Here is a 56,834-nt window from a genome sequence, read left to right as displayed (position 1 = left end):
TGCAAAAATGTTTTTCTTCATCATCTTCTTTTGTTTTTAGCCGAACTAAAATAAGCTTTCTACCTCGACTTGTTTCTAGGATTAAACAAATATACAACCAAATTAGTACCTGAGTGTATCATTGATACAATTTGGTGAAAAATCATACTTTCATACCTTAAGACACCTCAAATAGTAAAATGGGTGACAGCTTTGACAAACTTGTTAAGGCGATGTTAAAGAATAATTCTTTCTCCAATTTAATTCAGCATTTATAATTCCGAATAAATATTAATCAGTAGTTTTGATCTGCTGTATAGCATACAGTACAGATAATCTAACAAACTAAAATTCACAAAATGAAACAAATCATTAGTATTCTTCTTGTTGCATTTTTAATGATCGCATGTAATACGAGTAAGAAGAAATCAGACCAGACAGCATCAGAACTAACTGCCATTGAATGTGTCACTGTTGATAATCTTTTGGCAAAAGCTGATCAATTAGTTGACCAGACTATAAAGGTTAAGGGCCATGTAACCCATACTTGCAAACATTCTGGTAAAAGATGCTTTTTGGTCGGGGACAATGAGCAATTTACGGTACGAATAGAAGCAGGTGGCAAGATAACAGGTTTTAACCGCGATCTGGTTGGTAATACTATCGAAGTAGAAGGTGTATTAAAAGAAAGACGACTATCCAAAGAGTACATCGATCAGATGGAACATGAGGTAAAAGAAAAAGTAAAGGAAGACGGATCGGCAGAAACATGCGCTACTGAAATGAACAACATCAACGACATGCGTTCCTGGATGAAGGCCAATAACAAAGACCATTATGCCATATACTTTGTAGAAGGGTTAAGTTATGAAATGGTCGAATAAAACCTTTCGAAAATGGCTGCGAATTATTCATCGTGATCTGGGGTATCTAATGGTGGGCATAAGCATTATCTATGGCCTGTCAGGCTATATTCTTAATCACATGGATGGTGATGATCCGGCTTACGAAACCAACGAAGGAACAATACAAATAGAAAGTAATTTAAGTAAGAAGCAAATTAAACAAATCTGGGCTTCACAACCAGATTTACCCATTCTTAAAAAAGTTTTATCTATTGATAAGGACCATTACCGATTAATGCTTGACGGTGGTATTGGTGTCTATCAAAAAAACAATGGAGAAATTGTATATGAGGAGCATCGAAAAAAACCTCTGGTCTATTTTATAAATAAACTTCACTACAATAAAGTTGGGGGCTGGACCATCATGGGAGATATCTTTGCTTTTTCTTTGATTTTCTTTGCTCTATCTGGTTTATTAATGGTTAAGGGTAAAAATGGACTAAAAGGCAGAGGTAAATGGTATTTATTACTTGGATTTTTAATACCATTCATCTACTTATTCTGGATATAAGAAAACAGGAGGTCAATAAAAAATTGACCTCCTGTTTCATGAATTTTATTTTCTTACTATGGCTTGACAACTTTAAGTGAATAATGTACATCAACCTTATAGTTGGCCGGAAACTTTGGTAAAAGCAACCACTTTCTGTTTTCAAAAACCTTTCCAGGCCGTTGGATCATTGTTGAACCAAATGTTGCAAAATACACATCAATACGCCTGGTTTTATCATTGCGCAACACCTCTATCTTACTGGTTGTTATTGCTTTTTCACCATTCCTGACATACTGTGTGCAGACCACTAAAGATTTCTTATTGAAGTTGATTTTACCAAAATCAATAGTCTCACAAGGAGCGTTGTATTTCATTGGTATTTTCTTGAGTTCTTCCAGGTTGTGAATTACTTCAAAATTATTTATCTGCAGACAAAGGTCAGGATCAATGCTGAGTTCTTTATACACAACAGGTGTTTGTGCAAAAACACTAATATTAAATAATAACATAGCCACTATTATGGGCATGGATTTATTAGCTGCCTTATTCATACCATAAACTTTTCAGATACTGCCCGCCCGATACAAGCAATATGCCCCTTATTTTCAATTTGACTGAGCTTATAGTGTAACAACTACTTCCCAATTCAATAGCTCAGATCTGGATTTTTCGATATAAACTTAAGCTTTTCATCGAAAACAGAAAAATTACTCAACCGCTAATTCCTTTCGATACCGCTTTTGTTTTCTTATAAACAACACAACAAACAACGTTTTAATAATAATTCCAGCCGATAATAGCCAAATATATAAGTGAACAAGGCTTTCCGTTTTTCTGGCATAAATGGCGGTAAAAATAAATGCCAGACCAATTCCCAGAAGAATCATTTCAGGTCCCAATTTGACTAATCCAAAACGAACTCCTAAAATCAGATACAATAATTTTAAAGTTCCACCAATACTAAAACTGATCGCCGCCCAGGGGCCTTGCACGCCTGTAACTTTTAGGATAATTCCCAACAAAATCAGCGTCCCACCTGACATTATTAAGTATTTTATTTTCTCCATAATAACTAATCTCTTATTCCATTTACCAAACAGACACTAAAATAAATAGTTCATTCGTAAACATTCCACTTTCAAACAGGTTTAGTTATACATCGTCAAGAGGATTCTTATATTTGCCTGACTAATAATAATCAACATGAGAAGCTACGGATTTATCATTTTTATCAGCATCATATTAAGCATTCACTTCTTGGTGAATTATTACATCTATCATAGAGGAATTCAATGGCTTGAAACAATACCTTCCCTTAAAACAGCTTTTCGAATAGTCATGCTCGTTTTGGTATTGGCATACCCGGCCGGGCGATTTCTTGAGCGTATCTGGTATTCTCCTGTTTCAAATACCTTACACTGGATCGGTGCTTTTTGGTTTGCCGGAATGCTTTATTTCACATTACTGATATTTGCAGCTGATATTGTTCGAATCTTTAATTTCTTTATTCATTTCCTGCCCAAAACAAACACTGAAGCATTCTATTCTTTAAAATATTATACTGGAATTGGAATAGCATCTGCAGGAATTTTGGTTATTCTCGGTGGATTTTTAAATGCCTGGCATCCTAAAATTCACCAACACAACCTAAAGATAAATAAGCATGTAGATGGGAAGAAGCAATTAAAAATTGTTGCAGCTTCTGACATTCATCTTGGAACCATCATAGGGCCGCGTAAAACACGAAAGTTAGTGGAAACTATCAATAGCTTACAACCTGATATTATTTTGTTTGCCGGTGATGTTGTTGACGAAGATGTGGGGCCTGTTATCCGTCAGAACCTTGGTGAAAGCCTTCGACAACTTCAAGCTCCTTTAGGTGTCTATGCTTCAACTGGTAACCATGAATACATTGGTGGAGCTGATCGATCAGTAAAATACCTCGAAGATCACGGCTTAACAGTATTGCGGGATTCTTGTGCCTTAATCAATGATCAGTTATATATTGTTGGCAGGGAAGACCGGGATAAAAGCCGTGTTAATGGTCCCCGTAAGGAAGTTGCTGTTCTGACAAGTCAGCTTGATCCTAATAAACCAATTATTATGCTTGATCATCAACCTTACCATCTCGAAAAGGCTGCAGAAGCTGGTGTTGATTTGCAAATTTCCGGACACACGCACCACGGTCAACTTTGGCCGTTCGGATACATTACTGAACGTATTTTTGAAGTCAGTCGTGGTTACTTACAAAAAGATAATAGTCACTTTATTGTAAGTACAGGATTTGGTACCTGGGGTCCTCCTGTTCGTACAGGCAATAGACCCGAAATTTTAGAAATTACCCTTAATTTTAAATAGTATTACTGAACAGCTATAACTAAACCGGAATTCTCTATATTATCCTGAAGTGTTTCGGTTTCAATCATTTTCTGTATTTCCTTAAGAGCTTTAGTCATTTTTAATTTATTGGATGAATTAGAGCAGTATGACACAACACCTTTCAAAGCCTCAGCCTGAAGCTCTGACAAACTTAATTCATCTTTATACTCGATATAGTTTAATGCAAAAAACACCTGATAAACTTCCGACTGCTCAGTGCTTTCCTCAAACAATTCCTCAAGTGAGTAAGACTGGGCATACACAGCAGACATCCAGTCTGAAATATATTCGGTAGCCAACCTGCGCTGATTATCTTTTTTATCGTATCGAACACCTGTCAGATAACAGCAACATTCTAAAGCTGCTTCTTCGGCTTCCTCATATTGGTTGGTCTCATTTACATCAATATCCTTTAAATAAGAAAAATCCTGGGCATTAAGTGAAACACTGGTAAAAATGATTAAAACAAAAAACACTAAACGATTCATTATCCTAAATTAAATTCAACAATTACATAATCTCCACGTAATTACGCCACTAAGGATAAACGTTTAATTTATTTTGACAAATACCACTTCCTATATGATAAAAGTATAATATCCTAAGATTAAACATTTTAAGAGAGATATGCCAGATGAATGTTTTAGATAAGTTTATTATCCAATTTGGTATAGATAATTTACTTCTATTATGGGTAACGAAAAATCATATCTTTGCATGATATTTGTAGTAAGATTCTGACCTAAAAATAAATCTTCAAAATTGAAATGAGCCGATATCACATAATCTACCTAATAATATTTTTAAGTTTTAATGCCTTCTCTCAAACCGTACATGTCAGGGATAAACAAAGCCACCAACCTCTCGAATTAGTTACTATTTTCTCCCAATCAGCGCAAGTAAATACAATTACGAATATGAAGGGCCAAAGCAGTCTGAACGAATTTGAAGGGCTGGAAAGTATTGTATTTCGCCTAATTGGATATGAAACGGTTGAGTTAAGCTATGAAGAAATTAAACGAAAAGGATTTAAAATATATATGGAGCAGTCTGAGCTATCGCTGGACGAAGTAGTTGTTTCAGCCACAAAATGGAAACAAGGACGACGCGAGACGCCTGCTAAAATATCTGTATTAAAACCCAAAGAAGTCAATTTCTTAAATCCCCAAACAGCCGCCGATCTGATTGAAATGACAGGCGATGTTTACCTTCAAAAAAGTCAAATGGGAGGCGGAAGTCCTATGATCAGAGGATTTGCCACCAACCGGATTTTGATTGCCGTTGATGGTGTGAGGATGAATAATGCTATTTTCAGAGCGGGTAATATTCAAAACATTATCTCCCTTGATCCCTTTGCAACACAACGTGCTGAAGTCATCTTTGGTCCAGGATCCGTAATCTATGGAAGTGATGCAATCGGTGGAGTAATGGGGTTTTATTCATTTGATCCGATCTTGTCGCACGAACCTAAAAAAAACATTCTCAAAGCTAATGCCTTAACCCGTTACTCTTCGGCCAACAGGGAAAAAACAGCTCATGCTGATTTCAACCTGGGATTTAACAAATTGGCATCTTTTACTTCCATTAGCTATTCTGATTATAGTGATATGCGAATGGGGTCAAATGGACCTGATGACTATCTGCGGTATGAATATGTTGAACGAATCGATAACGAAGACATCATTGTTAATAATGGTAATAATAAAATACAGACTCCAAGCGAATACAGCCAAATAAACCTGATGCAGAAGTTTAAATATATGCCAAGCTCAAATTGGCAATTTAATTATGGTCTGCACTATTCAGAGTCATCCAATGTACCTCGATATGATCGTTTGATCATGTATAACGATGAAGGTGAGTTAAAATATGGAGATTGGTACTATGGACCTCAAATGTGGATGATGAATAATTTGAACATTCAACATTCTGCTTCAAACAAGTATTTTGATCATTTACAGATTTTAGTGGCTCATCAGTATTTTGAAGAAAGTCGTCATAGTAGAAAAATTTATAAAGATGATATTACACGCAGAACCGAAAAGGTTAATGCAATCAGCGTAAATCTGGATTTCGAAAAGCAATTGAATAGTGGTGACCGACTCTTTTATGGAGCCGAGTTAATTAGCAACAAAGTAGCATCTGACGGTTTAGAAGAAAATTTAATTAACGGCGACATCGTAGATGCTGCATCACGCTATCCTGACGGTTCGGTATGGACATCCTCTGCTATTTACAGTAGTTACTTAAAGAACCTGACTCCTAAAACCAATCTGCAAGCAGGCCTCCGATACAATTATATCTATATGAATGCTGAATTTGATGACACTTTTTATGATTTTAACTTCAGTCAGACTACTATCAATACCGGAGCACTCACAGGAAGTCTTGGTCTAATCTATAATCCCAATGACAACTGGCAATTAAGCAGTTCTGTTTCCACGGGATTCAGAGCTCCCAATATCGATGATGTAGGTAAAGTCTTTGACTCCGAACCTGGCTCTGTTGTTGTTCCTAATCCTGATTTAAAACCCGAGTATGCGATCAATGCCGAACTGGGAGCTGCTGTTGTTGTAGTTAAAAAGTGGAAAATTGATATGGCGGTCTATTACACACACCTTACTAACGCAATGGTCAGACGCGATTATCACCTTAATGGAGAAGATAGCATCCTTTATGACCACGAGTTGAGTCAGGTACAAGCCATTCAGAATGCAGCCCACGCTTACGTTTACGGCATTCAGGCTGGTGTGGAGTATAAATGGAAAAATGGCTTTAGTGCATCATCACGATTCAATTATCAGAAAGGAGAAGAAGAACTGGAGGATGGTAGCTATTCTCCACTACGCCATGCAGCACCCTGGTTTGGAACAACTCATATAAGCTACGAGCAGAAGAAAATTAAAGTTGATGTATACGCACAATATAACGGAGAAGTCGCATTTAGCAACATGCCAATGTCAGAAATTGCCAAGGACTACCTGTATGCAAAAGACAAAAATGGAAATCCATACAGTCCCGGATGGACAACTCTTAACCTGAAAGCTCAATATGCAATCAATAATTCTGCCACACTAACTGCAGGTATTGATAATATTACTGATGAAAGGTACAAGACTTATTCTTCTGGTATTGCTGCACCCGGTCGAAATTACATCATTTCTTTAAGGGTTTCTTTATAGGAGTTAGTCTTTAATTTTCTAACTGTTTAAAGTTAATTAATCACAAAAAACTCAGGTATATTGGTTGACATACGTTGATTATCCAAAAATCAGTCTATCTTTGCGCCTCATAAAAAATAAGGACCACTCCGGTCACTTTCGGTAGCACAGTCGTAGCGTAATTGCTAAATCCGGGTAACAGCTGCATGGACGTGGAAGCGGGTGGATAAAGAGCAAATTATGCAGACATTTAAAGAAACAGGACTTCCAGAGGAAATCCTAAGTGCTATTGGTGAGCTTGGTTACGAAACTCCAACACCTATCCAAAGCAAAACAATCCCTGAGATTTTAAATTACGGTAACGATCTGATTGCACTGGCTCAAACCGGTACCGGTAAAACAGGAGCTTTCGGACTTCCGGTTATTCCTCAGATTGAGCGAAATGAAAAGAACGTACAGGCACTGATCTTGTGTCCTACGCGTGAACTTTGCCTCCAGATTACCAAAGATTTAAAGGATTACGCTAAAAATTATCGTGACCTATACATTACACCAGTTTATGGTGGTGCTGAAATACGAACACAGATCAAATCTCTGAAAAGAGGTACTCACATTGTTGTTGGTACACCAGGACGTATGAACGACCTGATTAACAGAAAGGCTATTCAATTGGGTGATGTACGCTGGTTAATTCTGGACGAAGCTGACGAGATGCTCAATATGGGTTTTAAAGATGACCTGGAAAGCATCATGGCACAAACTCCTGAATGGCGTCAAACATTACTATTCTCAGCAACAATGCCACCAGAGATTGCCCGCATGTCGAAAAACTACATGCAGGATCCGGTAGAAATAAGCGTTGGTAAGAAAAACCAAGGGGCCGAAAAAGTTGATCACCATTTTTACATGGTACAAGCACACGACCGTTATCGTGCTCTAAAACGTATTGTTGATGTAACACCTGATGTTTATGGAATTATCTTCTGTCGTACTCGTCAGGAAACTAAAGATATTGCCGATAAATTAATGGCAGACGGTTATAATGCTGATGCTTTGCATGGAGATTTATCTCAGGCACAGCGCGATTTGGTAATGCACCGATTCCGCAAAAAGCATTTGCAACTCCTAGTGGCAACAGATGTAGCAGCACGTGGTATTGATGTGAACGACCTGACGCATGTTATTAATTATAACTTGCCGGATGACATAGAAGTTTATATCCATCGAAGTGGACGTACCGGACGTGCTGGTAAAGAAGGTGTTTCTGTATCCATAATCCACTCGCGCGAAATGCACCGCATCAAGGCCATCGAAAAGATTGCCAAGAAAGCATTTGTACGCAAAATGGTGCCAAAAGCTGATGAAATCTGTGAAAAACAGCTGTTTCATTTCCTTGAACGAGTTGGACAAACAGAGTTGGAAGAAACTTCACCTGTAAACACCCTTTTACCATCGGTGTATGAGAAGCTGGCCGAAATGGATAAGGAACAGTTAATTAAACAGTTTGTTGCTGCGGAGTTCAATCGCTTTATGGAATATTATAAGGATGCACCGGATTTAAATATTAATAAAGAAGAAGGTGGCAGAAAAGGACGTCTTGACAGGGATAATGTGAAGTTCAGTCGTTTATTCCTGAATATCGGAAAAACTGATAAATTAACTTCTGGTGAGGTAATTGGTTTGATCAACAGCAATATGAAAGGTATTACTGTTAAAATTGGTAAGATTGAATTACTTCGCAATTTCTCTTTTATTGAAGTAGATAAAGAGTATGAGCAGGAATTGATTAAAAAGCTCAATAAAGCCAAGCTAAAAGGTAAGAAAGTAAGTCTTGAAGTGGCTTCACCAAAGCCGGCCAGACGAAAAAACAAAAGACGATAGTCTCAAAGTACTAATTATAAAGAAGCCGTTTTCAAATTATTGGAAACGGCTTTTTATATCATTTAAACTGTATTTATTCAATCAACAAACTAAATGTTTGGAATAACTTAAAGTGATTTTCGGGATTTGATGAATCAAGCATACCGTAAACATACCCTTCCTTGTAAGCAATTTTGACCATTCCAATGTATGGATCATCAAATACATAGAATTTCTCTTTTAGCTTCTTTTTATACTTCACACGATTAAAATACTTCTCCATAATTGCCCGGCACTTTTCATCAGATCCCTTGAATGCAAAGAGTCTTAATGTCTCACCTGAATCCATATATTTAACTGTGCAAACTCCATTAAATCCTGATAATCCCATAAAATTCTGCGGCATATAACGTTCGCTATGCTCCATCTTTCCTTCTATCGGAAACAGATTAAACTCCTGAGGTAAGCTACAGTGTTTGCAAACTTTTTGAGCAACAGACTGTGCAAACTCTATAAAATCATCATCAAAAACTTCGGGCCGACCATTATAAACTTTGACGTAATATTCATCGGCTAAAAAGAAGATTGAACCACTCTCAACAAAACCTTGTGCTCCGATTGAATGCAGTTTAACGCCTTGAGGTCGCTCTTCGGAATATATTCCAAATGCCTTTAGATTTTCACCGTGTCGATACAATTCCAGCGTTAACATGTGCCCCATTTCATTTTTGTAATCAACTACCCATAAATCTTGGAAATCATAACCAAGATAAAAATCTGATGCCCCATTGATATAGTCATACAGGTTGGCACGCGAAAAAAACTGCTTTTCTCCCTCAACAGTCCATCCTTCAATTGCTGTAAACTTTTCGGGATAGCTTTGTGCCGAACCAAGACTACTAATGATAAATAACGCGATTATTAAAATATACTTCATGGTAATATGGATCATTTGTTAACCTGGTTTTTACAATTATCAACATACTTTCTGAAGATTTGATTTCGTTCACTATACAAGTTCAGAAACCTATTTACCAAAAGTATAATGGTAATGAATGCAGCAAGTCCAAACAATATTGGAATAAGTGCAAAAAATGGTGTAATTCCGAATAAAGGTATCATTGGAAATTTTAATATTTAATTAAACAATAAACTCATCAGGCACATTTATAAGACGACTAACATTCTGAACCTTCTCTCCCACTGCAAAGTCCTTAACACAAGTAACAGTGCAATCTGAACAGTTTGAACAAGGATCACTTACCATGCCCATACCGGCCAATAACTCTTTGGCTTTACTCATGTCTCGGTAACCATAGGTATACATGTAGGAACGCATTATTTCAGGTATCGGTAAATTCTTACGGCACTGACCATCGCACTGATTACAGGCATTGCAGTATAAACCGGCATAGTCGCGTGCAAACTCCAGATCTTTCTCTTCATCTTTAGTCAACTTAAGCTTCTCCATGATACTCCAGCTTTCTTCCAACTGATCAATAGTGGCCACACTTGGTATCGAAGTACAAATATTTTCATTCTGCAATGCCCATTTTAATGCGGCCTTTGTATTCACAGGTTTCGTTTTTTCTTCATCCAGGAATCCACCTGCCATGGTTTTCATTGCAATAAAACCTATACCTTCAGCCACTCCTTCTGCTATTGCTTTATTTAATTCATTAATATGATCCTGCTTAAAATTGTATGCAGTCAATACCACATCATAAATTTCAGCTTCTATTGCAGCACGAATCACCTCCGGTTCATTCTTATGGGTTGATACCCCTAAAAACTTACACTTGCCTTGTTCCTTAGCCAGTTTCAGGGCCTTAATTATTTCTGGATGCTGAACTGCCTGTTTGGTCGATACGGCATGAACATAAAGTAAATCAACCGACTTGACTTTCAGTCTTTCCAGACTTGTGTCAAACATTTTCAGAAAATTTTCAGCCGTGCATCCATCACCAATCATACCGGTTTTTTGATCCATATCGTCAGGGTAAACTTTGGTAACGGTAAACAACTGACTTAAATCCTGATCACTCAAGGCTTCACTCAACATCGTTTCATGCTTTCCCTTTAGGTAAACATGGGCTGTATCAAAATGCTTCACGCCCTTGGCTAATCCAGCTTTAAACATACTTGGATCTTTCATGGCACCCATACTTACAATCGGAAGCTTGACACCTGTGCGTCCCAATGTTCGATAAATAATCTTGTCTTTCTTTTTGGATTTGGCTTCAGCAGTGTGAGGTAATAAGGTAGCACCAGCCAATCCGGCAGCAGTCATCTTTAGAAAATGACGCCGATTGCTATTGTTTGATCTGTTCATGATAGTGGGTTTTGTAAAGGAAGATGTAAGGTATATAAAATTGTGTTGCTTTTGAATATTACCATTCAATTACAGAGGAGTTTAGAAACATTCTTAACAAGCAATACGAACCGAAACAGTCGCAGAACTCTTGTCAAAGATTGAAATTGCCATCTGTATGGCCGATATTGTTATATAGAAATTAATAAAAAACTAAACACATGCATATACTAATTACAGGAACCAGTTCAGGTATCGGTCATGGATTGACACAAGAATACCTGGCAAGAGGTGCAAAAGTATGGGGCATCAGTCGCCGCATCACAGACGATTTAATAAAAGAAGCCAATTATCATCACATTCAGCTGGATTTAACCAATCATAAAGCTGTTATAGAAAAACTACCTGATTTTATTGATGATAGTAAGCGTTTCGACATGGTTATTCTCAATGCTGGTATTTTAGGCCCTGTTAAGTGGATGAGCGAAGTCGACACTGAAGCCATGCAACGTGTGATGGATGTAAATGTATGGTCAAACAAAGTATTGTTAGATCTGCTTTTTAGCCTGGGAAAAGATATTCGTCAGGTTGTAGGCATGTCAACCAAAGCATCGCTACGCAGCACACCCGGCTGGGGACCGTACGCTGTTTCAAAGGCGGCGCTCAATATGCTGATGAATGTATATGCTAAAGAGCATAATGAAACACATTTTATAGCCTTTGCTCCAGGCCTGGTTGACAGCGAAATACAAGAAACCATCTGGAATATAAAAGAAACAGACAAATACCCGGCAGTAGAAAAATTGCAGCAAGCCCGTTATACCGAAGATATGCCCGACTCTAGAGCTGCCGCTTCAAAATTGATTTGGGGGATGGAGAAAGCCAGGGAACTGGAAAGTGGTTCATTTGCTGATGTGCGTGAGATGTGAGGGATAAATGATTAGTTGTTAATAATTAGTGATGAGTACTTTAAGGCTCATATAAAATTAGGCTATGGCAAGAAAAGTAAAACGACAGTTAAGTCTTCTTGAGGTAATCAGCGTATCTTCGGGTGTGATGATCAGCTCCGGTTTGTTTATCTTACCTGCCATAGCCTACACCCAGGCTGGTCCTGCCATGGTGCTTTCCTATATAATTGCCAGCCTGATGATTATTCCTACCGTATTATCAAAGTCGGAACTGGTAACAGCTATGCCGGTTACCGGTGGTATTTATGTGTTTGCCGACCGTAGTATGGGTCCATTGATGGGTACTATTGGCGGCCTGACTGCCTGGATATCCCTGGCCTTTAAATCGGCCTTTTCGTTACTGGCCATGGGCATATTTGTTATACTGCTCAAACCAGATATTACAGAAATGCAAATGAAAATCATTAGTGTAAGCTGGTGTTTGATTTTTACGGCACTCAACATTAAAGGAGTCAAGTTTTCGGGGCGCTTTCAAACCATAACGGTGCTTATTCTCTTTTTTATCCTTCTCCTGTACATCATTGTCGGGGCGTTTTCTGTTGTTCCCAATAGATTTATTCCTTTTGCACCCAATGGAACAAATTCTGTTTTTATGACAGCCGGTTTGATCTTTATTGCATTCTCGGGCACCACTAAAGTTGCTGCAATTGCCGGCGAAGTTAAAAACCCTGGTCGTAACCTGCCCTTAGGAATATTTTCTTCATGGGGCATTGTTTCAATATTATATGTTGCTGTTGTTTTCATAACCGTTGGCATTCTTAGTCCTGACGAGTTAAGCGCTACGTTTACCCCAATATCAATTGGCGGTGGTAATATTATGGGGCATTTTGGCATTGTGATAATGACATTTGGTGCGTTGCTGGCTTTCATATCAACCGGTAATGCCGGTCTGCTGGCAGCCTCTCGCAATCCATTGGCCATGGGGAAAGATGAACTGTTGCCCAATATTTTTACGCACATAACAAAGAGAGGAACACCTGCTGTTGCCATCCTTTTTACATCAGCTATTATGATTGCAGTAATTCTGTTTCTCGATATCGAAACATTTGTTAAAACTGCCTCTGCGCTTAAGCTGGTTCTGTTTATCATTGCCAATGTAGCTCTGATTTTTATGCGCGAAGCCAATATCAATCATTATCGTCCCAAATATATTTCACCGTTTTATCCCTGGGCTCAAATCATTGGCATTATATGCTATATATTTCTGCTTTTTGAAATGGGAACAATGCCGCTGTTGCTTGTTATTGTGTTTATAGCTTGCGGAGCCGCCTGGTATTTTATCTATGCTCATGGACGCATCAAAAGAGAATACGCTCTGCTACATATAATTGAACGATTAACCGGCATTAGAACAATCGATCAATTGCTTGAAGAAGAACTCAGAGAAATACTGGTTGAAAGAGATGGGACCACGCGCAAGTGGTATAGCAAACTAATTAAACAACAAACTATTACATTTTTAGACTCCAATTACTTACCTGATAACTTTTCTCAACTTGCAGCAAAACTGCTGGTTGACAAACTTAAAACCAACCAGGAAGAGCTTAACAAAGTAATATTTGATAAACTCAATAATTCCGACTGTATTATTACTGATGGTGTGGCCTGTTTGTCTATTCCAGTTAAAGGTCATCGAAAATTTGATTTGATGTTGTTTAAATCAGATGAAGGAATTCAGACGGAACATTCAGCCCCGTTGCATGCTCTTTATATTATTGCCTATTCCAAGGATGAATGGAATTTACAGCTGCATACCCTAAAAAGGCTTATCGAGACAAGTAATGCACCTGAGTTTAAGCTTCAGTGGCAACAGGCTACAAGTAACAAACAACTTCTCAAACTCTTATTACAACACAATTCATATTAGAATCAAATAAATTATAGGATTTCTGACTTAATAGCTGTCAGGAGATTTGTACACTGACAGATTCCCTGCATCGTAACCTTGGTTATCCAAATGAATTTCCTTTCCTGACAAAACTCAAATCCTGATAACAAATAACTTCTTACCTTAGTCGGGATGAAAACTCAACAATAAACAATTCTATAATAAATCACATTTAATCATGAAACAACTTGCTTTGTTAGCATTAGTTGTCTTTCTGACAGGAGCCTGTTCAGCTCCGCAAAAAGCAGATAAAGAGACAACTTTCACCAACCGTAATTTAAAGGTTGATAGTGAAATTATGACCCCTGAAGTACTTTGGTCATTCGGCCGGGTTGGAAGCGTGGCCGTATCACCCGATGGAAAAACAGTGGCCTTTACCACTACTTATACAAAAATAGAAGAAAACAAATCCTACTCCGATATCTATACCATGCCGGCTGAAGGTGGGGAATTTAAACAAATAACCTTTACTAAAGGCGGAGAATTTGAAGTTAACTGGCGACCAGACGGTGCTAAAATAACCTATTTATCAGCTGAATCGGGCGATGTACAACTATGGGAAATAAATCCAGATGGAACTCAAAAGCAACAAGTTACTAAAATAGAAGGTGGCATTGAAGGCTACAAATATTCACCTTCGATGGATCGAATTGCCTTTGTCAAAAGCGTAAAACTGGATAAAACGGTTCACGACTTGTACCCAGACTTAAAGCATGCTGATGCCCGCATAGAAGATGACCTAATGTATCGCCATTGGGATCATTGGGTAGATCCAACATATTCACACATCTTTTATATCAAATATGCTAATGGCACAACAATGGGCAACGCAACTGATATTATGGAGGGCGAACGTTACCATTCACCACTAAAACCATGGGGCGGTATGGAGCAGGTAACTTTTACCCCAGATGGTAACAGCATTGCCTATACTTGCAAAAAGAAAGTGGGCATGGAATCAGCATTCTCTACCAACAGTGACATCTACCTGTATAATATTAAAGATGAAAAAACTGCGAACCTGACTGAAGGTATGATGGGTTATGATATCGCTCCCGTATATTCACCTGACGGCAGATATCTGGCATGGGAAAGCATGGAACGTGATGGTTACGAAGCTGACCAGAATCGCCTGTTTATTATGGAATTGGCAACCGGCGATAAAAAAGACTATACGGCCAATTTTGATCAAAATGTACATGGGTTAACGTGGACACCAGATAGCAAACACATCTATTTTACAAGTGAGGATAAGGGTTCGAAAGAAATCTTCCGCTGCGATATGGCAGACAACAATATCTCACAGGTTACTGATGGTATTCACAACTACAACTCTGTTGCTGTTGCTGCTAAAGGCTTAATTGCCACGCAAACATCCATGAAGCACCCAACAGAAATCATCAATGTAAATATTGAAACTGGTGAAGGTACGAACATCTCAAAGGTCAACGAGCCATTGCTTAGCCAATTGAAGATGGGTGATGTTGAAAAGCGCTGGATTAAAACAACCGACAACAAAGAGATGCTGGTTTGGGTGATTTACCCACCTAACTTCGATAAGAATAAGAAATATCCTGCCATATTATATTGTGGCGGTGGTCCGCAAAGCATGGTTAGTCAGTTCTGGAGCCTGCGCTGGAACTTCCAGATGATGGCTGCTAACGACTATATTATTGTGGCGCCTAACCGTCGTGGATTACCAGGTTTTGGTCAGGAATGGAATGAGCAAATCAGCGGTGATTATGGCGGCCAAAATATGAAAGATTACTTCTCAGCCATTGATGCTGTTTCTAAGGAACCTTTTGTTGATGAAAATCGCCTTGGTGCTGTTGGGGCCAGCTATGGTGGTTACTCGGTATACTGGCTGGCTGGTAATCACAACAAACGCTTCAAAGCCTTTATCTCACATTGTGGTATTTTCAACTTCGAGCAAATGTACAGCACAACCGAAGAGATGTTCTTTGTGGATTGGGATTACAAAGGCAACTACTGGGATAAGAGCAATAGGACAGCTATGCGTAGTTATGCCAACTCTCCTCACAACTTTGTGAAGAATTGGGATACACCAATGCTGGTAATTCATGGAGCTAAAGATTTCCGTATTCCTTATACTCAAGGTATGGGAGCCTATAATACAGCAAAAATGGTAGGTGTACCTGCCCGCTTCTTATATTTCCCTGAAGAAAACCACTGGGTACTACAATGTCATAATGGAATCTTATGGCAACGTGAATTCTTCCGCTGGTTAGATACGTATTTGAAGTAGATTTCAGACATAAGATATATAGACACAAGAAACCCGCCGGCTATATTAGTTGGCGGGTTTCCGTTTATGCAGCTATCTCCAATCTTAGAAGTTCGGTAAACCGGTTAACATTTCTCCGGTTTTTAGGTAATGATTCATGGCCTTTTCCCACGAATCCATCATCACATCGTATTCAACTTTAGTAAACTTTTCCAGTGCCTTATCTCCTATTTTGCTGAGTGAAGTTTTTCCATAAGTCAGAATTGCCATAGTTTGACGATCAGATAAAGGCGTAAGCTGTATTTCCAGTTTAGTTACCAATACACGCGGAACATGGTAATACATCACTACACGCCCCTTTTCAACATCGTAATCGTTTACAATCCATACAACATCATTTTCTCCGTGTGAAGTAATAAACAGGGCATCTTTCTCGACCACACCACAATTACTGTAAACAGCCTTTGGTGCCCAATTCTCACACCAATCTAATTCCTTTACAGGACAGTAAAGCGGCATTATTTCTTCAATGGTTCCGTTTATGGTCTGTTCGTAGGTATGCGATACCCTGTTTGGTTTTTCTATTTTCATCTTTGTTTTGATTTTACTTCGGTTAATTAATGAGTGATGATTATGGTTTGCCTCTTCCTGACATGAATTGAAAATAAACAGCCCAATAATCAGAAACGACCATAGCTTATTTTTTTCGCTCATAATAGCTGTGTTTGTATTAATAATATCAATGCAAACATAGAAGTTATGAACACGCTTTTCATTTACATTTGTTGAGAAAATGCCTTTCGCACCCGGCTTAATTGAGTTGGTGTCATTCCTAAGAAACTGGCAATATAGTAATGTGGAATACGGTTTAACAGATTTGGATACTCATTTAAAAACCATTTGTATTTAGCTGCAGTGTCGCCTGTTATTAATGCTTGAATCCTTGAGTTGTTCTGCTGATTGAGCTTTTGAAAATTATAAAGAATAACATTAGTCAATTCTGTATCTGCGTTAACGTGCGAGAATACTTCCTGATAGTTGGCAACTGACATAAAACAATCTTCCATGGCCTGAATATTCATCGTAGCCGGAATGTTGGGAATATAATTACCTGAAACCAGGTTACCTTCCATAAAAAAATGAGTGGTTACTTCCTCTCCATCGTTGTTTAAAGTATATCCCCGAAGAATCCCTTTTGTTAGTTGTCCTATCCTATAGTTAGGTTGACCTTCTTTTACAAAAAAGTCACCTTTATCAAGGTCCAGATTACTATGCAGAGCATCATTAAGCATTGTCGAATATAGCTATTAATTCGCTGTGAATTAAAGAAAACTACCATCAGTGTGCATCATTTTTATTTCTCTCCGTCTATGATGATAAAGAATGGACATTAATGAAAATGAGTGTAACAGAATTAACAGACAATATTAAAATACAATTATCCATATTTGACAGAGTAGGTATTGGAACGGCTGATAGGTTTGCAGATTTAGAATCTGAGAATCATCCAGACAAATATATGCCAGATCTTAAATCAGTTATTGTTTTTGCCGAAGGTAAAAGCAATACAAATGTCGAATCATTGGGGAGTTTCAAGAACTATATTGCCACTATTTCAGCGCAGGCAAATGTGATAACCTTATTAAAAACACAAGGATATGACTCGATGGTGATTGATAATAAACATCATGATATATCACTGGTTAGAATAGGTATAGAAGCCGGACTTGGTGAAATAAGTCCCGTAGATTCTCTAGTAATTAAAGGTTTGGGGTTAACAGCTACCTTAGGAGCCATTATCACCAATGCCCCTTTAACCGCCGATAAAAAAGTAAATGAGGTTTGTATCAACTGTAATAAATGTCTGAGAGTTTGCCCAATTCGCGAAATAGCCAATGCAAAAGGTGATTTAAATAAGTGTGCTTGTGGTGCATGTGTCTACCAATGTCCTGTAAAAGATGAATCTGAAACAAAATTATAAAAGATGAAAACTGTTAAAATTTATGTGCTTGATGATAACCTTCTTTCGGAAGGTTGTGGATGTAATACCACGGCTAACACAAATTCATGCTGTGGAAGTAACAATGAAGGAGTAATTACAAAGGATGCCATGTCAATTACCAAGATAATGGATGACTTTAAAACCAATTATCCATCCTTGGCTGATATTTCGATAATAACTTATAATGATTCAGACCAAGTTGTGTTTATTGATGAAGTAAATTCGATTCTAAAAAGCAATGGTGAGCAATTAGAAATTGATGCAGTCAATGCCACCTTTGTATTGCCTAAGCTACTGCCTTTAGTAACTGTCAATGATAAACTTGTTGCAATTAATACTTTTCCTATGGGTGATGTGTTGGTCAATTCTATTAAAACGGAAGAGCGTATCCCTAAGCAAGCAGGATGTTGTTGATAGCAAACTAAAACAGGAGGTTCTGACATTAAACCTAATATCCAATCTCCTTCTGCCTGTTTTTAACTATTTCCCGAATAGAAACCTCATCAATCAGGACATCTTTAAGAACAGCCTTGCCATCACGGATACTTACTAAAGCGTAAGTTAAATGGCTACTATCCCTTTGTGATTGTCGGTGAATTTTCTCCGCTTCATAGGCTTTTGATTCTTCCATATAGTAGCGGTCAAAAGGATATCTAATCGTTAACGTATTGGTGCTGTCATAAGATGTATACCTAACCTTTGCCATAACGAACGCATTATCATTCATTGGTTTTCCTTTTGAAACAGCACTTATTTTCACAAACCCCTCATCATCTGTTTTTAATGATACATAAACATCTTCATCTCTATACCATTCTGATTCATCTTCAACCTGAAAGGTATTTTCATCATACCGAAGAGTTATATACTTGCCTCTAAACGGATCAGTGGGATCAATAGGCTCAGTTTTAAACTTAAATTCTGTACCGCTGTCAATGATCCTCTCTCTGTTCCAAATCATTTTGGCAGGAACAAACAACTGTACTAAAGCGACTAATATAAAGGCGGCTATTAATATCTTTTTCCTATTCATGTATCTCATTTGTCTTTCGTTTTTTAAGCATTGAATAGTTCGCTACAAAAAATCCTGCACCAACAGCAACAAAAAGCACCCCTCTGAATACGAAACTTAGATCGGTATCAAAGAACCGGCAAATAACCAAAGCTGTAATTATTATCAGACCATAGTTCAGTATTCCCAGGTGATCTTGTTTTGCACCATCCCTGACCATCCATATACCAAGTGCAAAAACAATAAGGTTAATTAATAATGTCGCTACCGGTAAAAACATGCCTGATATAAAAACTACGATAAACAGAAGAAAAACTGCCGATACTGGTCGAATATGCTTAAGAGCTTTACCTTTTTGCTTCAGATATAATAATACGGCAGCTACTAGTGACAAAATGCTTGAAGCGAAAAATTCCACCGAGAATACCAGTTCACTTAATGTGTATTTTTCATCTATTAATTCAGACCAGAACCAATCAAAACTTAAAACTAACAATAGCACAATAGTACCGAGTGATCCTATTATCCTGAAGCCATTATTCATTGTTTTTTGATTACTAAAAAAGCCAGATTCGCTAATCAGATATAGAATGCCGAACAAACTAAAGTAGGCGATAAACATCAGTTCCTCTTTAGTATCAGCTACTGTCCCTAATGTGATAACTACTGATAAAGGAATCAACCAGTTATGGAAGGTCATAAAATTACTTTTAGGCTTCTCCTTATATAACAAGTAATAGTGAGGTAATACCAATATTAAAAACAACCAGTAAAAATAGTTTTCTGTCGATGAGTATGACCAGTAATTGGTTTCGCAGGCATAATAGGTTATACCTGCCAAATATAATAAAGAAGCAATAGACGATTTCATGAAATACACCAGCGGTAAGCAAAGCAGCATCCATGTCAGAAGAAAGGAACTGAGGTTACCCGGAATATTATAAATCTGGCTAACAAGCGAAATACTTGCTCCAACCGAAAAAAATAAAAAAGCAGTTGTACTCTCTCGCCATGCTACGCTTTCTTGTTTTTTAAGTAAAGTATAAATACAGAAGCCCTGACCAACAAGCAATGGCAAAAAGGCAAAGATAGTTTTTGTACTTCTTGAAAGCTCGTCCCAATTATGGGCAATAATCAGGATAATACCCAACCCAACCAGTATGGCACCTAATATGCCAAATACGATAAAAAGTCTGTTGGTAGATGTTCCACTCTTATTCTTATAATAATCCCGAATTCTATCTGCCGTATCTTGGTTTATAACGCCAGCTTGTAACAATTCAGGCAGGTATTTGTGTATACTCATTGTTTAGTATTGTGATTAAGGATGTATTCGTTTGTATATTTCTTAAGCCGTTCTTTAATTATATGAACAGCTGCAGCTAATTATCATCTTATATTATGCCTTCCCGAATTAAGAAATCCAACTGTGGGCAGCTTTTTTGTTTCATTAAAAATATCAAATCCCTTTTTAAGATCAGTCCATAACCCAACCTTGTCTGAGTTTGAACTATACGTTTCTGTCAATCGTTTAAACTCGTTATCGACTAATTGCGAGGGAAAAATTGTTACAGGAATCTTTACTTGGCCATTATTGCGAGCTTCAGTGCAGAAAACATACAATTCTTTAATTTGGTCGTTAGTAATGGGCAGGCAACCAATAGTAACACAATCGCCATGAATAAATATATCACCACCCAAGCTGCCTTTAACACCTAATATCCGGTCTGATTTATTGGGATAGTTAATTCCGAGAGAAAGATAGAAATTACTGGAAGGGTTAAAGATATTGATATGGTAATAGCCTTCGGGAATTTGCAGGTCACCTTGCTGGCGTTTAGGACCCAGCTCTCCGCAAGTTTGGCAAATATCATAAGTCTTTAATAGTTTGTATTGACTATCGGTGTTGTTTTTACCCCATAATTCAAGCATCTTCTCCTTTTTAAATGCTCTCAAGTAGATATTAAGTTTGCTTAGATCAAGATTATTCTTCTGAACGAGTGACGATACGCTACTCTTTTTTTCCTTATAAGCTTGTCGTACTCGTGAATATCTTAGTTGCTCATTCTTAAAAGAATCTGCAGTGAATGAACTGAGGAATAATATTAGAATTAGACAGATAAATTTGTTATGCATAGATATTTAATTGAAGTTGCATTTCTAATAAATAGATACGCCGAAATTTCATATTGAGATTTTCTTTAATACTTTCCTTACTCTTTTAATGGTATTCAAATAAATCCTTCTATTAATAATTAGTCCACTACCAGACATAACCAACAATACCGCTCCAATAATCAACAAACCATATGAAATGGGATTAGTTAAGCCTTCATATACCAAAAAGCAACTCTGAATAGATGATATCGTCCATACAATGAAGATTAACAAAAAATGATTGTCTATTACGTTAATCCTCATTTGGTCATTATCAAAGTAAACTTCAACTTTGGGCGATAACTTTTTATCCAAAAATCCAGATATTGAACCAATTCTCCATAGTTCAATTCGCTTTTCATCTATGATATCGCCATAAAACTCTTCAAACATTTGATACGTCGAGTGTTTCTCCTGATGCTCAAAATCAACATATATCCTTAGTCTGTCCTTTAATGTCTCAGAGTTCTTTTTAGTTGGAATTATAAATGATTCCTGGCTTTTGAATAATCTCATTAACTAAAACTCTTCACTATTGAACTCTCAACTTCTATTCCTCCCTCAAAATCTTCTCCATTTTGCGACCTTTTGCCAACTCATCCACCAGCTTATCTAAATAACGTGCTTGTTGTGTTAATGGGTTTTCTATTTCTTCAACACGGTAACCACAAACAACACCTTTGATAAGCTTTGCATTGGGATTTAACGTAGCCAATTTGAAGAATTCTTCAAAAGTTACTTTTTTATCAATCAAATCTTGTTGTTGCTGAATATTAAAGCCAGTAAGCCATTCTATTACCTGCTGTAGTTCATCTATCATTCTGCCTTTCTTCTCCACCTTAGCTACATAAAGAGGATATATCGAGGCAAAGGTCATTTTTGCAATCCTTTCATCTGCGTTATAAGCTTTTTTCATAACAATTCATTTTAGTACTAAGTTAATTCAATATCCAGTTGCCTTCCTTCTTTAAAGGCTTTTTCATCCATGCGTTGACCAATCACCATTCCCAAAGGTAAACCTATTTAGTGCATCGAAAACCTCACTAGTACAGCATATTGCAACTTAATTTTCTCAAATTCAATCTCCGGCTGTTTATCCCTTGGAGCTTCAGCATAATAACCTTGAACTATCATATTTGATAATCCCATTGCCCGTCCTCTTAATTGGGATGAAATACCATAATCCAATTCTTCAATGTAAATTGCCTTTACAATATTTTGTCCAATTGCTTTTGTTAAAGTGCTCGCCTTTTCTTTCGCAGCTTTAACCGCATTCTCCTTTACCTCCAAACGAAATTTCTGAATATCTGAATGAGCTATCCTATCAATTGAAATATTAGATATGCCAATTGATGCTAACTCCTGAATAACCTGACCTGCTGTTTGAGCCTTATCAACCTCTAATTGGTACTCCTTAGTTGTATTGATGGTAGATCCCTTTAACCAATAGTTTTTAAAGTTACTCACCATATCTTTAATCGTTAAGTTTTTAGAAACGTCTATTCCTAATTTTTCTAGCTTAGCCAGCATACGTTGTTCAATCTCATGCAGCTCCTTGCCTTTGAAATCTTTTTCATTGACAATTATTTGTAAATAAACTTGGTTAGGAATGACCTCCATCTCCGCTTTACCTGTGACTTCAATGTAATTTTGATCAATAAAGTTCTTTCCGGCTAATTGCGAAAAGCAGTTAATTGAGACAGTTGCTAATAGAGTTAAAATTATTGGTTTCATCTTTTTATCTATTGAGATTAAATACTTCTTTTGATTTGAGCCGCCACAGCACATTTATTCTATTTACTTTATCAGCTTCGTCATGATATTCTCAAACCGTTTATTACTGATTGGGTGATGACTAATCACCTCTCCGTTATAGATGATACAAAAGGTACCAAAGGCACAAGGTGTTTTTTGAGCAGATTCTGAACTCACTAAGTCAATCAGGTTTGTTGAAAGATTAAACTTCTTTTTTGCTGTATCAATGATCGCATTAACGTTCTTCTCAGTATAGGGACATTGTGCAGAGCGTAAAATGGTCAATCCGTTTTGATAATCATCGAGATTAGCAATTACATCGGGTTTAAAACCGGGATTAGCAGATTTATCATCAAACTTCAAAACTAATAATTCAAAGTCGGGTTTGGTTTTATCAACAATTTCAAATCCCTTTTTTAAGAAGATTTGCTTATCGCACATAAAAGAGCCTTTGCGGGTAACCACCGCCACACCTGCCATATTTTGCTGTCTGGCATCGTTAATGCATTCATCAATCAGCGCCGATGCATATCCTTTACCCTTAAATTCCTTTTTAAAACCCATAAAGATGCAGTGGATAAACATATAAGCATCAACATTAACAGGGCGATGGGCATATTTACCCGGCAGGTATTCGAGCATACCCTGGTAGCCTCCATCCGCTCCCAATAGGGCTTTAATTCGTAACCCTTTAGGATAATACTCTTTAAACCACTCAATTTTATTGCGCAATTCCTTATGCTTGGCTACATCCTTGTATCCACATACGCCATAGTCGGCTATATTTTCCGGTGTTAAGTCAATTATTTGGGTCTCGTTGTTCATAAAGGATTAAGTTAAGAGTTTACTTGAGGTGTTTGTTATATGCTTTAAATTATTGTGTTGTAATATGTATTTTCAAAAATATAATAGACGAATCATTGTCTTACTGTCATTTCTTGTATTTTTCTAAGTTGATTCACTTTATCCTTTACATCCCAAACTTCATTAATTTCAAACGATTTCACAAAATATTTTAAGGTATTATCTTTTTCACCATTCTGATGAATATAGGCGGTAATTTAAAAATGCCAGGCCAATGCGAAAGTACTTCCATACCATACTTCTTATAAAACTTAGTTGCTACTGCATTTTTGCTGGATACTGCCAATGACAAGGTCTTAGAGCCTTTATCAATAGCTATTTTTTCACTGTATTCTATCAACTTCAGCCCTAGTCCCCTTCCCCGCACCTGTTGATCTAAAGCTATGGCTTGCAAATAATAATCTTCTTTCCCGGCTGGCCCAAGAAAACGTGAAAGTATTTTTCCTACAATTGTAAACATCAATCTTCTATGCTTTGCACCATTGGCGAATTGAGAAAGAATATTTTTTTGATGTCCAAGCTTTTCAGAGTAGGTATAACCTGATACCATTCCAACAATAGCGCCTTTATCTTCAATAACAGTGACATTTTCAAATGAATACTCATTGTTCGGTTTAGTATAAGCGTCAGCTATTATCTCATATGTCTTAGTTCCAAGCATTGATTTAAAAAAACCTTCGGCCGCCTCATCAAACAATTTTGCAACAACAAGGCCTTCATCAAAATCTGGTCTTGCCCTCCTGATGACTATGATATCATCCTGAAAAAAATTACTACCGGATGTTTCAGAATATTCCGCCATTGATTTGTTTTAATCATTTATAACTACAATTGACAATGGTGATTCATTTTAGTTTGAAACAGAGCAATATGTAGTTGATTAGATTGACTTGGTTTCAACTCTTACAAATATAACGTTAAATCAATGCTATTATGCACTACAAATACTTTAATTAGGTAAATTAAATAAAAACAATTCCGAAAATCATTCCAGGCTTTTGTGTCACATATTCGCGTCTTAACTTCATAACGATCTTGCCCCTACTCTGCTTCTATCTTTGTTTGGAACAACCTTGCCCTTTGCAGATATTTCTCAATTGCAACACCTAAAACTACTCCCAACGTATAAGCTAATAAATCACTCCATAAAAATCCTCTTCCTAATATTAATGCTCCTAACCGATTATTCCGAATGGCATTAAGCCAGTCTACTTGTTGTATCAGCTGACTAAATTCAACCAGAAAACAAATGGTTAAACTGATAACAGCCAATTTCCTAATACTAATATGAGGAAGAAAGAACGCAACCATCCAATACATCATTAAAGCCCATAAAGCATCGCCTAAACCTAAATTAATAAATTCGGGAAGATGACCGGAGAATCTTCTCGAAGCTAAACCAATTATTATTGTACTTATAATTAAGAGGAAGTAATGAATTCTGTTTCTTTTCATTTTCAATTCAATTGTCTTGAATGATTTTCAATCGGTTCAAGTTAGCAAGAATATTAAAACCACAACTCGGTTTGTTATATTCGATTTCGTATTTGGCTTTGAGAAAAACTATTCAATATATACTTTAAAAGATGCCAACAAGTCGATATTAATAATACCCAAATCACTCAATAAAACTAAACAAAAAATCATATAATCAAACTGATTATTTTCAAATAATATTTACATATCTTTTTGCCTATTAAAAATTAAAAACTATATTCACACTCGATAGCTAATATTATTAACTATCACGAGGGAATAAAAAAAGTGAGATTCGGAATGTATATAAGGGTCTGTAAAAGTTATTTACAGACTACGTTCTTTGATATTCTGAATACCTGATTATTCAAATCCTTTGAAGCGGGATTAAACTTCCTGTTATTGCCTTTTAATTATTAATAATAAGACCTCGCAGCTGTTAGTCAATGTCACACAACTGTAAGTGAATAATTATTTAGAGGAGTTGAAGCCGTACAACAGTAAGTCAACACTACACTGTTGTTAGTGAAGGTTCCATAATAATAAGTTGAAGTTGCACAGTTGTAAGTTATAGTCACATAACTGTTAGTTGAGCTTCCCCAAGAGTAAGTGAAAGTTGCACGAAAGTTAGTGAAAGATCCACAACGGCAAGTGAAAGTTTCACAGCATTAAGTGAAAGCTCCACAGTACTAAGTTGCTTCCAAACAGACATTTTAAACGCTATCGTATAGTATTAACTGATATCTAAGAATGTTTTGCAGGAATACATCATAAAAAGGGCCTTTATGATTAAACAAATACAATAACTATTGTTGATAATAATTGACTACTGAGGATTATTTCTGATATTTTATAATAAATAATCTCATTATTAAAAAACAACTATTGAAAGAGACTGACTATCAGATTACCCATGAACTAAGATAATAATACTATTAACTAAATTTAACAACATGAACAAAACTGACAGAATTTTTAATGTACCGGATGCTGAACTTCAGCAATTCAGTGATACTGTAGCGGAAACTTTGCCACAGGATATTACGGATTTTAAGTTGTTTGATTCAACATTTCCGGATACATATCCAACGGATATAAAAACGGCCTTAGGAGCCGTAAAAGCCATAAAAACCGATATGGTGGTAATTGATGAGATGACTGAGAAAACTCAGGCTGTTGCCAATGCAATGGCAGCTTGCAACACAGCTTTTAAAACAATTAAGTTCTTTGTAACAAAGAGTTTTCCTGATAACGCTGCGGTACACAATCAGTTTGGTTTTAACGACATTGCTAAAGTTCGCCAAAACCAGGCTGGTATGTTGGTGTTTATGAACGACTTTGTGAAGATTGTGAATAGCCATAAGGCTCAATTAACTGCAGAAGGTTGCAGTGAAGCTCTTATTGATAGCTTACCACAATTACTGGATGATTTGCAAACAAGCAAAACAGAACAGGAAATGTTTAAAAAGAAACGTGGACTGATCACCCAGGAACGTATTGAGAAATTAAATGAACTGTATCAGTTACTAACCCCGGTTAGTGATATTGCGCAAATTATTTATGCTGACGATGTAGCACGAATGTCCCGATACATGATACCTCGCCCAAAATCAACTTCCAACAGTGAAGATGATTTGATTGCATAATAGGATTATTTCTGCTTATACCATAGTGTTAGCGTCGGTGCAGTGGTTTCTACCGGCGCTTTTTTTTGCGTGAATACTTAATACTAGGTTGAATAAAGGTACCATTATCGATGTGATAGGTATTTCATCCTTAGCTATATTAAGGCTGTAAATAAGTAAAAGCCTCATTATTCGACAAAAAATTGATTAATACAGCTATTTTATTATTCTTAAGACTTTTACGAGCGTATGACAGACCAATCTCTCTGAAGTTTTTTGGCCCGGCATAAGTTTTTATCTTAAATCCACTCCAACCATCCACCAGGTACTCAGGTAAAAATGTAATACCCATGCCCGACATTAGCAATGTCATAACCTCGTTCTTACTTTGGCAATTGGCCACCGTATTCCATTTTTCTCCTGAATCATTAAGGATGGATAACGTTTGCTGGTGTGCTTCACATGGTGGACAATGTATAAACGGTACTCCACTTAAATCGGCCACTTCAACCACTTCTTTTGCTGCCAGGGGATGTCCGTCGGGAACACATAATACATATTGCTCTTTACCAAAGGGTAAAAACAAATGATCCTCAAACTTCCATTCTCTGATCAAAAGATTTAAGTCACAGTCGCGCCCAATCGGCCTCACATCCCACTCAATCTCCCCCATCAACTTTGAAGCCAATTGAAAAAAATCACTCTTTACCTTTTGAGGCAGGCTATCAGCTATTCCAATAATAATCTTTTGCCTGAAATGCACTTCTTTAAACATCTCAGGTATGGCATTTAATTCACCTATCAGCCTTTTAGCTATCGGATACAAGTAGTGTGCATCTTCCTTTATAACAACTCCTCGTTTATGTCGAATGAATAACTTCTTTCCTACACTTTCTTCCAATTGTTTTAAACCATTTGAGATATTTGGTTGCGACACAAAACACTTTTCGGCTGCTCTCGACAGGTTTTGTTCCTCATATACAGCGACAAAAAAACGAAGCAATCTTACATCCATAACTTTTAATTATAACAATGATTAGAAAATGGTATTTTGTGGCTCCAAAGATACGGCCTATTTTTGCATTGTCTTTAGAATTAATAGTATTGTATCATACTAAAAACAAATACATATCATCATGAAATCTAATAATAAGCTCATAGTTATTACTGGTGCCAGCTCAGGTTTTGGCATGGAACTGGCCAAAGAATTTGCAAAAGATGGCTATCCTCTTCTGTTGCTGGCGCGCAGAGTTGAAAAAATGGAAGCACTTGAGCTGCCAAATACTATCTATAAAAAAGTAGATGTAACAGATAAAGAAGCTTTTGAGTCTGCAGTGCGTGAAGCTGAAACTCAATACGGACCAACTGATTTGCTCATTAACAACGCTGGTGTAATGTTATTGGGTGATATTACTACCCAGGATGCCAAAGAGTGGAAAACCATGTTGGATGTAAACGTAATGGGTGTAATGAATGGTATGCAAATCGTGATGAACGATATGAAGAAACGCCAGGGTGGTACCATTATAAATGTATCATCAATTGCGGGAGTCCAGGCCTTTGGTAATCATGCCGCCTATTGTGCCAGCAAGTTTGGCGTAACCGGCTTAACTCGCACTGTGCGTGGCGAGTTATCACCTTATAACGTACGTGTGCTCTCTATTATGCCTGGCGCAGTCAGCACAGAATTGCTAAGCCACACCACTGATCAGAACATAATTAATGGCTACAATGATTGGAAAGAATCTGTAGGTGCAGTCAACATCACCGCTAATGATGTTGCTCAAACCATTAAATTCTCCTACGAATTGCCACAAGGTGTATCGCTACGCGAAATTATCATCACAGACACAAAGCAGGATGCCTAAAATATAGATCCCTGCCGGTATTCATTCACTGGCAGGGATTTTTTCATTGAATGGTTTCCCGAGTTTTATTTAATAAATCGCATATCGTACTTAATACGCTTGATATTTTCAGCACTTGTCAATGTCTCCAGCAACTTAAATGCTACATCCAGTCCTGTGGCCGGACCCGTTGATGTGATAATATTACCATCAGTTACAACGGCTTGATCAAGAACTATCGCACCACATTCGGCTATTTCTCTCCGCCTGTTACCATCGTTTAAATCCCATGTTGTAGCCTTTCGTCCGTTTAGTACACCTGATCTGGCTATAGGTAATGCGCCAACACACACGGATGCAATGGGTTTACCTTGTTTATTAAAATCTTTAATCAGTTGAAGAAAACGCTCATCGTAGGCATCTTCTAAAAAGCCGGCTGTTTCTGCTCCTCCAGGTATTGCCAGTGCATCAAAATCATCCACCTTAACCTGCTCAAAAGGCAATTCAGGTTTTACAATCAGATTCCAATAACAAGTCAATTCCTGATGCAAACCTGTTGTTATCATATCCACTGGTTCGTATCCAACATCCCGGCTCCAGCCAAACACATCAGTAAATACACTTGCTTCGTATGCTTCAAATCCCTGTGCTAATAATAGAAGTACCTTTTTAATGATGAAATTGAGTTAACCATATAATTAAACAACTTAAAACTTTAATCTCTGATAAATACTGTGTTCTATCTAGGCATTGGCCACAAACTTTAATCCAACGATGGATGCAATAAGCGTTGTAATAAAGAATATACGCCAGAAGGTGACCGGCTCCCGAAAAACTAAAATGCCAACCAACACCGTTCCTACCGCCCCTATCCCTGTCCAAACTGCATAGGCTGTACCAATGGGCAACACCCGGGTAACTTTAATTAGAAGTCCCATACTAATTGCGAGACAAACCAAAAATCCAAAGTACCAGAAGGTTGCTGTAGTTCCGTTTGCTGTTTTGGCTTTTCCCAGGCAAGTAGCAAAGCCTACCTCAAATAATCCTGCGAGAATTAATAATATCCAATTCATACATTCAGCTTAATACCCTAAACTTATAAATTAAACGACAACTTTATACCTTCAGTTAGCATATCTGCACCAATAATTGCCAGTATTAATCCCATTAATTTAGCAATCACAGCAATTAAATTATGCCCCAAGCGCTTGACGATAACATTACTAAGAATAAAGGCTATGTACGTTAATATAATCATCACGGCAAACGTGGCAATAACTATCCCAATATGCAAATAAGATCCATCCGTTACAAAATTCATAGCGGTTACAATTGTTCCGGGGCCAGCCAGTATTGGTATGGCCAAAGGAGAAATTGCGAGGGAATTATCGTCGACATGTTTACCAGTATTATGCACTTTCGACTTTTGGGACATTAACATTTCAAAACCAACATAGAAAATGAGGATTCCACCTGTAATTTTAAAAGCAGGAATGGTAATACCAAATAACTCAAAAATGTACTTTCCGAGTATCACAAAGGATGTTACGATAATAAATGCCGTTATGGTCGATATTTTGGCAATCCGGCGTTTTGTATTTTCATCTACACCTTCAACCAGGCCTAAAAAGACCGGCATATTGGCAATGGGATTCATAATAGCAAAAAATCCAGTAAATACGGTTAGCGTATAGGTTAGCAATTCGTTCACAATCTTATAATTTAAAAAGACAACTTAATACTTATATTAGATTATTCTTTCGAAAGGTAATCAATTAGCATGGTTTAGTTAAAGGAATTTTCCAATCAATTTTATGTTATTATAATCGCATGAATGGGATCTTATTTCGGATGCCTATACATTTATCAACCAAAGTTCATCGTAGCTTAAACTATAAAACAAAAAAGTGCCGATGAATAATCAACGGCACCTCTCATATTATTAAAATCAGGTCTATAAAATAATATTAACTTCCGGGAGGGTATGACTCTGGTACACCAGGATATTTTATATACAAGTAATCTTCATCAAAACCATCCATATAATATGGTACATTTTTCAACTCTTCCGGAACCCAGAAAATCGGAGTTGTAAAATTATCCTGCTCGCTTACCTCAACAAAATTATCTCCATTTGTTGCAGCTACAGCACCAGGGTAAGGATAACGTTCCACATCAGCAGCAATTGTCAATGATTCACTAAACTTAATCAAAGGCAATTTAGGATGTCTGGTTCTTCTTAGTTCACTAAATACCTCAAAATAGTCATGTATATTCAGGTGGACATACTTTTGTCCCATTATAACCTCCATCTTATCTTCCAGATCTGAGGCATTGTTATATTCATCCTTAATAACATTAGCATATTGTAGCTTAACACTTTCGTCAGGAGCTGTAGGCTTCAAAAAGTGCCTGTTGGTATCATTAATCTTATCCCAATTTGAATAGCTACTGACTGTATACCAATAATCAATAGAATGCAGCACTGCATCTGATACATGATCTGCAGCAGATTTAGATGTGCTTCCCAATTCCTTCAGATTCACCTCTGCCAGTAACAAATCTACTTCGGCTAATGTAAATGCCCTCCAAGGTTCAACATTTCGCACCATGGTTGCCGGATTCCAGACCGAATAAGCATTGTATTTCATATAATTATCAAGGTCTTCGAAATAATTATAATAATAATAGGCTCCTCCAAAATCATATTTCTCCGCATTATCATCGCGTACCGCATCATATATAGCCTGACCTACACCAAAATCAAATGAGGTTGGTATATACATGGTATCCCGGTTTGGCAGGTAAAATACAGGCATTCGGGGATCGTCGCTGCCGGGAGTATACTTATGGTCCTTGTCTTTATCCATTTTATACATGATGGAAGGTGCAATAAAGCCGGCATAATCTCTTTCTCTCAATCCTCGCTTCCAGTGATCACCAGATTTTGATACCCACAGATTACCCGGAATCAAAAGGTCTGTATCCGGTAAATTATCGCCTTGCAGAATTTCTGAAATTACTTGCTTGGCATATTCCTTCTCAACTCCTGATATTCTTACAGCTAGACGCAAACGGATTGCATTAGCCAGTTGCTCCCATTTCTTTGTATCTCCTTCGAATATTATATCCTGACGATTAAAAACGCTTTTACCGTCAGCAGACATATTAGCGTATTGCTGAGGTATGCTTTTAGCGTACTCACCAATCTTGTCAATTATATCCTTGTAGATTTCTTTTGGATCGTCAAATTTTGGAAAGAAAACTCCGTCAACACCCATCAAACCTTCTGAATATGGGACACTGTTAAACATATCAACGGCTTTAGAAGCTCTGTAAGCTCTTCCCAGATTTGATAAAGTGAGGTATAGTTCATTATCAGCCCTGTCACCTTCAGACATTTCATTAATAATTCCTTCCATAATAGGAATCTCTTTGAAGTCCCTGTTATGTCCGTAATAATAAGCATCCAATGTCATGGTTGTATAAAACAAGGGAACATCGTTTGCATCGGCAAAATATCCATACGCATCTCTTAAATGCCTCATGATAAGATGCGTATGTCCTATCACTCCTCCAGTACTACCGGCATGCCACCAAAATTCACCATAATCATTTTTGAATGTTCGTGTTCTCGACATCATTGCGGCAAACATTCCTGCTGGTATATTATCAGTTGGTGTATATACCTCCGGATTGATAAAATCCTCTTCCAATTCGTCCTGACAAGCAGGTAAGAATACAGTGCTTATAATAAGTAGTTGTATAATAATCTTTTTCATTGTTTCATTTTTTTTGGTTAAAACCCTACTGAAACTCTCATACCCAATGTACGTGCAGACGGAATCGCAGAAGCCTCAAAATAAGAGTTTGTACCCATGTATGCTTCTGCATCCAGGTTTGGCACAGTCTTGTAGACATACCCAATATTTCTTGCAAAGAAATTTAAGGTCACGTTACTTAGTTTTGCTTTCTGAGTTAAGCTATTGGGTAAAGTATATGAAAGTGAAATCTCTCTTATTTTTATATAGTCATTCTTATACTTTAAGTCAACAGCATTGATGGCTTCACCAGCCCAACTAACAAATCCACCATAATAGGATGCTACAGATGCAATCTTAGTATTTTCTGAATATGTACCATCTCCATTATCAACAACTCCCGGAAGAATAATACCATCATGATAAACTCTTTCTCCATTTGGCCCTTCAGGTTTACTATGTTCCCACGCAACATTATTACCATCAGCATCAACATAGTAAGCTAAACCGCCATGAGCTTCATCCCTGTTTTCCAACGATTGAACTGACGTACCATTGTAATACAGCCATTGGTTAGTTTCTGAATACATGGAAGCCCCAAAGCTATAATCGAAATGCATATTTAATCGCAAGCCTTTATAAGCGAAATTTGTATTAAAACCTCCAATGAAATTAGGATTCACATTACCAATTAATTTGTGCTCCTTTTCGTCTAAAGCATAAGATGAGCCATCGGCACCAACAATTCTATTCCCATCGGGATCCATCTTAATACCAGTACCATAAATATTACCAATACGTTCGCCTTCAATAGCTTTTACGAACACTTTACCTCGCATGGAATTAACATTCTTTTCTGTTATACCATCATATAACTTCTTAACTTCAGAATATTGATTTGCTGTGGTTAGCATTACATCCCATCTAAAGTTACGAGTCAAAAGAGGTGTACCGGTAAGTTGCAATTCGTAACCCCAGTTTTTAACATTTCCTGCATTGATCTTAATCTCATTCGCACCTGATGATGGAGTTAATGGAACGGACATAATCTGGTCATACACATTATTAGTATAATAGGAGAAGTCTACTCCTAATCGGTTACCTTTAAAGAAATTAAGCTCTGTACCAATTTCAAACTCTCGCTTTCTTTCAGGTTTTAAATCACCCGCGAATAGAGAACTTGGAACAGCCACACTTTGTGCATCAGTTCCTTCAATAACTCCCGAACTTAAACTATTGTATGCATAATATCTCGACGGAGCATCTCGTCCTACATCTGCCCATGAAGCCCGGAATTTACCAAACTGTAAGGATGGAAGAATAGGTTTTAACAATTTTGTAGCTTCATAAGTAAAGGCTATACCTGGATAAAAGTAAGAATTGTTATCTGGTGGTAATGTTGATGACCAGTCATTTCTTGCATTCAGTTCAATTGTATAAACATCGTCCCAAGTTAAGGCTACAACACCAAAAACACTATACAGTGAATTTTCTCCAAAAGAATTTCCACGCACTTTACCCATATTATTTGAACCTGGCCAACCAGCTGGGTTCTGATTGTTTAAGTGGTACCAATTAGGGTAATTAAATCCGGTACTTGACCCTACATTTGCAGTCGATACATTAACTGAGTTTTCTGAAACCTTTTTATACGAAGTACCTAACATTGAGAATATATTCAGGCGATTGTTTATCATTGGCTTGGTAAAATTGATAAAACCCTTATATTCTTCAACTTGAGTATTCCTTCGTCTAAATCCATAATAGCCTCCAACCATCTCAGGATATACTTTAGTAACTGCATTTTTTGTGGTAAAATCAGTATCTGTATAATCCAAACTAGCTTGTCCTACAACATTTAACCAGTCATTAAATCGATATGTCGGACGAATTGTTGTTATTAAGTGAAGCTTATCATCCGTAGCGCTGTTATTTCGCCTGTCCCAAACATAATTCTGATAATCCTTCAAAGAATAATATCCTGTTGGATATCCTACTTCATCGAAATCCTTTTTATATCCAAAGTTCGGATCAGTAGGATCTGTATATAAATAATCACCAGATTCGATAAACTCCTGGAAGGGAGCACCACGGGAAACACCATCAGTAAAAAAGCCTAATGTTTTTTGTGGCCTGTTATGCCCTTTAACTTTGTAAATATTAGTGGTTGTCTCAATACTTAGTTTATCTGTAAAATTAAATCTACCTGAAAAACTAATAATATTTTTCTTCATAGTATTGCCTTCCATAATTCCGTTGTAGTCAGAATTTGTAAATGAAAAGCGAACATTTCCATAGTCACCACTTCCACTAACGGCAGCATTTATTTGTTGACTGCTTCCATCACTAAACAGGAAATCGTAATTATCAGGACGCGCTACATATGGACGTGCCACATTGTCCCACCATATTCTTTTCTGCGTCGCATCAAAAGCAGGACCATAGTTTCTTGAATTAAAGTTTGCACGTGGGTACTGTTCTCCATCCTCAATATCCTTCACATCGTATATACTGTTACCACTTCCATATATATTCTGGAATTCAATATAGGTTAATGGTTGTTCGATTGTGGTTTGATAAGAAACATCAGCCTGAAATGCCTTCTTAGCTCCGCGACCGCTTTTTGTCGTGATTAAGACAACTCCGTTTGCTCCTTCACTACCGTACAGTACAGAAGCTTTTGCACCTTTAAGAATCTCAATGGACTCAATATCATCCGAGTTAATATCGTTAATACCACTACCGTAATCAGTTGGATTAGCCCAAGGATTATTAGGATCAGATAAACCTGTATTTTCGTCAAAAATTGGCACTCCATCAATAACGAAAAGAGGTCTTGTGTTAGCATCAGCCTGTAAACCAGCAGCACCACGAATGTTAATATTTATACCTCCGGTTGGACCGGTAGCAGATTGTCTGATTACAACGCCAGCTGCCTTACCATATAATGATTGAAGTGGATTGACAGGAGTACCTGCATCAACCAACTGTTTACCTTCGATCTTACTAATAGCGTAACCTAATGATTTTCTGTCTCGCCTAACTCCAAATGCAGTAACAACAACTTCGTCTAATCCAGTAGATTGTTCCATTAATGTTACATTAATTTCTCGTGTTCCACCAACTGTAATTTCCTGGTTATCAAATCCTATAAAAGAGAAAACAAGAATATCTTCCGGCGAGTCTACCTTGATAGTATACATACCATCAATGCCAGTAATAACACCATTCTGTGGGTTTGACTTTTCAAACACGTTAACTCCAGGAATAGGATCCCCATTTTTATCTGTTACAGAACCTTTAATTGTGAGTTGAGATTGGATAGAACCCTTATTTCCAACTGACTCTGCTGCTAAAATAATGACATGATTGTCAATTAATTTATAGGTTAATCCTGTATGATCCAGCATTTCTGACAACACGTCATTCAGGCTTTGGTTAGATGCATTAACTGATACATGACCAATTTTATTTAGCTGCTCATCCTGATAGAAGAATTTTAAACCCGCCTGTTTCTCAAGCTGCTTAAATACTTCCTGGGCAGTAACATCTTGCATTTTCAGTGTCAATTTTTCTTTTTGTCCATACGTGTTGGCTGACAACTGCAAGAATCCAATTAATAATAGTAAAACTGATAGTTTCATAACTCGCATCAAACGTTTAATTCCATGGGTTTCCCACCTCATGAAAAACTGATTTTTTTTCATAACTTTGTAACGCTTTAATATTAATTATTTAGGCTATAGCTGTTGTTGGTAGCAACAGCTTTAAGTAAGCGGGAAATCTGACCATTTCCCGTTTTTTATTCTGATTTATCCTCTCTACATATTTATTCTATTTTTTCAAGTTTGACATTTTCGTTAGCTATCTCGTACCTAAAAGGCAAGGTCATTCTCATTATATCAAGTACCTGGTTAAGTGTTAGATCATCAAAGGTTCCTGTGTAATGAATATCTGTAAACTGATCTTTATCGTATGTAAAATTCACGTCATAATATTTTCCGAGGCGACCGGTAAGTTCCAGAAAGCTCACACTTTCAAATACCAGAATACCATCTTTCCACTCCTTGACCACGTTTACATCAACTGTCACAACCTCAGTCATTCCATTCTTTCTATTTAATATATACTGTTCTCCAGGTTGCAGTACTCTTGAACTATTTGATTCTGATTCTACTACCTCAACTTTCCCTTCTGTTAATGTCGTATAGAGAATTCCTTCATCTTTGTAGTTGCGAACATTAAATTTTGTACCCAAAACTTTCACATAAGCGCCATCTGCATCTACAATAAATGGGTTACTATCATCATGTTCCACCTCAAAATACACTTCCCCATCGCAAGTCACCAATCGGTTCTTGGACCATTCTGATAAATTATAACTTAATGTTGTATTTGAACCTAACCATACGTGCGTACCATCAGGTAAAACAGCTTCGCTTTTTTGACCTTTATTTGTTTTAACAATAACTTCCCCCTGATATAAGTCGCTTTTCATCATCCAGCCTATAACAGTACCAATTGATATAAAAAAAACGATGGCAGCGGCTATCCTCCAGTAATTTGTTTTATCTGGTTTTGAATTGATAATCACATTCTGATGCATTCGGTAACGCAGCCGCTCAATAAATGTGACAGGTGGTATTTTTTTACTACTCGATGAATGGGAATTCCATAAAGATTCCAAAAGGAGTTTATCCTGTTCATTTTCCGGGTTCTCCTGAATCCATTCTTCAATTGCTTTCTTATCGCCCTTGGTTGCTTCCTTATTTAAGTATCGCCCAATTTGTTCTGTCAACTTCATATTTTGTATCCTCTTTCAATAACAGGACACAATAAATGTGGAAAGTGCCTAAAGAAAAAATAGATTTTTTTGATCTTTTATTACAGAAACAATATAAACATCTGTACTTCAGTTCTATTTGAACCTTTTTTAACATCAATATTCAGGGCCTTGGCAATTCGTTCAACTGCAATTGCCATTTGAGCATCAATTGTTTTAACAGATATATTCAAAATCTCCGCAGCCTCTTTTCTACTGATACCTTCTTCCCTAAGAAGTTTAAACACCATTTTACATTTAGGAGGCAAAGCATCTATGGCAGAATTAACCTGAGATAATGCTTCTTTACTAATAATACTTCGTTCCGGATTTTGAGTAAATGGAATCAATTCGATGTGTTTATCCTCTAATAGTTTCAACACATCACTTTTCTTTTTTCTTAAATAATTAAGAGCTTGATTACGAACAAGAACATAGGAGTAGGTATCCAAATTACGTACGGAAGTCAATTTGTCACGCTGTTGCCAAAGTTTCAGAAAAGCATCCATAACTAATTCTTCAGCAACTTCGTTCTGTTCAATAAATGAACAGGTAAAACTCATCAACCGACCATAGTAACAAGACACTAAGTCTTCAAAAGCATGCTCATCAGACTCACTTATTCTTTCTAATAAATGATTTAATCTCTCCCGGTTCATTCTGTTATTTGATGCTCAAATATAGTCCATTTTTTCAGCACCATCCAACAAAATGTTTATTCCCAATAAAAGTGTCTACCCATTTTAATGATTTAACCACTCTTTAAAAGCCCCGGCTTTGGCACGACTGATCATGACTTTATCATTTAAACCATTTACCAGCTTCACAACCAGTTTTCCACTAAAATAGCTTTCAAATTTCTCAATACTGTCAACATTGACAATGGTTTGCCGGTTGCTCCTGAAAAACATTTCGGGATCTAATTCTTCTTCCAGCTTATCGAGTGATTGACTTAAAATATGTTGCCGCCCGTCATAGGACACCGCAAAAGTAACACGTGCATCGAAATAAAAATAAGCAATTTCTTCAACCCTAAGTTTGAAAAATGATTCCCGCTTAGATATCAAGAAACGTTTACGATAGCCACCCTGGTTTTTAGCAATCGAAAGAGCTAATTGTTGATAGTCAATTTTATCAGTAATCGATTTTTGCTTTTCTTCCTCGTTTACCTTATTTATAAAATCAATTGCATGCTCGAATTTGTTTATTGCTCTTTCAAGTTCTTCTTGCTTAATAGGTTTCAAAAGGTAATCTATACTGTTTAAGTTGAATGCTTTTAATGCAAATTCATTATAAGCTGTTGTAAAAATAATACCGCTATCTTCAACTTTTACCTGGTCGAAAATGGAGAAACAATTACCATCGGCCAATTCAATATCAAGAAAGATAATGTGAGGATGTTCGTTATTTTTCAAGTATTCAACTGTCTCTTCAACACTTTGCAGCATGGTTTGAATGTTCCAATCTGGTCGATAATCCGCAACCATATCACGCAACATTTCACCGCTGTGTACTTCGTCTTCTACGATTATAACATTTACTTCCTTCATACTTCTGATCTTTACTGTTCAATCAACGGTAACTCAACCCTGAACTCATCCTCACTTTTAAAAATCACCACTTCCTTGTCAGTTAATAATTTATATCGTTCACGCAGGTTACTTAAACCTGTATTTGTTGAATAGGTCGTTGATTTTGAATTAATATTATTACTCACCACCACTTTACCATTTTTAGTATACATTTTCATTTTTAGTGGCGATGATTTTGTTGCTACATTATGCTTAACTGCATTTTCGAGTAGCACCTGCATACTTAAAGGTGGTAAATGCCAATCGAAATATTGCTCTTCAAACTGATGTTCAACAATCAGGCCTTCACGAAGTCGTTCCTGATGGAGTGCCCCATAAGCTTTCAAGAAGGTTAATTCATCGATCAGTTTGATGGAAGTATGCTTATTACTCTGTAATACATACCGATACACATCAGAAAAATTGATAGCAAAGCGTATTGCTGAATCTTTATCCTGCCGAATGATGGCGATAAGGGTACTTAAGTTATTAAATAAAAAGTGTGGATTAACCTGATCCTGTAATGCACGGTAGTCCTGCTTCAATTTATCTTGTCTCAATCGCTCCACCTCAATCATTACAACACTCAGGCTTTGATGGTAATTATAGGCAAAAAGAATAACAACATAGATGGTTACAAACAACATTGTAATAACTATAGCTACGTTATAAGCCATATCCGTTAATGGTTTTTCATCTTCAAGCCATGGTTTAAAAAGGTGCGCCATTATTGTTACCAGGTAAAACCAAATGATAGAAAAGCATAACAAAAAGATAATTCGTCCTTTTGTATGTGTATGCCAAGGATGTTTACAAGCAATTATTTTATTAAAGGCAAATATTCCTTCACTAATAAAAACGAAAAGCCACACCGAAAATAAAAACCCTTTCCAATCAAACGGTTCTTCTGCAAATAGTGTGGTGGACAGGATAAAATAGAAAACAGACCCCATCAATGTTTCAAAAAGTAAACGCGTCTTATAATTCACAAATAAGATGGGTTTTCCTTTTAGAAACTTATCATTATAGCACGCATCAAACTTCTTCATATCAATCTTAATTATTCCCCATTTAATACGCGATAAAGGTAGTGACTCATCTTAACTTTTTAAAATAAGCACACTACCTATAGAAACACTATTTATTGGTTAAGGGGATATCTGCATTTAATTGACCAATGCCTTTATAATAGGCAGTCTTTGCAATTTCATATCCAGCAAGAGCATTAAATAACTCGGCATTAGCACTTTGCCATGCTGCCTGTGCATTAAGCACATCTGTTGTGGTATTAAGTCCTGCTTCAAAACTGGCTGTCACTTCCGCCAGAGACTCAACTGCTTCATCTTTACTTTTCTTTGCCAACAAGATAGTCTCATAAGCTTCATTCACCTGAATCATATATTGTTGAACCTCCAGCTGGACAAATTCTTTTGTTTCATCAAGCTGCAAACGAGCTTGTTCAACTCTCAAACGAGCAGCATCTTTCTTATGCTTTTTTTCGCGCCAATGTACAAGCGGAATTGATAATTGAGCAGATGCCTGTGTCATAGTCTGACCATCAATTAAATCAGGCACCTCCATATAACTGTAACTTACCTGTGCTCCTAATTGAGGACGATAAGCACTCATTGTACTTTTCTTTTGAAGCTCTGAAATATTAACCTGACCATCTAACATCTTTAATTCATTTCTATTGAACAAAGCTTGCTCAACACTATTACTCATCACAAGCAGATCTGGATTAGCATATAAAGAGTCAGAAACATCAATGTCGGTATTTAAATCCAGGCCAACAATCTGGCAAAGATTCATCTTCATTATTTTATATGCATTTTCAGCTTTCATCAGGTTTAGCTGCGCCTCATTTTTCTGAACCGTAACAATCAGTTGCTCACTTTTGGGTGTTAAGCCCAACTCGTACATGTATTTCATCTGTTGTTCAAGGGAGTCCAACATTTCGAAGTACTTATAAGCTACCTTCAGTTGTTCTTTAAAAGCTACGATCTGCCAATAAGCATTATCTGTATTATAAACCACCTCATCACTTTGTAACTGGTAGGCCTGCCCGGCAATTTCCACTCCCGTGTCAGCCATTTTATTAGCATAACGAATTTGTCCTCCTGCATAAATTGGCATTTGCATAGCTACCTGGCCATTGTAATATTTCAATTTTTCAGTGTTAAGAGACATCCCCTGGATGCCTACTACATCACCAGTCTGATTGCCATTACCATCCACCACAGGTATCTCCATTGGCGGAATAGCTATATTATCCATACTGGGCATATACATAGCAGTTGCTGTTCCATCAATATTGGGTAAGTATGCAGTACGTGCTTCTTTTTGTTGGGCCTCTGCTTCGTGATATTTTAATTTAGCCGACTTTAGTGATTTATTATAATCCAAAGCCATTTGGCGACTTTCTTTTAACGATATCTGCTGTTGAGCTACCGCCTCAAGACCAATAATTAAGCTGAATATGATTAGTAAATGTTTCATTTTATCCGTTTAAACTTTTAGAATATCTTTTGTTCTTAAGCTCTACAATGAAGGAGCCTATCCAATGCCGTTACATCGGAACGGCTCCTTCTCCTAACCTATACATGAAAAAAATTATTCTTTTGATTCAGCTTTACAATGTAAAGCCTTTGTATCTACACGATATATAACTGCATATAAAACCGGAATGACTATTAATGTTATAACTGATCCAACCAGTAATCCAAACATGATAGCAATGGCCATGGTATTAAACATAGGATCAAAGGCCAATGGCAACATTCCTAAAATTGTGGTTAATGACGCCATCATCACCGGACGAACCCTTGATAAGGTTGAGTCAATGATGGCATTTAGTTTATCTTTGCCATCTCCAATTTGCAAGTTAATTTCATCAAGTAAAACAACTGCATTCTTGATCATCATCCCCATCAACCCGAGCGTTCCAATGATTGAGAAAAAGGTAAAATAAGTTCCTGTCAGTAAGAATCCGAGGATAACTCCAATAAATGCCAATGGCATGATGGAGAAGATAATTACAGGCTGACGGAAATTATTAAACAAACCAATCACAATAATAATCATTAGTAAGGCAGCAAGTGGTAAATTTTCGGCTAAGCCTTCATTTGCTTCGTTACTACTCTTATGATCACCCAACCACTCTAAAGAATATCCTTCTGGAAGCGGAATAGCTTCAATTTTATCACTTAACAAACTAAATAGCTCAGGGGGTGCAACTCCCATTACCGGATCACATTGTGCCCTGATAGCACGTTGATTATCGTAACGTCTGATCACACTACTCTCCCAACGTACATCAATTGAATCAACCAATTGGCTCAATGCTACACTCTGCGGTAAACCTGACCACACCGGCACAGATTCCAGCTGATTAACATCTTTCTCTATGGTTTTAGCCAGCTTCAGCATCACTGGCAATTGGTAGTCTCCGTCATAAAAGATACCCACAGGCATTCCACTGGATGCAATGGCTAATGCATTTGCAACATCAGCGCGGTTAACCATCAATTCACGTGCCCGATCTTGTGAGTAGACAGGTGCCAATACTTTAACCGGATTTTTCCAATTATGTGTAACAAAGGCAGCTTTAGGTTCCTGACGCATTATTTCGTTGGCCTGTTCAGCTAACTGACGAAGTACCTTTTCGTCCGGCCCTGTAAATTTAGCTTCCATTTTAAAGTCTCCACCAATAGCAATATAGGTTCTTACTCTTGCAAATGCTTCAGGATAATTTTGAATCACATAATCCTGCAACTCAGCAATTGTGGTATTTATTTGCTCTTTATCTTTGATGGTTATAATCAGCTCCCCATAACTCAGGCTTAATCCATTCATCGGACGCATAAGAGTGTAACGGGCTGGTGTACTTCCTAAACCTGTAACAATTGAACTTATATTATCCCATGGTGCAATGGCTTTCTGAATTTCATCTAAATCTTTCTCAACCTGACTAATATCTTTCCCTTCAGGTAAGCGGTATTCTAAGATGAACTGATCGTATTCTGCACCCGGAAAGAAGTTCTGCTTCACAAAACCAAAAGACCAGAATGACAATACCAATACCACACCTGTTGCAATAACAAACAGAGACTTATGCCATAGAGCAAATTTGATGAACTTACCAAAAACCTGGTAGAATTTCCCTCCATATGGATCGTGCTCCTCTCCTTCTGCTCCTTTCTGCTTTCTCTTTTTGTAAAAATATTGTGCATGAAACGGCGTTTGAATCATAGCAAGAATCCAGCTAACAAATAGAGAAATAGCCAAAACATAAAACAACGGACGTAAAAACTCTCCTGCACCAGTACTGTTAAAAGCCAACGGCATAAATGCCAGTATAGCCACAAGTGTCGCGCCAAGTAAAGGTATTGCTGATTTTTTAGCTGTATTGATAAATGCCTTACTTCGACTCATGCCCTTATCCAAATCAATTAGAATACCGTCTGCAACTACAATGGCATTATCAACCAACATTCCCATTGCAATAATAATTGCTGCCAGCGAAACACGGTGTAGTTCAATGTCAAAGCCAGCCATGATGATAAACGTAGCCAGAATTGTAAATACCAAACCACTGGCTATTAAAAGACCGGCTCGCATACCCATTGCCAACAACAACACAACAATTACAATAATTACTGATTCAATGAGATTAACCATAAAATCGTCAATGGACTCTTCAACATTATTGTGTTGGTAGAATATCTTATGGCATTCGATACCAATTGGTAAACTGGCTTGTAACTCAGCCAAACGTTTTTCAACTGCTTCACCAAGTACAATCACATTTCCACCTTTTTCCATCGAAATGGCCAAACTGATTGCTTCTTGTCCGTTATATTTTAGTTTTTGAATTGCCGGTGTGTAAAATTCCCGCTCAACTGTAGCAATTTGTCCCAAACGATAACGTCCTCCGTTAGGTAATTTTACCTCAAAATTGCGAATCTCATCAAGGTTTTGGAATTTATTCCCAATATTGATTCTAATTCGTTCACTACCTGCCACAAAAGTACCAGGATCGACTATAGAACCTTGATCGTTAAAAGCTTGAAAAATCATCATTGGGTTAATACCCAAAGAAGCAAAGTATTCATTGTCAAAGCTGACATTAACAACTTCTGTTCGTTTACCAAATTCTTCAATGCGTTTCACACCATCAACCAACATCAGCTCCCGCTTAACCTGGTCGACATAACTCTGAAACTCATAATAATCGTAGCCATCGTTTGATATAGCCAGAAATATACCCGACACATCACCAAAATCATCATTAATGACAGGTTCTCCTGCATTGGCTGGTAAACTACCTTTAACATCGTTGATCTTTCTGCGCAGATGATCCCACAACTGTGGCATATCTTCCGTTTTAACACCTGTTTTAATATTGATTGTTATTTCGGAAAGACCAGCTATAGATCTGGATTCCAGAAAGTCAATGTTCTCAAGGCGTTGAATAGCTTTCTCCAGTACGTCTGTTACCTCTTGCTCAACTTCTTCGGCTGAGGCTCCCGGGTATTGTGTTATAACAACCGCTGCTTTGACCGGAATTTCCGGATCTTCGAGCTTACCCATTGAGTCAAAGGAGAACAATCCTCCTAAAATAAGGGCAATAAAAATGAAGCTCAAAAAGGCTTTTTGAGATAATATTTTTTCTAACATTGGGTATTGATCTTATTAAATGTTTTTATTCTCCAGTACCTTTACTTTCTGAGACTCCGTTAAACTATACACTCCGGCAGTAACAATCATCTCCTGACCAGTTAGTCCTGAATGAATCGATACCAATCCATTATTCTCAATTTTTCTGACTTCAACCGCCTGGCTCTTAACCGATGATGTAGCTGAATTATAAACCCAAACAAAGGCTTTATCCTCCTTGTAGTAAACTGATTCAACCGGTACCATAACTGCATGTTGGTTTTTATCTTCAACTTTTATTCTCACCTTGGCAGACATGCCCGGCTTTAGTTCATGTAAATCCGGATTTGAAACCATTAACCGAACATCAAACATATCATTACCATTCGATTTTTCATTTACCGACAACACCTTGGCAGATATATTGTAAGCATTAGCATTTGCTACATCAATGGTTATTTCAGAGAACTTTTTCGCTTTATTAACCTTACTTTCAGGCAGACTAAAGGTGACTTCAAGATAACTAACGTCTAATAATGAAAAGATGGGTTGACCTGGTGCCACATTCTCAAAATTCTGAATCTTCTTGCGATAAACAAATCCATCGAGTGGTGCTTTTAGCTCAGTATCATTTAAAGCATTCTGAGCAGCTTCGTATGCACTTTTAGCTGAGAGGTAACCAGCTTCCAGCCTTTCGAGCGTATTAACCGGTAGTTTGTTTTTCTGATACAGTTCTTTGTATCGTGCATATTCACCTTCAACCTGTTTAAATTGTGCCTTAGCCGATTGCAACTGAATTTTATAATCCCGCGGGTCAATGCGTGCTATCACTTGATCTTTTTTGACTTTATCACCCTCATCGACCAATACATTATACACCTGACCTGCAACTTTAAAAGCTACATTTACCTCATTCTTTTCTTTCAATTGTCCGTGAAAGATAAGTTCCTCTGCACTTGATGATTGATCAATCTGTTTCACTTTCACATAGCGATGATTTTCAATCTTCTTCTCAGCTTCTGAACTGCAGCCGATTATACTAAATCCAACGATTAGCCCCGCCAGCAAAACGCGTAATACTTGTTTTGTCATGATTAAATTCAATTAGTAATCTTTAGTTTGATGAATTCGTTTATTTCAATGCCAAAAGTACGGGATATCCAAGGGCAAATATTTGCAATATGCACGAAGCTGCAATAATATAACATTAAGCAGTAACACCTTTGCACGAAACAAAGGGTCTTTAAGCAAAAAAGGCCTTAACTCACTCGAATTAAGACCTTTTTTCTAATATTATCTATGCTTATTTGGCAAATCGCATACGGTAACGAGGTGCTACTTTGCCCTCTGCAATCTTGTTTAATTTGCCCTTAATTAATCGTTTGGCAATGCCGGATAAATGATCCACATATAAAATACCTTCTGTGTGATCATACTCGTGTTGAATTACACGGGCATTATATCCTGAGAATGTTTTGGTATGCTTATTAAAATCCCGATCGTAATACTCAATCTCAATGGCCCATGGTCGTTCCACTTCACCACTTAGGTCGGGCAAACTAAGGCACCCTTCATTTTCCGACCAAACTTCATCTGATTCACCAACAATCTGGGCATTAATAAATACTTCTTTAACAGGTTCCTCATCTTCAAATAAATCTTCACGATCCTCTTCATTCATACCTTCATGAACCTGAATAGTATCAACCGTAAACAAGCGAATGGATTTATTAACCTGTGGAGCAGCCAAGCCAACACCACCTGCTTCATACATGGTTTCCCACATATTATCAATCAAAGTTTGAAGCCCTTCGTAGTCTTTTGTTATTTCATCACAAACTTTTCTTAGCACTTTGGTGCCATATGCAGTAATCGCTAATGCCATTTAACTTGTTTTTGGTTTTTCGGTGCAAAAATAGTCTTTTTAGCATAAACCAAAATGTTGACGAAAAGTTTATTCCAAATATTTGAGATTAAGACCTATGAATCATCCTCTTCTTTCTCGTCTATGTTAACCGCCTTTCTTATAGTGAACCAGAATTGAGCTCCTTCCCCTTTTTTGCTGTTAACACCAATCTGTCCGCCGTTTTTTTCAGTGAACTCTTTACTTATAATCAAGCCAAGTCCTGTGCCTTTCTCTCCATCAGTACCATCTTTCTTTAACTTCTTATCAATACAAAACAAATGATCTTGTTCTTCTGGGTCAATACCAACGCCGGTATCTGTAATACTTACTTTCCAGAAATCTTCAATGCTCTCAATTCTATAGGTGATTGTACCACCTGATGCTGTAAATTTAACGGCATTACCACTTAGGTTGCGAATGATTGTATTTACAGTGTTTCGATCTCCCCTGGCAATTATTCCTTCTGTAGTATTATTAATTAAAGACAATTGTTTCTTATCAGCAGCAGTTCTGTATAGGTTGACATTTTCTGTTATTAAAACTGATAAATCGAAGTTTTCATCATTAAAACATATTTTTCCCCTCTGTGATCTGGACCAGGTCAACAGGTTTTCAAGTAAATTAAAAATGTGTTTAACCGAACTGTTAATTCGTCTGACACCATGACGCTTGTCTTCTTCATCAGTCCATTCATAATTTTCATCCAACATATTACTAATGGACATAAGACTGGTGAATGGATTTTTTAAATCATGGGATATAATTGAGAAGAATTTATCTTTGGTAACGTTCATCTGTCGAAGATTTTCCTCCGATTGTTGCAGCCGCTTGTTAGCTTCTGATATCTTCTCATTTTGCAGCTGCAGCAACTTGTTCATCTTGGCTTTTAATAGTAATCGATAAATAAAGATGATAAATGCAATTACCATTATAATCTCCAACAAAATAAACCATGAGGTTTGCCAAAATGGCGGACGAATGGTGATATCCAGGGTAGTTACTTCATCACCCCATATGCCATCACTATTTGATGCTACTATCTTAAACTGGTAATCTCCGGGTTTAATATCTGCAAATGATACGTAGTTACGATAACCCGCTTTAGTCCATTGTTTATCAGCAGGTGACAACTGAAATGCATACTGAGTCTTTGATGGGAAAAGATAATTAAGTCCCGAATATTCAATAGCAAAAAAGCGCTGGGAATAATCCAAAATAATTCGGTCGGTATAACTGATATTAGCAGCTAGTGCATACTGATCATCCATTTCTGTTAACTCTTCATCCTGCTGCACAACTGCCGAAGTTTGCACTTCCTTACCCAATACCTCAAATCGAGTAATGGCGGGCTTACTGACATAGTCATTAGATGTTACAACATTAGGGTTAAGAATATTCAAGCCATATACCCCTCCAAAATACAATCGTCCGGACTGTCCTTTGTGAAATGCCCCTCCGTTAAACTCATTACTTTGCAGGCCATCGCTTACATCATAATTCTTACATTTCATATTTTCAGGATTGATGCATGCGATACCATGGTTGGTACTTAACCACAAATAACCTGATTGATCAGGCAGTATGCTGTATATAACTTCATTAGGCAAACCATCTTTCATCCCGAAGATTTTCACCTGTCCGCTTTCAGGATCTAAAACATTTAAACCCTCGTTGGTCCCTATCCATATATTACCCTTTTCATCTTCATGTAAACTAAAAACAATGTTGTTGCTCAACCTTTTGCCTTCTTCCAAATCAGTTGTAAAATGAATAAACTCATCTGTTTCCGGGTTCAATCGATTCAAGCCTCCGCCATATGTTCCGACCCATAACATTCCATCTTTATCTTCTATAATACTGGCATAAACGAAGTTATTAGAGATTGAATTGGGATTATTACTGTCGTGCATATATCGTTTGAAGCCACCTGTTTGTCTGTTAAATAAATTCAATCCGCTTCGCGTACCAACCCATAAACGTTTTTTGCTATCCTCAAACACAACCCGCACTGAGTTATTACTGATGGTAGTCGGGTTGTTCTTTTGATGAAGAAAACGAGAAAAGCTTCTGTCCTCTGGATTAAACCGGTTCAATCCTTCTCCATCCGTTCCTGCCCAAATGGTTCCTTCACTGTCCTGATAAACCTCACGAACCGAATTGTGGGATAAGGAGTTCTTGTTATTCTTTTGGTTTGAGAAATGCGTGTAAAAATCAAATCTGGGACAATAATGACAGAGTCCCTTATCATTAGTACCTATCCACAGACAACTATCTGCTGTTTCCAGCATAGTCCAAATAAAATTACTTGGCAGACTATTAGGGTTGAGTGGATTATGCTTTATCAGATCGAACTTATTTGCTCCAGCGTTGTATATATTTATCCCGGCTCCATAGGTACCTAACCAAACATTTCCACTTTCTAAATCGGGATAAATACAATTAAATGCATTCTGGCTTACACTTTCTTTATCAGTAGGATTATGAATGCACTTTGTCACCTGAAAATGCTTATCTATCACAAATAAACCATCACCATGAGTAGCGTACCAAACTTTTCTGTCAGGGGCGATCCATACTGTTTTTCTGGAATCAATTGCTAAACTATTGGTAGAATTATTAGTATGAATCAACTTTTTAGCTTTGTCCTTACTTGTGAAATAAATCCATAAACCGTCAACTGCATTTATCCATAAACGCCCTGGAGCATCAAAAGCAATACTTTCTATTTTTTTAATCTTACCACCAATATGAAGTTCGTATGAAGCACCTGTCTGTAAATTAACTTTGACGATGGAGTTTTCAGTCGCTCCATATACCTCATTTCCATCAATACACAAATCAAGCATATTAATGGCAAGCAGTTGGTCAATACCGCCATGATCTTTTAAGCGATACAATCCTTTTGATGAACCTATAAGTAACGTACTTTTGTAACCGACTAGCTTATTTACCTCACCTAGTTGCGCAAAATGACTTGCTTCCAGTGTTTGGGAATTAAAAATCGACAATCCATTTTTAGTTCCAACATAGACATCACCATTTAAAGCTTTAATGCACGTTACCGTGTCATTAAGCAAGCCTTTATCCTGGTTTTTTCGATAAGTGATAAACTTCTCATTTTTAGGATTAAACAGCGATAAGCCATTACGTGAGCCAAACCATAAATTGCCTGCTATATCTTCCTCAATATGTTCAATCCATTTATAACAAATGCTATTGGGATTCTTTACATCAGTGCGGTAAATCTTAAATTGATAACCATCGTATCGGTTAAGGCCATCTTCGGTACCAAACCACATAAACCCTTTACTGTCTTTATTAATACAGTATACCGAACTTAAAGATAAACCATCGTTGATGGTGATGCTTTGAAACCGCATGGGTGAGTGTTGACCGAAGCACAGCGCATGGCAAATTAGGAAAACAACTAATAGGGACAGCTTTTTCATTTTAACCGGGTTAGATGCAAAAATAAGTTAGCCTGATGTAAAAGCCAAGTCAATAAAGGGAACCGGAATCTAAAGTAACGCATGTGCGTGAAGAATCCAAAGTTTTGCTAACTTATTTCAGCATTCAATACTCCGTAATATTAATCCACCCAGAAATGCCCCACCATATAGGTTCTTGCTTTCCCACTGATTAAGACCCGTTTTTCGTTTTTCCGACAATAAAGTGTTCCATTACGTCCTGATAACTGCTTGGCAACCATACTATTCTTATTTAATTTTTGACCCCAGTATGGTATTAAGGTACAATGTGCCGATCCTGTTACCGGATCCTCCAAAATAGTAGCTTGCGGGGTGAAAAAACGTGAAACAAAATCGCAGTTATCACCTTTAGCAGTGACAATAACACCACCTTGCCCCAAATTGATTTTATCAAATGTGGCCTGGTTAATTACAATGTTTTCAATTGTATCCTGGGAAGGGTAAACCAACATATAATCGCGCGCCTTCATTACTAATTCAGGTTGTATATTAATCGCTTCCTTTATCTCCTTTGGCAGTTGCGTTGTAACAGCTTCACGCATTGGAAAGTTCAAGGTCAGAATATCAGCCTGACATTCAACTCTTAACTCTCCGCTAACGGTGTCAAAAACAATTATATCCGATTCATAATCCAGGTGCACTTTTAAAACATACGCAGCGGCCAATGTAGCATGACCACATAAATCCATTTCTAAATCGGGTGTAAACCATCGCAAAAGAATCCTCTCTCCGGTTTTAATAATAAATGCTGTTTCAGCGACGCCATTTTCCCTGGCTATTTTAAGTAGAATTTCATCGGGTAACCAATCTTCAAGCGGTACGACACAGGCCGGATTACCGCCAAAAACTTTATCTGTAAACGCATCAATTTGATAAATGGGTATCCTCATTTAATATTTGTTTATCAAGTGTTTGTTTCAAACATACCAAAAATACAATTGGTATTACATTTGGTCGACCCAATTTAATCAATAAACATACCTAATATGCCATCAATATAGTTTTCAGTATTTTGAATTATTTTACCATTATCAATATTAACGAATTAGCGTGCGATTGAGGGCAAGCAAGTGTTCAATATCGTACAGTGATTAAAAGCTTTATTCTGGAAGAACATCACTGATGTCAAATAACCAACAATAGGCGCATTACAAATCAAAATAACGATTTGAAAGATGGAGGGGCAATTTCAATGGCTAACAATATATGAGTTTGCATAACTTTCGAAACTGGACTGCTTAATGTTGAAAGAAGCATTATGGAATCTGACTTTTGATTTACTTTTAGGCAATGTAAAAGGAAAGATAGAATAAGGAAACAAAAGAAATGTCATTTCCAGATATGAAAAGATTGTATAGATTCGTCATTCATACATTAATCATTTGACTTATGCATAGAATCTTCTTCGGGCTAATGTGTTTCTTCGCTTTAGCAACATTTAATGCTATTAGCCAGAAAGCTGACTTTCAGCAGGCTAATAAATTTACTCAAAGCAATGTTAAAAAGTACCTGGGTTCTAGTCGGGTTAATCCCAACTGGATTGAAAACAGTCACTTATTTTGGTATAGTTACAAATCTTCTGATGGTAATCACTTCTGGTTTGTAAATCCTGAAAAACGTACTAAGAAACCTTTATTCGACAATAACGATCTGGCATCAAAAGTTACTTCGATCACACACAAAGCATATAATGTCAATGATTTGCCAATTAAGAAAATTGAATTTGAGAAAAACAGTCGTTCAAGTTTCACTTTTGAGATGGATGACCTGAAGTTCAAATACAATATGAAAACCAAGTGGGTTAGCAAAATTGACACGGTCAAAAAGGAAAAGAAAGACAAATGGCTGAGTTATTCGCCCGATAGTACATACATCATTTTTGCGCGTCAGCACAACCTGTATTTAATGCGTGCCGGTGATAAGGATAGCACCGAAACTCAATTGACAAAGGATGGTGAGCGCTGGTTTAGCTATCAAAGTAAAGGTGGTGATACCACATCTGATAAACGCCTAAAAGCCCGAGTATATTGGTTTAAGGATGAGAAAAAGTTCTATACCATACGCTATGACTTACGCAAAGTGAAAGAGATGGCTGTTATTAATTCGGTTGCTAATCCTCGTCCAACCGTTGAAACCTATAAGTACTCCATGCCGGGTGATGAGCACGTTGGTATTCCTCATATTGAGATTTACGATGTTGCTTCTAATGAATGGGTCAAGCCTGATTTAACTAAATGGAAAGATCAGACCATTCGCTCCTATCGCCCATCGAAAACATCAGATAACTTATTTGTAATTCGAAAGAAACGTACCTGTGATGAGTTGGAGCTGGTTAAAGTAAATACCACAACTGGTGAAGTAAAACCATTATTCAGTGAAAAATCAAAACCCTACTTTAACGACCAGATGCATCAGTTACATGTGATTAACGAAGGCGAAGAATTTATCTGGTGGTCAGAACGCACTGGTTGGGGTCAACTTTACCATTATGATGCTGAAGGTAACCTGAAGAACCAGATTACAAAGGGTAACTATGTTGTTGGTAAAGTAGCGCGTATTGATACAGCTTCCAACACGCTGTACTATCCGGCTTATGGCAAAGAAAAAGGCTTTGATCCTTATTACGATATTTTCTATCGTACCAATTTTGATGGTAGCGATACCCGCATTATCACACCCGAAGAGGCCAACCATCGTTTCAGTATGCCTAAAACTGATAAGTTTGCCAATTATTTCGTGAATAACTACTCGCGTGTTGACCAGGCCCCCAAAGCTGTGGTTCGCGATAAGAACGGCACTGTAGTAATGGAATTGGAAACCATGGACCTGTCTCGCGTTAAAGAATTAGGCTGGACATTTCCTGAGAAATTCGTTGTAAAAGCTGACGACGGTGTGACTGACCTTCATGGAGTAATCTGGAAACCATTTGACTTCGATTCTACCCGCCAATATCCTGTAATATCATATGTGTATCCGGGTCCTCAAACAGAAGCAGTGGTGCGCGATTTCACCGTAACAGCTCGTTACAACACCGCACTTGCACAATTAGGCTTTGTGGTAGTATCAGTCGGTCACCGTGGCGGAAGTCCGAAGCGACACAAGTATTACCACACCTATGGTTACAACAACCTGCGCGATTATGCTTTGAAAGACGATATGTTTGCCCTTCAGCAGCTAGCTAATCGCCACGATTATATCGACATTAACCGTGTAGGTATCTTTGGTCACAGTGGTGGTGGTTTTATGTCGACCGCGGCTATGTTTGCCTATCCCGACTTTTACAAGGCAGCTGTTTCATCGGCCGGTAATCACGACAACAATATCTATAACAAATGGTGGGGCGAAACACATCATGGCGTAAAAGAAGTTAAGAAAAAGATTAAAAAGAAAGAAACTGTCAAGGACACCACCAAAGTTGAAGAACCGGAGGATGAATATGAGATCAGCTTTAAGAGTAAGATCCCAACGAATCCATCTATTGCCAAAAACCTGAAAGGGCATTTACTATTGGTTCATGGGGAGATTGACAACAACGTACACCCGGCCAATACCATGCGCGTGGTGAAGGCCTTGATGGATGCACGTAAGCGATTTGATTTTATGATGATCCCGAATGTTCGTCATGGCTTCTCGCAATACTCACCCTACTTTGAAAAGATGATCTGGTACCACTTCTCAGAACATCTCTTAGGCGATTACCGCAATAATGTAGATTTGGATTTACCCTAATCTGGACGAGCCAGAAGAGTACAGCGTATTGAGTATAAAGTATCAAGACTATTTATAGCAAGTTTAAATAGTTTATAAATACGCGAATATCAAAAGTATGATACTAATGTATAGATGATATACATGCTAAACGCCCCACACTCATATCTAATGCGGGGCGTTTGTTTGTATATTAAAGCTGATTTGTAACATCATTAAAATAAAGCATCTTCATCTGCTTGTCAACAGTTTTAACTCTTTAAACCAGTACATAGATAAGTCCAAATACATTTGCAGCGCCTAAAACAAGCTCAAATCCCAATCCTTGAATTATCTGTTTATTAGGCTTTCCATCCACTCCTATACTTATGAGTCGCCCAATGGCAAATCCGATAAAAATTAAGCTTGCCACAACAAAAGATGTTTGAGTTAATTGAGGAATGATTGTTCCTAATAAAATAATTACTCCGCCACATAACATCACAGCACTAAGTCCTCTCACTTCATTTAATAGGTCCGTATCCTTTTCTAGTTTAATACCTGAATTCTTTAAATAGGTTTTTATTGGATTGCTCAACCTCATACTACCAACAAACAGAAGCAACAGGCTTGATAATGACAAGATAATAATCTTAATAATTTCCATTTTGAATTGATTTAAGTTAATAATAATGCAAACATACAGTGGAGCTGTGACAGCCCTATGTCAGGGGTGTTTACTTTTTTGCACATATTCTTCAAAATACCGCTGCATAGTCATATCGTGCGGTGTAAAAGTTTCGTTTTGCGAAACGAGTGATTCGATATAATCGATCCTAAAAACCCTAAAATCGTTTCTTAATCGACAAAAGGCAATTAGCAGAAAATTCCCATTGGTACTATGAATTGCAAAGGGTTCGATAATACGCGTAGTCCGCTTTTTATCTGAAGAAAAGTATTCGATCTTTAACACCTGAAAATGGATAATTGCCGATTGTATCTGCATCAGGTTATTGCTCGTTTTCTCAACTCTCTGATCATTGCCAAAAATGATTCTATCGGCCAATAAATCAGCACTCCCCTTTTGGGAGTATTTTAGTATTGCTTTGATTTTTTCAATGGCACTGGAAACATTATCACTAAACGATTGATCTTTGTTTTTTATCACCAACTGCTCCACCGTTATAAGTGCGTTAGCTTCATCTTCAGTAAATAATACTGGAGGAAGATGGTAGCCTTCCATAATGGAATACCCCTTCCCCTCTTCTGTAACAATAGGTATTCCAGAATCTTCCAGGGCTCTAATGTCACGATAGATGGTTCTGACACTTACGTTATGTCTCTCGGCAAGCTGTTGAGCAGTAATATTCTTTTGGATTGAAGCTGAGTTATAATGGCCGTTAACCTCGAAAGTCTTGATTTTTCTTTTTCTTCCATATTTCTCTATGGTTTGTAGCCAACTAAAATATTGCTTCTACCTCAATTTCAAAAGTGTCTTTTAAGGATTGATACCTGCGTACGAAATACCGGTTAGTTTATGTATTTCATAATTTAATGTACTGAGGTCATCAAAATTAAATTTGCTAATATCATTATGACCGCATGCACGAGCCACCACCTTTATCAAATCGTTAGTAGCATTGAAAAAGTTATAAAGTTGCTTGGCAGACGTTTCAATGATTAATCTGTTTCTAAGCTTCTCCTTTTGGGTTGCTACTCCTACCGGACAATTATTAGTACCACATGCGCGCATTCCCAGGCACCCTATGGCCTGTAATGCTGAATTAGAAACTGCTATAGCATCTGCTCCTAACATCAGGGCTTTGGCAAAATCTTCGGCTACTCTCAGACCACCTGTTATTACTAATGATACATCTTTTGCACCTACATTATCCAGGTGTTTTCGAGCTCTGGCCAGTGCTGGAATTGTTGGCACGTTAATGTTGTTTCTGAGGATAGTTGGCGCCGAACCTGTTCCTCCTCCTCTACCATCAAGAATAATATAATCTACACCAACTTTAAGTGCAAAATCAATATCAGCTTCAATATGGCTCGCAGCAATTTTGAAACCTATGGGAATACCTCCCGTCTTTTCACGTACTTCGTCAGCCATTTGTTTGAAATCCTCTGCCGTTTTGAAATCAAGGAAAGTTGCAGGTGAAATGGCCGCTTCACCTTCTTTTAACCCACGAACACCTGCTATTTCTTTCGATACTTTGTGAGCAGGTAAATGCCCACCAGTTCCGGTTTTGGCGCCTTGTCCCCCCTTGAAATGAAAGGCTTGAGCTTTCAGAACTTTTTCCCAGGAAAACCCGAATTTACCCGATGCCAGTTCGTAAAAGTATTTTGAGTTATTAGCTTGTTCTTCAACTAACATGCCCCCTTCGCCACTGCAAATCCCCGTTCCGGCCATTTCTGCTCCTTTTGACAATGCAATTTTTGCTTCCCTTGATAGTGCTCCAAAACTCATATCAGATACAAAAACCGGCATGCTCAATTCCAAGGGTCTATTTGCTCTTTTACCTATCACAACAGAAGTCTTTACCTCTTCATCGTCTAATAAAGGACGACGGGCCAACTGAGCTGGTAGAAACTGAATATCTTCCCACTTTGGTAAAGTATTTCTGTCAACACCCATAGCTGCTGAAGGTCCATGATGTCCATAGTTTTTTAACCCATTCTGAGCCAATTCTTTTATGTATAAGGTGTAAGGCTCCGTATCTTCCGGATGTGTATCAGCATATTGTCCTAAATATTCATCCCGGTTAAAGGGTTGAGGATGCTTTTCTAAAAACGCCTTGATCTCGTTCTCATTCACCCACACGTAATTCTCCTCGATTGTTGCTTCAAACTTGTGAAGTGCTTCATCATTGTTGTATTCGGATACTCCTGTATCATAACGATAGTCCCAACCATGCACACCGCAAATTAAGTTGTGACCTTCAATGTGTCCATCCGACATTAGTGCTCCTCTGTGTAAGCACCTTCCATAAAGTACAGAAACATTTTCGTCA

48 protein-coding genes and 1 pseudogene are annotated in these 56,834 nt (G+C 37.4%); 13 read left to right on the top strand and 36 right to left on the bottom strand.

Features of this window, described 5'->3' with window-relative positions; all coding sequences use genetic code 11:
* The first annotated feature begins 338 nt into the window (after positions 1-338).
* Both AC4MRQ_RS05615 and AC4MRQ_RS05610 read left to right on the top strand, forming a co-directional pair.
* Complete coding sequence (locus AC4MRQ_RS05615; protein ID WP_491196672.1) at positions 339-863, top strand: hypothetical protein; 525 nt, start codon at positions 339-341, stop codon at positions 861-863.
* Positions 847-1,395, top strand: coding sequence for a PepSY-associated TM helix domain-containing protein (locus AC4MRQ_RS05610; RefSeq protein WP_491196671.1), 549 nt, complete (start codon positions 847-849; stop codon positions 1,393-1,395). Before AC4MRQ_RS05615 ends, AC4MRQ_RS05610 begins: the two co-directional genes overlap by 17 nt.
* Positions 1,396-1,451: 56 nt before the next feature.
* Here AC4MRQ_RS05610 and AC4MRQ_RS05605 read toward each other — a convergent pair whose 3' ends face one another.
* Both AC4MRQ_RS05605 and AC4MRQ_RS05600 read right to left on the bottom strand, forming a co-directional pair.
* Positions 1,452-1,928 (bottom strand): hypothetical protein, encoded by a 477-nt coding sequence (locus AC4MRQ_RS05605; protein ID WP_491196670.1) that lies wholly within the window; start codon positions 1,926-1,928, stop codon positions 1,452-1,454.
* Between the two features lie 156 nt (positions 1,929-2,084).
* Complete coding sequence (locus tag AC4MRQ_RS05600) at positions 2,085-2,444, bottom strand: hypothetical protein (protein ID WP_491196669.1); 360 nt, start codon at positions 2,442-2,444, stop codon at positions 2,085-2,087.
* 136 nt (positions 2,445-2,580) lie between these two features.
* Between AC4MRQ_RS05600 and AC4MRQ_RS05595 the strand changes: the two genes are divergently transcribed.
* On the top strand, positions 2,581-3,735 hold the full coding sequence (locus tag AC4MRQ_RS05595) for a metallophosphoesterase (protein ID WP_491196668.1): 1,155 nt from the start codon (positions 2,581-2,583) through the stop codon (positions 3,733-3,735).
* Between the two features lie 2 nt (positions 3,736-3,737).
* Here the strand turns inward: AC4MRQ_RS05595 and AC4MRQ_RS05590 are convergent, their stop codons facing one another.
* Positions 3,738-4,244 carry a hypothetical protein gene (locus AC4MRQ_RS05590; RefSeq protein ID WP_491196667.1) on the bottom strand — a complete coding sequence of 169 codons (507 nt, stop codon included), beginning with the start codon at positions 4,242-4,244 and terminating at the stop codon, positions 3,738-3,740.
* 279 nt (positions 4,245-4,523) lie between these two features.
* Here AC4MRQ_RS05590 and AC4MRQ_RS05585 point away from each other — a divergent pair, with 279 nt between their 5' ends.
* Together AC4MRQ_RS05585 and AC4MRQ_RS05580 are read left to right on the top strand one after the other, a co-directional pair.
* Complete coding sequence (locus AC4MRQ_RS05585; protein WP_491196666.1) at positions 4,524-6,938, top strand: TonB-dependent receptor; 2,415 nt, start codon at positions 4,524-4,526, stop codon at positions 6,936-6,938.
* A 219-nt stretch (positions 6,939-7,157) separates the two neighbouring features.
* The gene (locus tag AC4MRQ_RS05580) at positions 7,158-8,798 is read left to right on the top strand and encodes a DEAD/DEAH box helicase (RefSeq protein ID WP_491196665.1); all 1,641 of its coding nucleotides are present in this window, start codon (positions 7,158-7,160) and stop codon (positions 8,796-8,798) included.
* Positions 8,799-8,871: 73 nt separating this feature from the next.
* On the opposite strand, the gene AC4MRQ_RS05575 is transcribed toward AC4MRQ_RS05580, so the two are convergent.
* Both AC4MRQ_RS05575 and AC4MRQ_RS05570 read right to left on the bottom strand, forming a co-directional pair.
* Complete coding sequence (locus tag AC4MRQ_RS05575; protein WP_491196664.1) at positions 8,872-9,714, bottom strand: DUF6599 family protein; 843 nt, start codon at positions 9,712-9,714, stop codon at positions 8,872-8,874.
* Positions 9,715-9,918: 204 nt separating this feature from the next.
* The gene (locus tag AC4MRQ_RS05570) at positions 9,919-11,109 is read right to left on the bottom strand and encodes an aldo/keto reductase (protein WP_491196663.1); all 1,191 of its coding nucleotides are present in this window, start codon (positions 11,107-11,109) and stop codon (positions 9,919-9,921) included.
* Positions 11,110-11,309: 200 nt separating this feature from the next.
* On the opposite strand from AC4MRQ_RS05570, the gene AC4MRQ_RS05565 reads away from it, so the two are divergent.
* The 3 genes from AC4MRQ_RS05565 to dpp5 all read left to right on the top strand — a co-directional run bounded on the left by AC4MRQ_RS05565 (position 11,310) and on the right by dpp5 (position 16,210).
* The gene (locus AC4MRQ_RS05565) at positions 11,310-12,017 is read left to right on the top strand and encodes an SDR family NAD(P)-dependent oxidoreductase (protein WP_491196662.1); all 708 of its coding nucleotides are present in this window, start codon (positions 11,310-11,312) and stop codon (positions 12,015-12,017) included.
* Between the two features lie 64 nt (positions 12,018-12,081).
* Positions 12,082-13,923, top strand: coding sequence for an APC family permease (locus AC4MRQ_RS05560; RefSeq protein ID WP_491196661.1), 1,842 nt, complete (start codon positions 12,082-12,084; stop codon positions 13,921-13,923).
* A 199-nt stretch (positions 13,924-14,122) separates the two neighbouring features.
* The gene (gene dpp5, locus AC4MRQ_RS05555; protein WP_491196660.1) at positions 14,123-16,210 is read left to right on the top strand and encodes a dipeptidyl-peptidase Dpp5; all 2,088 of its coding nucleotides are present in this window, start codon (positions 14,123-14,125) and stop codon (positions 16,208-16,210) included.
* A gap of 84 nt (positions 16,211-16,294) precedes the next feature.
* Here the strand turns inward: dpp5 and AC4MRQ_RS05550 are convergent, their stop codons facing one another.
* Together AC4MRQ_RS05550 and AC4MRQ_RS05545 are read right to left on the bottom strand one after the other, a co-directional pair.
* Complete coding sequence (locus AC4MRQ_RS05550; RefSeq protein ID WP_491196659.1) at positions 16,295-16,903, bottom strand: hypothetical protein; 609 nt, start codon at positions 16,901-16,903, stop codon at positions 16,295-16,297.
* 62 nt (positions 16,904-16,965) lie between these two features.
* Entirely contained in the window at positions 16,966-17,481 is a 516-nt protein-coding gene (locus tag AC4MRQ_RS05545) for a Crp/Fnr family transcriptional regulator (protein WP_491196658.1), read from the bottom strand.
* A 101-nt stretch (positions 17,482-17,582) separates the two neighbouring features.
* On the opposite strand from AC4MRQ_RS05545, the gene AC4MRQ_RS05540 reads away from it, so the two are divergent.
* Complete coding sequence (locus AC4MRQ_RS05540; protein ID WP_491196657.1) at positions 17,583-18,170, top strand: hypothetical protein; 588 nt, start codon at positions 17,583-17,585, stop codon at positions 18,168-18,170.
* Between the two features lie 3 nt (positions 18,171-18,173).
* A complete protein-coding gene (locus AC4MRQ_RS05535) occupies positions 18,174-18,605 on the top strand; it encodes a hypothetical protein (RefSeq protein ID WP_491196656.1) in 432 nt (143 codons plus the stop codon).
* 34 nt (positions 18,606-18,639) lie between these two features.
* Here AC4MRQ_RS05535 and AC4MRQ_RS05530 read toward each other — a convergent pair whose 3' ends face one another.
* The 9 genes from AC4MRQ_RS05530 to AC4MRQ_RS05490 all read right to left on the bottom strand — a co-directional run bounded on the left by AC4MRQ_RS05530 (position 18,640) and on the right by AC4MRQ_RS05490 (position 25,434).
* A complete protein-coding gene (locus tag AC4MRQ_RS05530) occupies positions 18,640-19,233 on the bottom strand; it encodes a GDYXXLXY domain-containing protein (RefSeq protein WP_491196655.1) in 594 nt (197 codons plus the stop codon).
* Entirely contained in the window at positions 19,217-20,509 is a 1,293-nt protein-coding gene (locus tag AC4MRQ_RS05525; protein WP_491196654.1) for a DUF2157 domain-containing protein, read from the bottom strand. Before AC4MRQ_RS05525 ends, AC4MRQ_RS05530 begins: the two co-directional genes overlap by 17 nt.
* Positions 20,510-20,592: 83 nt before the next feature.
* A complete protein-coding gene (locus AC4MRQ_RS05520; protein ID WP_491196653.1) occupies positions 20,593-21,339 on the bottom strand; it encodes a L,D-transpeptidase family protein in 747 nt (248 codons plus the stop codon).
* Positions 21,340-21,387: 48 nt separating this feature from the next.
* Positions 21,388-21,876, bottom strand: coding sequence for a hypothetical protein (locus AC4MRQ_RS05515; protein WP_491196652.1), 489 nt, complete (start codon positions 21,874-21,876; stop codon positions 21,388-21,390).
* Positions 21,877-21,910: 34 nt separating this feature from the next.
* Positions 21,911-22,276 carry a DUF2200 domain-containing protein gene (locus AC4MRQ_RS05510; RefSeq protein ID WP_491196651.1) on the bottom strand — a complete coding sequence of 122 codons (366 nt, stop codon included), beginning with the start codon at positions 22,274-22,276 and terminating at the stop codon, positions 21,911-21,913.
* A gap of 107 nt (positions 22,277-22,383) precedes the next feature.
* A complete protein-coding gene (locus AC4MRQ_RS05505; protein ID WP_491196650.1) occupies positions 22,384-23,094 on the bottom strand; it encodes an SIMPL domain-containing protein in 711 nt (236 codons plus the stop codon).
* A gap of 63 nt (positions 23,095-23,157) precedes the next feature.
* A complete protein-coding gene (locus tag AC4MRQ_RS05500) occupies positions 23,158-23,940 on the bottom strand; it encodes a YoaP domain-containing protein (protein ID WP_491196649.1) in 783 nt (260 codons plus the stop codon).
* 190 nt (positions 23,941-24,130) lie between these two features.
* Complete coding sequence (locus tag AC4MRQ_RS05495; RefSeq protein ID WP_491196648.1) at positions 24,131-24,781, bottom strand: GNAT family N-acetyltransferase; 651 nt, start codon at positions 24,779-24,781, stop codon at positions 24,131-24,133.
* Between the two features lie 239 nt (positions 24,782-25,020).
* Positions 25,021-25,434 (bottom strand): ribosomal maturation YjgA family protein, encoded by a 414-nt coding sequence (locus AC4MRQ_RS05490; protein WP_491196647.1) that lies wholly within the window; start codon positions 25,432-25,434, stop codon positions 25,021-25,023.
* Positions 25,435-26,408: 974 nt separating this feature from the next.
* Between AC4MRQ_RS05490 and AC4MRQ_RS05485 the strand changes: the two genes are divergently transcribed.
* Positions 26,409-27,101 carry a hypothetical protein gene (locus AC4MRQ_RS05485; protein ID WP_491196646.1) on the top strand — a complete coding sequence of 231 codons (693 nt, stop codon included), beginning with the start codon at positions 26,409-26,411 and terminating at the stop codon, positions 27,099-27,101.
* Positions 27,102-27,240: 139 nt separating this feature from the next.
* On the opposite strand, the gene AC4MRQ_RS05480 is transcribed toward AC4MRQ_RS05485, so the two are convergent.
* The gene (locus AC4MRQ_RS05480; protein WP_491196645.1) at positions 27,241-28,095 is read right to left on the bottom strand and encodes a LysR family transcriptional regulator; all 855 of its coding nucleotides are present in this window, start codon (positions 28,093-28,095) and stop codon (positions 27,241-27,243) included.
* 121 nt (positions 28,096-28,216) lie between these two features.
* Between AC4MRQ_RS05480 and AC4MRQ_RS05475 the strand changes: the two genes are divergently transcribed.
* A complete protein-coding gene (locus AC4MRQ_RS05475; RefSeq protein WP_491196644.1) occupies positions 28,217-28,948 on the top strand; it encodes an SDR family oxidoreductase in 732 nt (243 codons plus the stop codon).
* 65 nt (positions 28,949-29,013) lie between these two features.
* Here AC4MRQ_RS05475 and AC4MRQ_RS05470 read toward each other — a convergent pair whose 3' ends face one another.
* From AC4MRQ_RS05470 to AC4MRQ_RS05400, 15 genes are all read right to left on the bottom strand, one after another.
* Positions 29,014-29,601 (bottom strand): DJ-1/PfpI family protein, encoded by a 588-nt coding sequence (locus AC4MRQ_RS05470; protein ID WP_491196673.1) that lies wholly within the window; start codon positions 29,599-29,601, stop codon positions 29,014-29,016.
* A gap of 69 nt (positions 29,602-29,670) precedes the next feature.
* Entirely contained in the window at positions 29,671-30,000 is a 330-nt protein-coding gene (locus AC4MRQ_RS05465; RefSeq protein ID WP_491196643.1) for a DMT family transporter, read from the bottom strand.
* Positions 30,001-30,023: 23 nt separating this feature from the next.
* The gene (locus AC4MRQ_RS05460; protein ID WP_491196642.1) at positions 30,024-30,638 is read right to left on the bottom strand and encodes a MarC family protein; all 615 of its coding nucleotides are present in this window, start codon (positions 30,636-30,638) and stop codon (positions 30,024-30,026) included.
* A 256-nt stretch (positions 30,639-30,894) separates the two neighbouring features.
* Positions 30,895-32,709, bottom strand: a complete 1,815-nt coding sequence (locus tag AC4MRQ_RS05455; protein WP_491196641.1) for a SusD/RagB family nutrient-binding outer membrane lipoprotein — start codon at positions 32,707-32,709, stop codon at positions 30,895-30,897.
* 17 nt (positions 32,710-32,726) lie between these two features.
* Positions 32,727-36,332 carry a SusC/RagA family TonB-linked outer membrane protein gene (locus AC4MRQ_RS05450; protein WP_491196640.1) on the bottom strand — a complete coding sequence of 1,202 codons (3,606 nt, stop codon included), beginning with the start codon at positions 36,330-36,332 and terminating at the stop codon, positions 32,727-32,729.
* Between the two features lie 185 nt (positions 36,333-36,517).
* The gene (locus AC4MRQ_RS05445; RefSeq protein WP_491196639.1) at positions 36,518-37,492 is read right to left on the bottom strand and encodes a FecR family protein; all 975 of its coding nucleotides are present in this window, start codon (positions 37,490-37,492) and stop codon (positions 36,518-36,520) included.
* 80 nt (positions 37,493-37,572) lie between these two features.
* Entirely contained in the window at positions 37,573-38,169 is a 597-nt protein-coding gene (locus AC4MRQ_RS05440) for an RNA polymerase sigma-70 factor (protein WP_491196638.1), read from the bottom strand.
* 84 nt (positions 38,170-38,253) lie between these two features.
* Positions 38,254-39,060 carry a LytR/AlgR family response regulator transcription factor gene (locus AC4MRQ_RS05435; RefSeq protein WP_491196637.1) on the bottom strand — a complete coding sequence of 269 codons (807 nt, stop codon included), beginning with the start codon at positions 39,058-39,060 and terminating at the stop codon, positions 38,254-38,256.
* 11 nt (positions 39,061-39,071) lie between these two features.
* Complete coding sequence (locus AC4MRQ_RS05430) at positions 39,072-40,130, bottom strand: sensor histidine kinase (protein ID WP_491196636.1); 1,059 nt, start codon at positions 40,128-40,130, stop codon at positions 39,072-39,074.
* A gap of 88 nt (positions 40,131-40,218) precedes the next feature.
* Positions 40,219-41,580, bottom strand: coding sequence for a TolC family protein (locus AC4MRQ_RS05425; protein ID WP_491196635.1), 1,362 nt, complete (start codon positions 41,578-41,580; stop codon positions 40,219-40,221).
* Positions 41,581-41,694: 114 nt separating this feature from the next.
* Positions 41,695-44,760: an efflux RND transporter permease subunit gene (locus AC4MRQ_RS05420; RefSeq protein ID WP_491196634.1), complete on the bottom strand. Its 3,066-nt coding sequence runs from the start codon at positions 44,758-44,760 to the stop codon at positions 41,695-41,697.
* 15 nt (positions 44,761-44,775) lie between these two features.
* The gene (locus AC4MRQ_RS05415; protein ID WP_491196633.1) at positions 44,776-45,831 is read right to left on the bottom strand and encodes an efflux RND transporter periplasmic adaptor subunit; all 1,056 of its coding nucleotides are present in this window, start codon (positions 45,829-45,831) and stop codon (positions 44,776-44,778) included.
* Between the two features lie 211 nt (positions 45,832-46,042).
* Positions 46,043-46,624, bottom strand: a complete 582-nt coding sequence (def, locus tag AC4MRQ_RS05410) for a peptide deformylase (protein WP_491196632.1) — start codon at positions 46,622-46,624, stop codon at positions 46,043-46,045.
* A gap of 95 nt (positions 46,625-46,719) precedes the next feature.
* Complete coding sequence (locus tag AC4MRQ_RS05405) at positions 46,720-50,094, bottom strand: ligand-binding sensor domain-containing protein (RefSeq protein ID WP_491196631.1); 3,375 nt, start codon at positions 50,092-50,094, stop codon at positions 46,720-46,722.
* Positions 50,095-50,234: 140 nt separating this feature from the next.
* Positions 50,235-51,023, bottom strand: coding sequence for a PhzF family phenazine biosynthesis protein (locus AC4MRQ_RS05400; RefSeq protein ID WP_491196630.1), 789 nt, complete (start codon positions 51,021-51,023; stop codon positions 50,235-50,237).
* Between the two features lie 499 nt (positions 51,024-51,522).
* Between AC4MRQ_RS05400 and AC4MRQ_RS05395 the strand changes: the two genes are divergently transcribed.
* Entirely contained in the window at positions 51,523-53,862 is a 2,340-nt protein-coding gene (locus AC4MRQ_RS05395; RefSeq protein ID WP_491196629.1) for a S9 family peptidase, read from the top strand.
* Between the two features lie 238 nt (positions 53,863-54,100).
* On the opposite strand, the gene AC4MRQ_RS05390 is transcribed toward AC4MRQ_RS05395, so the two are convergent.
* The 4 genes and pseudogenes from AC4MRQ_RS05390 to AC4MRQ_RS05375 all read right to left on the bottom strand — a co-directional run.
* Positions 54,101-54,487, bottom strand: a complete 387-nt coding sequence (locus AC4MRQ_RS05390; protein WP_491196628.1) for a DUF4345 domain-containing protein — start codon at positions 54,485-54,487, stop codon at positions 54,101-54,103.
* 60 nt (positions 54,488-54,547) lie between these two features.
* Entirely contained in the window at positions 54,548-55,063 is a 516-nt protein-coding gene (locus tag AC4MRQ_RS05385; protein WP_491196627.1) for a helix-turn-helix transcriptional regulator, read from the bottom strand.
* Between the two features lie 18 nt (positions 55,064-55,081).
* Positions 55,082-55,186, bottom strand: a pseudogene (locus AC4MRQ_RS05380) (HTH domain-containing protein); the annotation flags it as partial.
* A 132-nt stretch (positions 55,187-55,318) separates the two neighbouring features.
* On the bottom strand, positions 55,319-56,834 hold a 1,516-nt coding region (locus AC4MRQ_RS05375; RefSeq protein ID WP_491196626.1), incomplete at its 5' end, for a glutamate synthase-related protein.

Source organism: Carboxylicivirga sp. (assembly GCF_982718395.1).
This window is presented reverse-complemented; position numbering and strand designations above follow the sequence as displayed.

Excerpts from the sequence above, each read along its gene's own strand:
- AC4MRQ_RS05615 (WP_491196672.1), top strand. The coding sequence starts at position 339 with ATGAAACAAATCATTAGTATTCTTCTTGTTGCATTTTTAATGATCGCA.
- AC4MRQ_RS05610 (WP_491196671.1), top strand. The coding sequence starts at position 847 with ATGAAATGGTCGAATAAAACCTTTCGAAAATGGCTGCGAATTATTCAT.
- AC4MRQ_RS05605 (WP_491196670.1), bottom strand. The coding sequence starts at position 1,928 with ATGAATAAGGCAGCTAATAAATCCATGCCCATAATAGTGGCTATGTTA.
- AC4MRQ_RS05600 (WP_491196669.1), bottom strand. The coding sequence starts at position 2,444 with ATGGAGAAAATAAAATACTTAATAATGTCAGGTGGGACGCTGATTTTG.
- AC4MRQ_RS05595 (WP_491196668.1), top strand. The coding sequence starts at position 2,581 with ATGAGAAGCTACGGATTTATCATTTTTATCAGCATCATATTAAGCATT.
- AC4MRQ_RS05590 (WP_491196667.1), bottom strand. The coding sequence starts at position 4,244 with ATGAATCGTTTAGTGTTTTTTGTTTTAATCATTTTTACCAGTGTTTCA.
- AC4MRQ_RS05585 (WP_491196666.1), top strand. The coding sequence starts at position 4,524 with ATGAGCCGATATCACATAATCTACCTAATAATATTTTTAAGTTTTAAT.
- AC4MRQ_RS05580 (WP_491196665.1), top strand. The coding sequence starts at position 7,158 with ATGCAGACATTTAAAGAAACAGGACTTCCAGAGGAAATCCTAAGTGCT.
- AC4MRQ_RS05575 (WP_491196664.1), bottom strand. The coding sequence starts at position 9,714 with ATGAAGTATATTTTAATAATCGCGTTATTTATCATTAGTAGTCTTGGT.
- AC4MRQ_RS05570 (WP_491196663.1), bottom strand. The coding sequence starts at position 11,109 with ATGAACAGATCAAACAATAGCAATCGGCGTCATTTTCTAAAGATGACT.
- AC4MRQ_RS05565 (WP_491196662.1), top strand. The coding sequence starts at position 11,310 with ATGCATATACTAATTACAGGAACCAGTTCAGGTATCGGTCATGGATTG.
- AC4MRQ_RS05560 (WP_491196661.1), top strand. The coding sequence starts at position 12,082 with ATGGCAAGAAAAGTAAAACGACAGTTAAGTCTTCTTGAGGTAATCAGC.
- dpp5 (WP_491196660.1), top strand. The coding sequence starts at position 14,123 with ATGAAACAACTTGCTTTGTTAGCATTAGTTGTCTTTCTGACAGGAGCC.
- AC4MRQ_RS05550 (WP_491196659.1), bottom strand. The coding sequence starts at position 16,903 with ATGAGCGAAAAAAATAAGCTATGGTCGTTTCTGATTATTGGGCTGTTT.
- AC4MRQ_RS05545 (WP_491196658.1), bottom strand. The coding sequence starts at position 17,481 with ATGCTTAATGATGCTCTGCATAGTAATCTGGACCTTGATAAAGGTGAC.
- AC4MRQ_RS05540 (WP_491196657.1), top strand. The coding sequence starts at position 17,583 with ATGAAAATGAGTGTAACAGAATTAACAGACAATATTAAAATACAATTA.
- AC4MRQ_RS05535 (WP_491196656.1), top strand. The coding sequence starts at position 18,174 with ATGAAAACTGTTAAAATTTATGTGCTTGATGATAACCTTCTTTCGGAA.
- AC4MRQ_RS05530 (WP_491196655.1), bottom strand. The coding sequence starts at position 19,233 with ATGAGATACATGAATAGGAAAAAGATATTAATAGCCGCCTTTATATTA.
- AC4MRQ_RS05525 (WP_491196654.1), bottom strand. The coding sequence starts at position 20,509 with ATGAGTATACACAAATACCTGCCTGAATTGTTACAAGCTGGCGTTATA.
- AC4MRQ_RS05520 (WP_491196653.1), bottom strand. The coding sequence starts at position 21,339 with ATGCATAACAAATTTATCTGTCTAATTCTAATATTATTCCTCAGTTCA.
- AC4MRQ_RS05515 (WP_491196652.1), bottom strand. The coding sequence starts at position 21,876 with ATGAGATTATTCAAAAGCCAGGAATCATTTATAATTCCAACTAAAAAG.
- AC4MRQ_RS05510 (WP_491196651.1), bottom strand. The coding sequence starts at position 22,276 with ATGAAAAAAGCTTATAACGCAGATGAAAGGATTGCAAAAATGACCTTT.
- AC4MRQ_RS05505 (WP_491196650.1), bottom strand. The coding sequence starts at position 23,094 with ATGAAACCAATAATTTTAACTCTATTAGCAACTGTCTCAATTAACTGC.
- AC4MRQ_RS05500 (WP_491196649.1), bottom strand. The coding sequence starts at position 23,940 with ATGAACAACGAGACCCAAATAATTGACTTAACACCGGAAAATATAGCC.
- AC4MRQ_RS05495 (WP_491196648.1), bottom strand. The coding sequence starts at position 24,781 with ATGGCGGAATATTCTGAAACATCCGGTAGTAATTTTTTTCAGGATGAT.
- AC4MRQ_RS05490 (WP_491196647.1), bottom strand. The coding sequence starts at position 25,434 with ATGAAAAGAAACAGAATTCATTACTTCCTCTTAATTATAAGTACAATA.
- AC4MRQ_RS05485 (WP_491196646.1), top strand. The coding sequence starts at position 26,409 with ATGAACAAAACTGACAGAATTTTTAATGTACCGGATGCTGAACTTCAG.
- AC4MRQ_RS05480 (WP_491196645.1), bottom strand. The coding sequence starts at position 28,095 with ATGGATGTAAGATTGCTTCGTTTTTTTGTCGCTGTATATGAGGAACAA.
- AC4MRQ_RS05475 (WP_491196644.1), top strand. The coding sequence starts at position 28,217 with ATGAAATCTAATAATAAGCTCATAGTTATTACTGGTGCCAGCTCAGGT.
- AC4MRQ_RS05465 (WP_491196643.1), bottom strand. The coding sequence starts at position 30,000 with ATGAATTGGATATTATTAATTCTCGCAGGATTATTTGAGGTAGGCTTT.
- AC4MRQ_RS05455 (WP_491196641.1), bottom strand. The coding sequence starts at position 32,709 with ATGAAAAAGATTATTATACAACTACTTATTATAAGCACTGTATTCTTA.
- AC4MRQ_RS05450 (WP_491196640.1), bottom strand. The coding sequence starts at position 36,332 with ATGAAACTATCAGTTTTACTATTATTAATTGGATTCTTGCAGTTGTCA.
- AC4MRQ_RS05445 (WP_491196639.1), bottom strand. The coding sequence starts at position 37,492 with ATGAAGTTGACAGAACAAATTGGGCGATACTTAAATAAGGAAGCAACC.
- AC4MRQ_RS05440 (WP_491196638.1), bottom strand. The coding sequence starts at position 38,169 with ATGAACCGGGAGAGATTAAATCATTTATTAGAAAGAATAAGTGAGTCT.
- AC4MRQ_RS05435 (WP_491196637.1), bottom strand. The coding sequence starts at position 39,060 with ATGAAGGAAGTAAATGTTATAATCGTAGAAGACGAAGTACACAGCGGT.
- AC4MRQ_RS05430 (WP_491196636.1), bottom strand. The coding sequence starts at position 40,130 with ATGAAGAAGTTTGATGCGTGCTATAATGATAAGTTTCTAAAAGGAAAA.
- AC4MRQ_RS05425 (WP_491196635.1), bottom strand. The coding sequence starts at position 41,580 with ATGAAACATTTACTAATCATATTCAGCTTAATTATTGGTCTTGAGGCG.
- AC4MRQ_RS05420 (WP_491196634.1), bottom strand. The coding sequence starts at position 44,760 with ATGTTAGAAAAAATATTATCTCAAAAAGCCTTTTTGAGCTTCATTTTT.
- AC4MRQ_RS05415 (WP_491196633.1), bottom strand. The coding sequence starts at position 45,831 with ATGACAAAACAAGTATTACGCGTTTTGCTGGCGGGGCTAATCGTTGGA.
- def (WP_491196632.1), bottom strand. The coding sequence starts at position 46,624 with ATGGCATTAGCGATTACTGCATATGGCACCAAAGTGCTAAGAAAAGTT.
- AC4MRQ_RS05405 (WP_491196631.1), bottom strand. The coding sequence starts at position 50,094 with ATGAAAAAGCTGTCCCTATTAGTTGTTTTCCTAATTTGCCATGCGCTG.
- AC4MRQ_RS05400 (WP_491196630.1), bottom strand. The coding sequence starts at position 51,023 with ATGAGGATACCCATTTATCAAATTGATGCGTTTACAGATAAAGTTTTT.
- AC4MRQ_RS05395 (WP_491196629.1), top strand. The coding sequence starts at position 51,523 with ATGCATAGAATCTTCTTCGGGCTAATGTGTTTCTTCGCTTTAGCAACA.
- AC4MRQ_RS05390 (WP_491196628.1), bottom strand. The coding sequence starts at position 54,487 with ATGGAAATTATTAAGATTATTATCTTGTCATTATCAAGCCTGTTGCTT.
- AC4MRQ_RS05385 (WP_491196627.1), bottom strand. The coding sequence starts at position 55,063 with ATGGAAGGCTACCATCTTCCTCCAGTATTATTTACTGAAGATGAAGCT.